General features: G+C 52.3%; 47 protein-coding genes (2 of these 47 cut by a window edge). 28 read left to right on the plus strand and 19 right to left on the minus strand.

The window, feature by feature from the left end; translation table 11 throughout:
• From MUG09_RS00250 to MUG09_RS00300, 11 genes are all read left to right on the plus strand, one after another.
• Nucleotides 1-1,771, plus strand: partial view of a DNA topoisomerase IV subunit A gene (locus tag MUG09_RS00250; protein ID WP_244772576.1) — the 3' portion only. Its footprint begins 209 nt before the window's first position; the window shows 1,771 of its 1,980 coding nt (coding positions 210-1,980); the start codon falls outside the window, past its left edge; its stop codon occupies nt 1,769-1,771.
• On the plus strand, nt 1,771-2,460 hold the full coding sequence (locus MUG09_RS00255; protein ID WP_244772577.1) for an RluA family pseudouridine synthase: 690 nt from the start codon (nt 1,771-1,773) through the stop codon (nt 2,458-2,460). Before MUG09_RS00250 ends, MUG09_RS00255 begins: the two co-directional genes overlap by 1 nt.
• Nucleotides 2,461-2,641: 181 nt before the next feature.
• Entirely contained in the window at nt 2,642-3,310 is a 669-nt protein-coding gene (locus tag MUG09_RS00260; RefSeq protein WP_244772578.1) for an aspartate/glutamate racemase family protein, read from the plus strand.
• On the plus strand, nt 3,310-4,128 hold the full coding sequence (locus tag MUG09_RS00265; RefSeq protein WP_244772579.1) for a transketolase: 819 nt from the start codon (nt 3,310-3,312) through the stop codon (nt 4,126-4,128). The genes MUG09_RS00260 and MUG09_RS00265 overlap by 1 nt, the downstream gene beginning before the upstream one ends.
• Nucleotides 4,125-5,075: a transketolase family protein gene (locus MUG09_RS00270; protein WP_244772580.1), complete on the plus strand. Its 951-nt coding sequence runs from the start codon at nt 4,125-4,127 to the stop codon at nt 5,073-5,075. The genes MUG09_RS00265 and MUG09_RS00270 overlap by 4 nt, the downstream gene beginning before the upstream one ends.
• A gap of 47 nt (nt 5,076-5,122) precedes the next feature.
• Nucleotides 5,123-6,145 (plus strand): TRAP transporter substrate-binding protein, encoded by a 1,023-nt coding sequence (locus tag MUG09_RS00275; protein WP_244772581.1) that lies wholly within the window; start codon nt 5,123-5,125, stop codon nt 6,143-6,145.
• Nucleotides 6,146-6,221: 76 nt separating this feature from the next.
• Nucleotides 6,222-6,698: a TRAP transporter small permease gene (locus MUG09_RS00280; RefSeq protein WP_244772582.1), complete on the plus strand. Its 477-nt coding sequence runs from the start codon at nt 6,222-6,224 to the stop codon at nt 6,696-6,698.
• Complete coding sequence (locus MUG09_RS00285; RefSeq protein ID WP_244772583.1) at nt 6,695-7,981, plus strand: TRAP transporter large permease; 1,287 nt, start codon at nt 6,695-6,697, stop codon at nt 7,979-7,981. Before MUG09_RS00280 ends, MUG09_RS00285 begins: the two co-directional genes overlap by 4 nt.
• Nucleotides 7,982-7,984: 3 nt before the next feature.
• Nucleotides 7,985-9,037: a transaldolase family protein gene (locus MUG09_RS00290; RefSeq protein ID WP_244772584.1), complete on the plus strand. Its 1,053-nt coding sequence runs from the start codon at nt 7,985-7,987 to the stop codon at nt 9,035-9,037.
• Nucleotides 9,037-9,375 carry a cupin domain-containing protein gene (locus MUG09_RS00295; protein WP_244772585.1) on the plus strand — a complete coding sequence of 113 codons (339 nt, stop codon included), beginning with the start codon at nt 9,037-9,039 and terminating at the stop codon, nt 9,373-9,375. Before MUG09_RS00290 ends, MUG09_RS00295 begins: the two co-directional genes overlap by 1 nt.
• Nucleotides 9,376-9,448: 73 nt before the next feature.
• A complete protein-coding gene (locus tag MUG09_RS00300) occupies nt 9,449-10,153 on the plus strand; it encodes a FadR/GntR family transcriptional regulator (protein ID WP_244772586.1) in 705 nt (234 codons plus the stop codon).
• Here the strand turns inward: MUG09_RS00300 and MUG09_RS00305 are convergent.
• On the minus strand, nt 10,150-13,089 hold the full coding sequence (locus MUG09_RS00305) for a PEP/pyruvate-binding domain-containing protein (protein WP_244772587.1): 2,940 nt from the start codon (nt 13,087-13,089) through the stop codon (nt 10,150-10,152). The genes MUG09_RS00300 and MUG09_RS00305 overlap by 4 nt on opposite strands.
• A 224-nt stretch (nt 13,090-13,313) precedes the next feature.
• Here MUG09_RS00305 and gdhA point away from each other — a divergent pair, with 224 nt between their 5' ends.
• The 4 genes from gdhA (at nt 13,314) to nifJ (ending at nt 22,596) form a co-directional block, all read left to right on the plus strand.
• Complete coding sequence (gene gdhA / locus MUG09_RS00310) at nt 13,314-14,651, plus strand: NADP-specific glutamate dehydrogenase (protein WP_244772588.1); 1,338 nt, start codon at nt 13,314-13,316, stop codon at nt 14,649-14,651.
• A gap of 476 nt (nt 14,652-15,127) precedes the next feature.
• Nucleotides 15,128-17,638 (plus strand): adenosylcobalamin-dependent ribonucleoside-diphosphate reductase, encoded by a 2,511-nt coding sequence (locus tag MUG09_RS00315; protein WP_244772589.1) that lies wholly within the window; start codon nt 15,128-15,130, stop codon nt 17,636-17,638.
• Between the two features lie 44 nt (nt 17,639-17,682).
• A complete protein-coding gene (locus MUG09_RS00320) occupies nt 17,683-18,894 on the plus strand; it encodes an MFS transporter (RefSeq protein ID WP_244772590.1) in 1,212 nt (403 codons plus the stop codon).
• Between the two features lie 168 nt (nt 18,895-19,062).
• The gene (gene nifJ, locus MUG09_RS00325; RefSeq protein WP_244772591.1) at nt 19,063-22,596 is read left to right on the plus strand and encodes a pyruvate:ferredoxin (flavodoxin) oxidoreductase; all 3,534 of its coding nucleotides are present in this window, start codon (nt 19,063-19,065) and stop codon (nt 22,594-22,596) included.
• Between the two features lie 146 nt (nt 22,597-22,742).
• Here the strand turns inward: nifJ and MUG09_RS00330 are convergent, their stop codons facing one another.
• From MUG09_RS00330 to MUG09_RS00365, 8 genes are read right to left on the minus strand one after another with little or no spacing between them, the layout of a single operon-like run.
• Entirely contained in the window at nt 22,743-24,656 is a 1,914-nt protein-coding gene (locus MUG09_RS00330; protein ID WP_244772592.1) for an alginate lyase family protein, read from the minus strand.
• 6 nt (nt 24,657-24,662) lie between these two features.
• The gene (locus MUG09_RS00335; protein WP_244772593.1) at nt 24,663-25,817 is read right to left on the minus strand and encodes a glycoside hydrolase family 88 protein; all 1,155 of its coding nucleotides are present in this window, start codon (nt 25,815-25,817) and stop codon (nt 24,663-24,665) included.
• Between the two features lie 8 nt (nt 25,818-25,825).
• Nucleotides 25,826-26,971, minus strand: coding sequence for an enolase-like domain-containing protein (locus tag MUG09_RS00340; protein ID WP_244772594.1), 1,146 nt, complete (start codon nt 26,969-26,971; stop codon nt 25,826-25,828).
• Nucleotides 26,968-28,368, minus strand: coding sequence for a sulfatase family protein (locus MUG09_RS00345; protein WP_244772595.1), 1,401 nt, complete (start codon nt 28,366-28,368; stop codon nt 26,968-26,970). Before MUG09_RS00345 ends, MUG09_RS00340 begins: the two co-directional genes overlap by 4 nt.
• Nucleotides 28,365-29,753: a sulfatase family protein gene (locus MUG09_RS00350; RefSeq protein WP_280529373.1), complete on the minus strand. Its 1,389-nt coding sequence runs from the start codon at nt 29,751-29,753 to the stop codon at nt 28,365-28,367. Before MUG09_RS00350 ends, MUG09_RS00345 begins: the two co-directional genes overlap by 4 nt.
• A 56-nt stretch (nt 29,754-29,809) precedes the next feature.
• On the minus strand, nt 29,810-31,399 hold the full coding sequence (locus MUG09_RS00355; RefSeq protein ID WP_244772597.1) for an extracellular solute-binding protein: 1,590 nt from the start codon (nt 31,397-31,399) through the stop codon (nt 29,810-29,812).
• A gap of 29 nt (nt 31,400-31,428) precedes the next feature.
• A complete protein-coding gene (locus MUG09_RS00360) occupies nt 31,429-32,319 on the minus strand; it encodes a carbohydrate ABC transporter permease (RefSeq protein WP_244772598.1) in 891 nt (296 codons plus the stop codon).
• Between the two features lie 13 nt (nt 32,320-32,332).
• Nucleotides 32,333-33,238 carry an ABC transporter permease gene (locus MUG09_RS00365; RefSeq protein WP_244772599.1) on the minus strand — a complete coding sequence of 302 codons (906 nt, stop codon included), beginning with the start codon at nt 33,236-33,238 and terminating at the stop codon, nt 32,333-32,335.
• Between the two features lie 148 nt (nt 33,239-33,386).
• On the opposite strand from MUG09_RS00365, the gene MUG09_RS00370 reads away from it, so the two are divergent.
• The 6 genes from MUG09_RS00370 to MUG09_RS00395 all read left to right on the plus strand — a co-directional run bounded on the left by MUG09_RS00370 (nt 33,387) and on the right by MUG09_RS00395 (nt 40,336).
• Nucleotides 33,387-33,548 (plus strand): hypothetical protein, encoded by a 162-nt coding sequence (locus tag MUG09_RS00370; protein ID WP_244772600.1) that lies wholly within the window; start codon nt 33,387-33,389, stop codon nt 33,546-33,548.
• Nucleotides 33,526-35,739 carry a helix-turn-helix domain-containing protein gene (locus tag MUG09_RS00375; RefSeq protein ID WP_244772601.1) on the plus strand — a complete coding sequence of 738 codons (2,214 nt, stop codon included), beginning with the start codon at nt 33,526-33,528 and terminating at the stop codon, nt 35,737-35,739. Before MUG09_RS00370 ends, MUG09_RS00375 begins: the two co-directional genes overlap by 23 nt.
• Before the next feature lie 113 nt (nt 35,740-35,852).
• Nucleotides 35,853-36,866, plus strand: coding sequence for a galactose ABC transporter substrate-binding protein (locus MUG09_RS00380; protein WP_244772602.1), 1,014 nt, complete (start codon nt 35,853-35,855; stop codon nt 36,864-36,866).
• A 99-nt stretch (nt 36,867-36,965) separates the two neighbouring features.
• Nucleotides 36,966-38,474: a sugar ABC transporter ATP-binding protein gene (locus tag MUG09_RS00385; RefSeq protein WP_244772603.1), complete on the plus strand. Its 1,509-nt coding sequence runs from the start codon at nt 36,966-36,968 to the stop codon at nt 38,472-38,474.
• Nucleotides 38,475-38,483: 9 nt separating this feature from the next.
• Entirely contained in the window at nt 38,484-39,503 is a 1,020-nt protein-coding gene (mglC, locus tag MUG09_RS00390; RefSeq protein WP_244772604.1) for a galactose/methyl galactoside ABC transporter permease MglC, read from the plus strand.
• A gap of 125 nt (nt 39,504-39,628) precedes the next feature.
• Nucleotides 39,629-40,336, plus strand: coding sequence for a ribulose-phosphate 3-epimerase (locus tag MUG09_RS00395; RefSeq protein WP_244772605.1), 708 nt, complete (start codon nt 39,629-39,631; stop codon nt 40,334-40,336).
• A 41-nt stretch (nt 40,337-40,377) separates the two neighbouring features.
• On the opposite strand, the gene MUG09_RS00400 is transcribed toward MUG09_RS00395, so the two are convergent.
• The 4 genes from MUG09_RS00400 to MUG09_RS00415 are packed head-to-tail and all read right to left on the minus strand — an operon-like array spanning nt 40,378 to nt 45,516.
• Nucleotides 40,378-41,325, minus strand: a complete 948-nt coding sequence (locus MUG09_RS00400) for a substrate-binding domain-containing protein (protein WP_244772606.1) — start codon at nt 41,323-41,325, stop codon at nt 40,378-40,380.
• The gene (locus MUG09_RS00405) at nt 41,322-43,085 is read right to left on the minus strand and encodes a cache domain-containing sensor histidine kinase (RefSeq protein ID WP_244772607.1); all 1,764 of its coding nucleotides are present in this window, start codon (nt 43,083-43,085) and stop codon (nt 41,322-41,324) included. Before MUG09_RS00405 ends, MUG09_RS00400 begins: the two co-directional genes overlap by 4 nt.
• Nucleotides 43,082-44,689 (minus strand): response regulator, encoded by a 1,608-nt coding sequence (locus MUG09_RS00410; protein ID WP_244772608.1) that lies wholly within the window; start codon nt 44,687-44,689, stop codon nt 43,082-43,084. The genes MUG09_RS00405 and MUG09_RS00410 overlap by 4 nt, the downstream gene beginning before the upstream one ends.
• 41 nt (nt 44,690-44,730) lie before the next feature.
• Complete coding sequence (locus tag MUG09_RS00415; protein ID WP_244772609.1) at nt 44,731-45,516, minus strand: nitroreductase family protein; 786 nt, start codon at nt 45,514-45,516, stop codon at nt 44,731-44,733.
• A 77-nt stretch (nt 45,517-45,593) separates the two neighbouring features.
• Between MUG09_RS00415 and MUG09_RS00420 the strand changes: the two genes are divergently transcribed.
• Nucleotides 45,594-46,907: an MFS transporter gene (locus MUG09_RS00420; RefSeq protein WP_244772610.1), complete on the plus strand. Its 1,314-nt coding sequence runs from the start codon at nt 45,594-45,596 to the stop codon at nt 46,905-46,907.
• 13 nt (nt 46,908-46,920) lie between these two features.
• Here the strand turns inward: MUG09_RS00420 and MUG09_RS00425 are convergent, their stop codons facing one another.
• From MUG09_RS00425 to MUG09_RS00440, 4 genes are all read right to left on the minus strand, one after another.
• The gene (locus tag MUG09_RS00425; protein ID WP_244772611.1) at nt 46,921-47,487 is read right to left on the minus strand and encodes a nitroreductase family protein; all 567 of its coding nucleotides are present in this window, start codon (nt 47,485-47,487) and stop codon (nt 46,921-46,923) included.
• Between the two features lie 111 nt (nt 47,488-47,598).
• The gene (locus tag MUG09_RS00430; RefSeq protein WP_244772612.1) at nt 47,599-48,105 is read right to left on the minus strand and encodes a pyridoxamine 5'-phosphate oxidase family protein; all 507 of its coding nucleotides are present in this window, start codon (nt 48,103-48,105) and stop codon (nt 47,599-47,601) included.
• Between the two features lie 66 nt (nt 48,106-48,171).
• The gene (gene rd, locus MUG09_RS00435; protein ID WP_013605781.1) at nt 48,172-48,333 is read right to left on the minus strand and encodes a rubredoxin; all 162 of its coding nucleotides are present in this window, start codon (nt 48,331-48,333) and stop codon (nt 48,172-48,174) included.
• A 59-nt stretch (nt 48,334-48,392) separates the two neighbouring features.
• Nucleotides 48,393-49,361: a helix-turn-helix transcriptional regulator gene (locus tag MUG09_RS00440; protein ID WP_244772613.1), complete on the minus strand. Its 969-nt coding sequence runs from the start codon at nt 49,359-49,361 to the stop codon at nt 48,393-48,395.
• A gap of 172 nt (nt 49,362-49,533) precedes the next feature.
• Between MUG09_RS00440 and MUG09_RS00445 the strand changes: the two genes are divergently transcribed.
• Complete coding sequence (locus tag MUG09_RS00445; RefSeq protein WP_244772614.1) at nt 49,534-49,737, plus strand: SlyX family protein; 204 nt, start codon at nt 49,534-49,536, stop codon at nt 49,735-49,737.
• Nucleotides 49,738-49,745: 8 nt separating this feature from the next.
• On the opposite strand, the gene MUG09_RS00450 is transcribed toward MUG09_RS00445, so the two are convergent.
• Both MUG09_RS00450 and MUG09_RS00455 read right to left on the minus strand, forming a co-directional pair.
• Nucleotides 49,746-52,250, minus strand: a complete 2,505-nt coding sequence (locus MUG09_RS00450) for an FAD-dependent oxidoreductase (protein WP_244772615.1) — start codon at nt 52,248-52,250, stop codon at nt 49,746-49,748.
• Between the two features lie 8 nt (nt 52,251-52,258).
• Nucleotides 52,259-52,612, minus strand: coding sequence for a MarR family winged helix-turn-helix transcriptional regulator (locus tag MUG09_RS00455; protein ID WP_244772616.1), 354 nt, complete (start codon nt 52,610-52,612; stop codon nt 52,259-52,261).
• Between the two features lie 753 nt (nt 52,613-53,365).
• On the opposite strand from MUG09_RS00455, the gene MUG09_RS00460 reads away from it, so the two are divergent.
• The 5 genes in view from MUG09_RS00460 to MUG09_RS00480 are tightly spaced (at most 53 nt apart) and all read left to right on the plus strand, a layout consistent with a single transcriptional unit that may run on beyond the window.
• Complete coding sequence (locus tag MUG09_RS00460) at nt 53,366-53,881, plus strand: TRAP transporter small permease (protein ID WP_244772617.1); 516 nt, start codon at nt 53,366-53,368, stop codon at nt 53,879-53,881.
• A gap of 1 nt (nt 53,882) precedes the next feature.
• A complete protein-coding gene (locus MUG09_RS00465; protein WP_244772618.1) occupies nt 53,883-55,163 on the plus strand; it encodes a TRAP transporter large permease in 1,281 nt (426 codons plus the stop codon).
• 13 nt (nt 55,164-55,176) lie between these two features.
• Nucleotides 55,177-56,262 carry a Gfo/Idh/MocA family protein gene (locus MUG09_RS00470; protein WP_244772619.1) on the plus strand — a complete coding sequence of 362 codons (1,086 nt, stop codon included), beginning with the start codon at nt 55,177-55,179 and terminating at the stop codon, nt 56,260-56,262.
• Nucleotides 56,259-57,413: a Gfo/Idh/MocA family protein gene (locus MUG09_RS00475; RefSeq protein WP_244772620.1), complete on the plus strand. Its 1,155-nt coding sequence runs from the start codon at nt 56,259-56,261 to the stop codon at nt 57,411-57,413. Before MUG09_RS00470 ends, MUG09_RS00475 begins: the two co-directional genes overlap by 4 nt.
• Before the next feature lie 53 nt (nt 57,414-57,466).
• A protein-coding gene (locus MUG09_RS00480; RefSeq protein ID WP_244772621.1) for a TRAP transporter substrate-binding protein crosses the window boundary here: on the plus strand, nt 57,467-57,671 show its beginning. The gene runs 791 nt beyond the window's last position; the window shows 205 of its 996 coding nt (coding positions 1-205); the start codon lies at nt 57,467-57,469; its stop codon lies beyond the right edge, outside the window.

The following is a 57,671-nucleotide window of genomic DNA, read 5'->3' on the forward strand; positions in this document are numbered from 1 at the left end:
TTCAATCTATGAGGCCTTGGTGAATCTGGCCAACTGCGACTTGTTCATCGAACGACAGGGTAACTTCGGCAACACCCTCACCGGTGACAGCGCCGCCGCGGCCCGGTACATCGAATGCCGACTGCTTCCTTTTGCCAAGAAGGTGTTGTACAACCCCGAGCTTACTGAATTTGTCGACTCGTACGATGGAAGAAACCAAGAACCGGTTGCCTTCCCCGCAAAGATTCCCGTCGTCCTGATCCAAGGTGTCAGCGGCATAGCAGTTGGTATGAGCACCTATATCCTTCCCCACAATCCGTTGGAAGTGCTCGATGCAATGGCTGCCTCCTTAAAGGGGGAGAGCTATCAATTGTACCCCGACTTCCTTGGCGGGGGTATCGTTGACGTTGAGGACTACCGCGATGGAAGGGGTTCTGTGTCTGTGCGGGCCAAGCTCAACACCTCCGATCCAAAACGCATCATCATTGAGGAACTTCCGTACGGGACCACCAGTGAAGCGATGATCCGGTCGGTTGAGGAAGCTGCCAAGAAGGGTAAGTTGAAGATCAGTTCAATCAACGACTATACCGCCGAGAAGGTGAACATCGAGATCAATCTGGCTCGCAACACCTATGCCCAGGAGATCGTCGACGCCCTCTATGCCTATACAGATTGCGAGACAAAGCTTTCCATCAACCCCCTGGTGATCAAGGACAATGTACCGACCATCATGGGTGTGCATGAAATCCTGGATTGGCATGCCCGGCATCTGGTGGTCGTCCTGAAAGCCGAGCTTGAGCTTGAGAAGGGTCATCTGCTGGACAAGCTGCACGCCCGGACCCTTGAACGTATTTTCATCGAGGAGCGCATCTACAAGCGAATCGAACAGAAGAAGAGTGCGGACGAGGTGAACAAGGCTGTCATCTCCGGCTTCAAGCCCTTCACGGAGCGGCTTCTCCGGCCGGTCGATTTGGATGACGTCGAGCGACTTTTGAAGATTCCCATCAGGCGCATCAGTCTGTTTGACATTGAGAAAAACCGAGAGGACATCGATCAGATCAATGCAAACCTCGCCGAGATCGAGCGCAAGCTTGCAGACTTGGTAGGCTATGCCCTCACCTATATTGCCGAGCTGAAAACAATGCTCGGCGTCAAGGAACATCAGCGCAAGACCACGATCAAGACCTTCGAGCTGATCGACGTCAAGGAGGTTGCCGAACGCAACCTGGCCGTCAAGTACGATCCCGCCAACGGCTATCTCGGTTACGCGGTCAAACAGGGAAACACCCTTTTGGAGGTGAGCACCTTCGACCGTGTTCTCGTCATACGCAAGGAAGGGACCTACCAGGTCATAGATGCTCCGGAGAAGGAGTTTGTGGGTAAGGGGCTGCTCTACTGCGGGTACGCGGACAAGAGCGAGCTTGCCAACCTTGTGTTCTCGGTCATCTATCAGGAGAAGACGTACAAGTACCTCTTCCTCAAGCGTTGCCAGATCGTCAGCTACCAGCTGAAGAAGGTCTACCCCTTGCTGCCTGAAGGAAACTTCAAGCTCGTCAAGCTCAGCACCTATGCCAATGCCGAGCTGGTTGTCACCTACAAACCCAAGCCGGGACTGAGGATACTGGAGGAGAAGTTCTACTTCTCCGATTACTTGGTGAAAAATGTGAAGGCGAACGGAGTGAGAATTGCAGTGAAGGAGGTGGCCTCCCTGAAACTGAGATCGGTCAAGGAAGTCGTGCATGCCAATACCGCAGAACCTACACTGTTCGATGATGAGAATCAGGAGGAATGATGGACATCAAGGATAGGATTCTTTATGAGGACAACCACCTGATCATCATCAATAAGCTGTGCGGTGAGTTGGTTCAGGGGGATGTGACCGGGGATGAGACGTTGGCTGATTTGGTGAAGGAGTACCTGAGGGTGACCTACGCCAAGCAAGGCAATGTGTATCTGGGCATCCCTCACCGTCTGGACCGCCCCACCAGCGGCATTGTCGTCTATGCAAAGACCGAGAAGGCTTTGATTCGCCTCAATGAACTGTTCAAGGGCAGTTCGGTCAAGAAGACCTACTGGGCGATCGTGGACCATATGCCCAACCAGAGTGAGGGAACCTTGGTCCACTACATCATCCGCGATACCAAGACAAACAAGAGTGTGGCTCTCTCGGTGGAGAAGAGAGGCGGCAAGCTTGCCAAGCTCGACTACAAGTTGATTGCTGCATCCAAGAATTACTTTTTGGTTGAGGTGAATCTGCATACCGGCCGTCATCACCAGATCAGGGCGCAGTTTGCGGCCATAGGCCTGCATATCAAGGGCGATCTCAAGTATGGTTCTGCACGATCGAATCCAGACGGCGGCATCTGCCTGCATGCCCGCTCCATTGATTTCATCCATCCGGTGAAGAAAGAGCAGATTTCCATTACAGCCGCACCCCCTGACGATACACTGTGGAATGCCTTTGTTTCAGAGAGGCACTGAAAATTTCTGCCGAAAGCGGCAATAGTTTTCAGTGAGGGATAATTGCCTCTCCTCGAAAATACCTTTTATTGAGTATCCACCCTACAGCAGGGGTGGATTGTTTTTCCTTGACAGATTGCAAAACGTGCCTCATTCTTCATATGTATGATGTATGATGATAAAGAGCATGGGGGTGCATAACATGGCTGAACATAAGATTGCCGCAATATATACTGGAGCTGCTTTAGTCAAACCGCTTTCGGATTTGTTGAAACAGACGCTGCCCGACTGCAAGGTAATGAATATCCTTGACGACAGCATGATCGCCGAAATCATCGAGACAGGATATCTGACGAAGGCTGTGAAGCGCAGGTTGTACGGCTATTATGAAATCGCCTGCGCCTCGGGCGTTGAATTGATTCTCAATACCTGCTCATCCATCGGGGATGCCGTCTATGGTGCACGGGAGTTCTTCCCCATCCCCATCGTACGCATCGATGAGCCGATGGCGAGGCGGGCGATTGAACTCACCGACTCCATTGCCGTCCTGGCAACCCTTCCCACCACGCTCGATCCGACCATCCGCCTGCTTCAGCGTTGTGCTTCTGAGATGGGCAAGTCCATCCGCACGATCAGCGCCCTGGCCGATGGGGCGTTCAGCGCCATCACAGCTGGCGACGCAGAGGCCCACGATCGTCTCATCGCCGAGACCGCCAAGCAGGTCGGTGACCGTGCCGAGGTCATCCTGCTCGCCCAGGGCTCGATGGCCAGAATGGAAGAACCACTTGCCAAGCTTACCGGCAAGACGGTGCTCTCAAGCCCCCGTCTTGGCGCCTTGATGGTCAAGGATCTGCTGAGGGAGGCCCGCTGATGGATATCCAGGCATTACAGGATATATCGCTGTCCCTTCGACGTGATGTGGTTGAAATGGTCTATCGCACCAAGGACGGGCATCCCAGCCCAAGCTTCTCGGTCGCCGACATCATCACCGCCCTCTACTTTGAAATCATGCGCTTGGACCCTTCCAATCCTGACTGGGAGGACCGCGACCGCTTTGTCCTCTCCAAAGGCCACAGCTGCCCAGTTCTCTATGCCGCTCTCGCCAAGAAAGGGTACTTCCCCCGCGAGGAGTTGTTTACGCTGCGCTACCTCAACAGTCATCTGCAGGGACATCCCTATGCCCCCAAGACCAAAGGCTTGGATGCCACAACCGGTTCACTGGGAAACGGGGTATCGATCGGTCTGGGTATGGCCTTGGCTGCCAGGATTCGCAGGAAGGACTACCAAGTCTATGCCATCACCGGAGACGGTGAGCTCGGCGAAGGCATGATTTGGGAGGCTGCGATGGCTGCCAGCCATCATAAGGCTTCAAATTTGACCGTTTTCATCGATAACAACAACTATCAGAGCGGTGGAACCGTAGGTGAAGTCTCAGGACCCTATCCGATCGAGGACAAGTGGCAGGCTTTCGGTTGGCATGTCCAGACGATCGACGGACACGACATCGCACAGATTCTGAAAGCTGTAGAGAACGCCCGTCTGGTCAACGACAAGCCCTCGGCCATCGTCTGCAAGACGGTGAAAGGCAACGGCGTCTCCTTCATGGTGGGGGAAAATTCGTGGCATAAGCGTGTTTATACTGATGAAGAGTACAAGCAGGCCATCAAAGAGTTGGGAGGAGCAGTATGAGCACCGTTGACAGCACAAGAATTGGATTTCGTGACGCTCTGCTGAAATTGGCCACCGAGCGCGAGGATGTGGTCTTTGTCTCCACCGACTCCCTCAAGGTAGTGAAAGGCGAACCCTTCTTGGAACAGTTTCCCGACCGGGTTGTGGAGCTGGGAATCTCGGAACAGAACGGAGTGGGTGTTTGCAGCGGTCTCGCCGCCAGCGGCCTCCTTCCTTATATATGTACCTATGCTGGGTTTCTGACGATGAGAGCCTGCGAGCAGATGCGCACCTTCGTCTCTTATCCGAACCTCAAGGTTCGGTTTGTCGGAGCCAACGGAGGTCTGCACGGGGGCAACCGTGAAGGGGTTTCCCATCAGTTCATCGAGGATGTAGGCATTCTCAGGGGTATGCCGAACTTCACCATCCTCTGTCCGGCCGACGGAGGACAGGTGTATGAGGCGATGCTGGCAAGTGCCGATATCGACGGGCCTGTCTACATTCGCATCGGCAGCGGCCGTGAGGACAAGGTGTTCCCCGACGGAACCCCGTTCCCTATGGGAAAAATCCGCACCCTCGTAGATGAAGGAAACGATGTAGCCCTGCTTGCCCATGGGTTTGTGCTGGGTCGCGTCCTTGAGGCCGCCAAGAAGCTCAAGGAGGAAGGCATCAAGGCCAAGGTGGTTGAGGTGGCTACGATCAAGCCGTTGGACAAGGAAGGACTTGCAGAAGTCCTGAACGCCACCGGTTGTGCGGTGACTGTGGAGGACCATACGATCATCAACGGTCTCGGTAGTGCCGTCGCCGAGGTGATCGCAGAGGGAGCCCCGGCACACCTGATCCGTCTTGGACTGCAGGATGTCTACGGGGAGTCCGGGTTCCCCGAGGAGCTGCTTGATGCCTATGGCATGCGCGTTGAAGATATTGTCAGCGCAGCCAAAAAGGCCATGTCACGGAAAAAACTGTAACGGTTTCCGGGTATACCGGAGTTCGTATAAAAAAGGAGAACATTGTTATGAAGAAAAGGATTATCGCATTACTGCTCGTTGTTTCCTTGGTTGGTGTGCTGTTTGCCGCAGGGCAGGCTGAAGCTAGCGGACCTACCGCCGCCAAACCCTTGGTGCTCCGGTATGCGCACATGAACCCCGCTTCCAGCCCGAATGGACTGCAGGCAACCTACTTTGCCGACAAGATCGCCGAGAAGACCGGCGGCGCCATCAAGATCGAGGTGTATCCTGCAAGCCAGCTTGGTTCCATTTCTGAAATGGCCGAGGCTGTATCCATGGGCTCGATCGCCATGCACCACAACACCTACGGAGGTCTTCAGCCCCTGCTCAACGACCTGGGCCTGTTTGACACCCCGTATCTGTATCGTGACGTCGACCACCTCTTGAAGGCCACCGATCCCGAGACCTCTCCGGCCTTGAAGGAACTGAACCAGAAGCTCATCGACACCAGAGGAGTGAGAATCCTTTACTCCTTCTATTTCGGTACCCGTGAGCTTACTGCAAACCACGCTGTCTACTCCCCCAAGGATTTGGCAGGCAAGAAAATCCGTGCCATTCCCTCTCCCATTTATCTGGCAGCGGTCGAAGGCATGGGTGCAGTAGCAGTGCCCATCGACTGGGCTGAAGTCCCCGTGGCTCTTTCCACCGGCGTAGCCGACGGACAGGAGAACCCGGTAAGCACCTTGGTCACCAGCAATATCTACGAAGTGCAGAAGTTTGCCATGATGACCGACCATATCATGGGTTCCGAACCTGTGGTTATCAACGAGAAGGTCTGGCAGGGCTTGAGTGCCGAGCATAAGAAGATTTTTACCGAAGTGGCACGCGAGACCCGCGATTGGGCTTCCAACTATGTGCTGCAGAATGAGGCCAAGGATGTGCAGACCCTCAAGGACAAGGGCATGAAGATCATCACCAAGGCAGACGGGCTGAAGGTTGATGAGTTCCGCGCCTCTGTTTCAAAAGTGGTGAATGATCGCTTCGGCGCTGCCTGGGGCAAGTACTATGAGATGATTGCCGCTGTTAAGTAAGTATAAGTAACTGGTGGTGGATGGAAAGAAATCTTTCCATCCACGCTCGCCCCTTCTATGAGCAAGGAACAATCCTATGAACAACCTCGCAAAAAAGGTGACCAAGGGATATCAGGCGGTGGCAGTGGTTTTCCTGCTGGTACTGTTTCTTTCGGTCTTCATCCAGATTATCATGCGCAACGTATTCCATGCAGGCTCTATTCAGCTGGAGGAACTTGCCCGGGTTTCTTTGGTCTCCTTGGTATTTCTCATGATTCCTGTTCTCACCTTTGAAAAGAAGCACATCATCGTCGATATCGTGCTCCTCTATCTACCCAAGCAGGCAAAGAAGTGGGTTGGTGTGGTCACCCAACTTCTGGTCATGTGCTTCGGCATCTACGTACTGTGGGCGATTGCAACCATCATGGAGCGCAACTGGAGTGTCAGGACTCCTGCGCTGAATATGCCCAACGTTGTATTCTACATTCCCATCACCTTGGGGATTTTCGCAATGACAGTCCTCTCCCTTCTGGGAGTCTGGATGTCTATCAGTGGAAAGGAGGAAGAGGTATGAGCGGTTCCTTGGTGATTATTCTTTTTCTCTTTCTGCTTGCCACCGGACTTCCCATCGCCGTAAGCATGGGCATTCCCTCGGCTCTCTATCTGATGATGGCAAACATCCCTCCAAGCCAGCTGATCCAGCGCATGGTTACCAGTCTCAACTCCTTTCCAATGCTTGCCGTTCCCTTGTTCATCCTTGCCGCCGGCATGATGAACAGCTCGGGGATCACCGAGCGTCTGTTTGAATTTGCCAAGCTGTTGGTCGGTAGGATGAAGGGAGGCTTGGCCCAGGTCAACATTGTCGCCTCCTTGATCTTCAGCGGCATCAGCGGTGCGGCCCTGGCCGACGTAGGCGGGCTTGGAAACATCGAGATCGAGGCGATGGACAAGCAGAACTATCCCCGCACCCACTCAGCGGCCATTACGGCAGCCTCTGCAGTAATCGGTCCGATCTTCCCTCCTTCCATCCCTCTTATCATCTATGGAGCAGCCGCCGAAACCTCCTCGATGCGCCTGCTGATCGCCGGGGTTCTTCCCGCCCTGGTCATTGCCATGGCATTGATGATACAGGTAGCTTTCTTCGCCCGCAAATTCAATTACCCCCGTGGTGTGGACCGTAAATTTTCTTTCTCTGAGATCAAAGCAATCACCAAGCGCGGCCTTCCCTCCATGTTGATGCCTGTCATCATGATGGGCGGCATGCTTTCAGGCTGGTTCAGTCCGACCGAGGTTGCTGCCATTGCAGTGGCTTACGCCATCGTGCTGAGCCTGGCTTACAAAGAGCTGACGTTTGCTTCGTTTATCAATAACTGTATTGAAACACTGCGATCGACGGCGAGCGTCTTGTTCATCGTCGCCTCGGCAGCCATATTCGCCTGGGTTCTCACCGTAGAGCAGATGCCTCAGCAGGTTTCGGCGCTCATGCTCAGCATCTCTGACAATCCGATCATCCTGCTCATGCTCGCCAATGTGATTCTCCTGATCGCCGGCATGTTCCTTGAGTCCACCGCCGCCATCATGATCCTGACCCCGATCCTGCTGCCTCCTTTGGTGGCTGCAGGGGTGGATCCGGTTCACTTCGGCCTGGTGATGGTGTTCAACCTGATGATCGGCATGATCACCCCGCCGGTGGGTATGAGCGTATACATGCTCAGTCCCATCGTGGACCTGCCTGTAGGGAAGGTGTTCAAGGCGGTTCTTCCGTACTTGGCTTCATTGCTGGCCGCCTTGGTTATCCTGACGTATGTTCCGCAGATTTCCCTGTGGCTCCCCAATCTTGTTTTCGCTTCGAGGTAATCTATGAGCAAATCTTATTTTCACCGTGTACATGAACAGACTCGCACCCGGTTTTGGATCAATAATCCAACCCTTGAGCAGGCAAGGCTTGCCATCGAGGCCGGAGCGATTGGGTGTACCACCAATCCAAGCTATGTCTCCAAGCTCTTCAGTAGTGAAGAGGATTTGAGAGTGGTGAACAGGGCGATCGACTTGCTGCTCCCCTATGAGAAGAACGACTCGATTGTAGCGTCGAAGGTGCAGCAGATGATGGTAGCCCGGCTTGCGGATGTGTTTCTTCCGCTCTATACAAGAAGCGGGGGCAAGGAAGGGTTGGTAACCATCCAAGGCGATCCGTTTGCCGAGACCGATACCTCCCTCATCATTGAGGAAGGTCTTGAGAATCGAAAAATCGGAGAGAATGTCTGCATCAAGATTCCGGTGACCACCTGGGGCATCGAGGCCATCAGTGCAATGGTTGAGCGCGATATTCCCACCATGGCCACCGAGGTGATGGGGCTCTCCCAGGCTGTCTCGATTTGCGAGGAGTACCAAAGGGTGAGCAGAAAGAGCGGTAAAACGCCTCCGTTCTTTGTTACGCATATCACCGGCATCCTGGATGACCACTTCAAGCGGGTCATCAAGGCGAACAATCTGAAACTCGATGAAAAGCTGGTAAAATATGCAGGGCTCTCCATTGCCAAGAAAGAGTATGAGCTGCTCAAGAGCCGTAACTACCCCGGCATCATGATTGGAGGCGGGGCACGCAAGCTGGAGGACTTCACCGAACTGGTCGGCGGGGACCTGCACATCACCATCAACTGGACGGGAACCGCCGAGACGCTCATTGAAGCGGATATGCAGGCTGTCAGTCGTATCGAGGAGAATTTGAGCGATGATGAGATGCAGCTTCTCAAGGATCAACTTCCCGACTATGGGCGGGCCTTGGACGTCGATGGGATGCAGGTGGATGAGTACTACGACTACGGCGGTGTCGAGCTGTTCAGGACTTCCTTCCAGAAGGGATGGAATGAGTTGCTTGCCTTGATCGCTCAACGCAGGAGAAATGCAGAATAATGGATGCAAAACATCGGGGAAGCCTCACTACGGATAAACGGGTCAGCAGGGCGAAGGGGATCGATCGAGTAACCCTTACCTACGACAAGGACAATATGATGTGTTACTTCTACCTTGAGAAGGGTTCGAAGCTTGAGATGCATACTCATGTACAGAGCCAAAGCGGTATTGTCATCAAGGGACATATTCACTTCATCAAAGGGGATGGACAGATCCTTGACCTGCATGCCGGTGATGCCTACTACTTTGCCTCCAACGACCCCCACGGTTCGAACATCCTCGAGGATACCGAGCTGATCGAGTGTTTTGCTCCCTCACGGGACGATTACAAGGACTGAGTACAACCTTTCTTGCTTTCGGAACAAGGTGTTGGTATGATAGGTGTGCTAATCTTTAGGGGGGTGCTTTCTCATGGAAGACATATTCGCAGTCCGCGAGGCTCGGCCTTCAGCGGTTGAAGGGGTGATTGAGAAGATCAAGGCCCTGTTGATCGAACAAAAACTCTCCCCCGGGGATATGATTCCCAATGAGATCTCCCTTGCAGAAAGCCTGAAGGTTGGAAGGGGTACGGTGCGTGAGGCACTGAAGATTCTTTCCGCCTACGGGGTGGTGGAAATCAAGCAGGGGTATGGTACCTACGTCTCCAGTGCCTCGAACAAGCGGCTCTTCGACCCCCAGCTCTTTCAGATTCTGGTCCAGGACAGGGACTACAAGTCCCTCACCCAGGTCAGGCAGCTGCTTGAGGAAGGCATTGTGAAGCTTGTCATTGAGAGCGCAAGCGATGAGGAGCTTGTCCTGCTCGATCAGACGATGCAGAAGTTCCAGACCGAGCTGGCAAAACCCGATGCCTCGGCCCAGCATGCGGGCTCGCTGGATTTACGCTATCACCGCCTGCTTGCACGCTTTTCGCACAACAGCATTGTGGAGAACATCTATAACTTCGTCATCGAGCTCTTCACCAAGACAATCAATCCGATTCATATCGGTGTCGATGAGGTTCACCAGCGCCTGCATCAAGCAATCATAGACCGAAATACGGACAAGGCGGTAGAGGCTGTCAGGGAGCACACCGCCATCTGGATTTCCGGCTACGAGGCGGCGCATAAAGTCGTCTAAGGCAACAGTACCACCCCTTCTCCCTTGAAACCGTTCACCTTGATGGTGAGGTTCTCACTGCTTCGGGCATGGATGAAGTGCTCGGTCTCGTCATATATGTCCAATTGCTTCAACTTCTCAAGCTCAAGTCTACCCGAGCGGTGGTCAGGATTGATGGTCAGGTACATACAGCCCAGGCTGGTCATGTTCTGGAAGAAGTGCGTTCCCTGGCTGGGTTCGACTTGAAAGCCTCTGAGTCCGGTTTCGATGATTACCTTGGACCTTGAGATCTGCGACCAGGTTACCGGGATTCCCAGCCACGGGTCGCAGCTGCCCAGCCTGCCTGCCACCAAGAGCGCATAATCTTTTTCAGCAAGCACCATCTGGGCGTTGAGCTTGTCCAACTCCTTTGCCATATCCTTCATGTGCGAGGCATCGAAGCGGTCGACCTTAAGATAGATCAAATCCTGGATGTCCTCGATTTTCCCGTTTCCCATCACGACCGTCGAGTAGATGGCTGCCGCTTCCTTTTCCTGATCGGTAATGGAGACGTCGCTCTCTTCGTTTCCTGCTGCGATGGGTCTGATTTGCAGCAGGCTGAACTCCTGTTTCTTGGGAGCCTTTCGGTTGAGGTTGACGGCGAACTCGATTTCAACAGGCTTGCCCATCGCCTGTGTCCCCAGGGTCAGTACATCCTTGACGATGCTTGCCAGGGGGAAAGCGTCATACTTGAGCACCCCGTTGAAGGTGATGACCTTCTGGCCTTCGGCCCGGACCGACTCGCTGAGCGTTCCGTTTTGCATATCGAAGGTGCTTGCGATGTATTTCAGTGCCTCAGGATGCTTTTGCGCCTCTTCGAGTTCGAGAAGTTCCAGATTCTCCAGCCCTCCCACGTCCAAGGGATGGTAACCGTGTTCCAGGTTCAGTGCATAGAACGTATGCTGGCTGCTTGTCTGGTCTCCGCCCAGAAATTGTGCGGGCCGCTTCGGATGGGTGGGAGAGAAACGCAAGGACGAGCCGTTGTCCACCACCGACTTGCCGAAGCCGAAGCTCAGCATTGCCACCCCGTCCTCGGGCTTTTCCCCGCCAAGTGGATAGTAGTTCAAGGACCGGGCGACTCCGCTGATGTTTGGATACCAGTATGAGCCGTGCTCGCTGCCGATGACCTGCTGGATGATGACTGCCATTTTCTCATCCTCCAACATATGTTCGGTGGCTTTCAGGTACTCTTTTGCACTTCTGAAATAGGTGGAAGCCCATACAGCACGGACTGCGTCACACAACTCCTCGAGCCTCTTTTGGTCATCACCCACATTGGGAAGCATGCAGGTCTCATAGACTCCGGCAAAGGGTTGGTAGTGGGAGTCCTCCAAAAGACTGGATGAACGTACGCAAATCGGTTGGTGGATGACCTGGATGATCTCTGCAAAATTGAGCACCAGATCTGGCTGCAGGGGCTTGGAGAGGAATACTTTCAAAAGCGTTTCATCCGGCAAATCCGCTGTGGTGATGTCCTTGAGGTTGTTTTCCTCGATGAACTGGGTGAATTGGTCGGTGGTGACCACGACGGTGCGGGGGATGGAAAGGTAGACTTCAGGGTATTTGGCTTGGAGCTTCGCCGCTCTGAGGACCATGTCTATGAAGGCAAGACCTCGGCCTTTACCTCCAAGAGAACCTCCTCCGATCCGGCTGAAAAAGAGGGTCTCGTCGTAGTTGTTCCTGCTGAACTGGGCGATGACGCCTTTGGTTCTCTCGCTCCGATAGGTCCTGATGATTTCGATGAGTTCCTGCTGCACCTTCTTTGCACTTCCGTGCCGGGGTATCTGTAAATCCTTGATTCTTGCCGCCAGGGTATAGAGGCTCTGGGCCCTGAGCCAGCGGGAGAACTCATTGCGGCGACAGTGGTAGTCGAAACTCTCCTCGGGAATGGAGGGAAGGAGCCGCTGCAGGTCCCGCATGGTTTCGGCTCGGGCGATCTCCTCCATGGTCTTTGGGTCGCGGAAGATGAAAGGCCCGAAGCCATAGTGACTGGTCATGAATCTGTTTAATTCAAACAACAGGGAGGAGCTGTTCTTCCAGATGAAGTTGGCGCCGCTGTCCTCGGCCATATCGCGGGAGTTTGCATCGCTGCTTTGTATCAGGATTGGGATTTCAGGATCCTGCTTGAGGACCAGCTGCGTCAGCTCAAGACCGGCATACTTGTCCTGTTCCCCGCTTTTAAGGTAGGACATGTCGGTGATGACTCCCAAAATGTTGTGCCGATAGGTGGTGTACAGCCCGATCGCCTCTTCAAAGGTCCTTGCAAGCACGATTTTGGGTCGACCGCGCATTCGCAGCGTCTTGCCCCAGTTATTCAGCGCTTCCAAAATGGCTGAACGGTTCTGCTGGATGAGGCAGGTGTACATCATGGGCAGGTAGGAGGAGTAGAAGCGGATCGAATCCTCGACAAGAATGATGACTTGGACATCGGCTTCCTTGGTGTCGTGGTCGAGGTTCATCCGGTCCTCCACCAACTTGATCATGGCCAGGAATATGGTGGGATCGCCCTGCCAATAGAAGAAATAGTCGATGTCCTTGCAGTCCGAACCCTTGATGAGCTTGTTGCGCCGGTGGCTTGATGAGGGGGAGAGGGCGATGACCGGCATGTCTTTATCCAACGCCTTGATGGAGGAGGCCAGCTGTTCCACCGACTCCGGACCGAGGTCGAGCATGGTGATGACAAGCTCGAACTTGCGCTCGGCGATGAGCTTGAGTGCCTCTTCCCCGGTGCTTGTGTGGGTGATTTTCGGAGGGTTGTTCAAGCCGAGCTGGGTGTACTCCAGATACAGCTCCTCTTCCACCCGTCCGTCCTCCTCAAGCAGGAAGCGGTCGTAGTCATTGCAGATGAGCAATACGTTGTAGATATGTTTCAGCATCAGGTTGCTGAAGGGCAGCCAGGTTGGGTCGAGGGTATACATAGCAAGTAGTGTAGCATGAGCGCCTGGTTTTGGATAGAATTTCAAAGTCTGCTGAAAGTTGATTAAAAATTCAAAATATATACATTAATTTGAACAATCAAGTAATATAAAATTAAATACTAACGTTTAACTCAATTTAAAGATTGACAGATTGAAATGGCGGGTTTAGTCTTTTTAGACAAGCTACGTGTGTTGTAGCTGAGTTGAAGGAGATAAACCCAAGTATGTATAGCCTTGATGCATTGATGGAAGAACTGGAGCGGAGGAATCCCGCCCAACCTGAGTTTATTCAGGCGGTGAGAGAGGTCCTGGAGAGCGTCATCGACGTGGTCAATGACAATCCAGTCTATGAGAAACATCGGATTCTGGAACGTATGACCGAACCTGACCGTATCTACTCGTTTCGCGTTGAGTGGGAGGATGATGAGGGTAATCTGCAGGTCAACCGAGGCTATCGGGTACAGTTCAACAATGCAATCGGACCGTATAAAGGCGGGCTTAGATTCCATTCCAGCGTAACGCTTGGCTCGCTTAAGTTCCTTGGGTTTGAGCAGACATTGAAGAACAGTCTTACAACGCTGCCGATGGGCGGTGGCAAGGGTGGAAGCGATTTCAACCCACGCGGCAAGAGTGATGCAGAGATTCTGCGCTTCTGCCGTTCGTTCATGACCGAACTGCAGAAGTATATCGGTCCTGATACCGACGTTCCCGCCGGTGACATCGGCGTTGGGGCGAGGGAGATCGGCTTCCTGTATGGACAGTACAAACGCATCAGAGGCGAGAATACCGGCGTGTTGACCGGCAAGGGTCTGGGCTACGGAGGCTCGTTGGTTCGTCCCGAGGCCACCGGATACGGGACGATGTACTTTGCAAAGGCAATGCTTGAGGCGAAGGGCGAGAGCATGAAGGGAAAGACAGTCTCCCTCAGCGGCTTCGGCAACGTGGCCTGGGGGGCTGCGGTGAAGGCGACCCAGCTGGGTGCGAAAGTGGTGACCATCAGCGGTCCCGATGGCTACATCTACGACAAGGATGGAGTGGGAACCCCCGAGAAGTGGGCGTATATGAACAACCTGCGCACTTCAAACAACGATGTGGTTGCTCCCTATGCAAAGAAATTCGGTGCTCAGTTCGTTGCAGGCAAGAAGCCTTGGGAGGTGCCTGTGGATCTTGCTTTCCCCTGCGCCATCCAAAATGAGCTGAATCTTGAGGATGCCAAGACACTCGTTACCAACGGCGTCAAATATGTGATTGAGACTTCCAACATGGGTTGTACAGCCGATGCTGTGACCTACTTCATCCACAGCCGCATCCCCTTTGCCCCGGGCAAGGCCGCCAATGCCGGCGGAGTCGCCGTTTCGGGTCTTGAAATGAGCCAGAATGCCATGCACCTCAGCTGGAGTGCCGAGGAGGTGGATGAGAAACTGTACTCGATCATGGTAAAAATCCATCAAGCGTGTATTGCCGAGGGTAAACAAGCCGATGGGTATGTGAACTACGTGAAGGGTGCAAACATTGCAGGTTTCAAGAAGGTAGCCGATACCATGGTGCAACTGGGCTATTAGGAGAAAATATTCCTTCGGGATTGTGTATCAAGAGAGTCTTCCAGTTTGGAAGGCTCTCTTTTTAACCACTAGAGACGCGACAGATTTCGACGGTTGTAGGTCTCCTGTCCCTGGGATTTTCTGACGAGCAAGCTTCTGCTAGCAAGGGGAAAACGTACCGCAATACCAAAGAGTCTTGGGTATAGCCAGCAAGGAATTGAAGTAAGTTTTCTTGTTCTGGTTTGACCCTTTCCGACCTTTTCGATACACTTTTTTCAAGAGACGATAGCTAAGTGCTATGAAACCTATATAACACTATATATAGCGTTATTCAACTTTATATAGCACCATAAATGCTGTAATCCTGTCTTGCCAACTTTGCTTCTCCATGCTATGGTGAATGGGGGTCGACGCTGGTCGACCCTTTAGCTTGACCTCTGAAAAGAGGTTGTGGAGAAAGAAATTTTTCTTATAAGTTTAATATATAGAGGGATTACATGAGCTCTGCAAAGAATGAATTGAGTGCATTGGGTCGCAAGATTTTTCTTGACCGGTATGCGTTGAAAGATGTTAGGAAAGAGACGCTGAAAGTTGGGGACGTCGTGGTTGCCGTAAGCAATCCCAAGACCGGACAGCGTGAGATCGGTGTGGTCACCGAGCTGAAAGCCGCCGATGGGATTACCGTCAAGCTCGACGATGGTATTGTCCTGCACGTAAAGCGCGAGGATGTCGACAAGCCGCTTGAGATCGAACCTGCACAGATGCTGGCCCGTGTAGCAAAGGGGATTGCTTCCATCGAGAAGCAGGAGGTTCGAACGCAATGGGAAACAGAATTCAATTGGCTTCTGGAGGACTGGAAGTTCGTCCCTGGAGGCAGGATTCTTACCGGAGCCGGAACGGATCAGAATCTGACCTATTTCAACTGTTACGTGATCCCTTCCCCGAAGGACAGTCGTGGTGGCATCATTGCCTCATTGGGACAGATGACCGAGATCATGAGCCGCGGCGGCGGTGTTGGAATGAACATCTCCTCTCTCAGACCCCGGCACAGCTACGTCAAAGGCGTCAACGGCCGTTCCAGTGGATCGGTAAGTTGGGGCGGGCTCTTCAGCTTTGTAACCGGTCTGATTGAGCAAGGCGGTTCACGCCGTGGTGCTTTGATGCTGATTCTCAATGTCTGGCATCCGGATATTCTTGATTTCATCAACTCCAAGCGCGAGATGGGCAAGATCACCAATGCCAACATCAGTGTCGGCATCACCGACGACTTCATGGAAGCAGTGCGCAAGGATGGTGACTGGGAGACCTACTTCCCCGATACCACCGACCCGGCCTACAACACCGATTGGGACGGGGATATCAACAAGTGGAAGTCGAACGGTCACAAGGTCGTGGTGTACCAGAAACAGAAAGCCAAGAAGATCTGGGATGCGATTGTCGAAAGTGCATGGGCGAGTGCCGAGCCTGGTGTTTTCTTCATCGACCGCTACAACAAGATGTCAAACTCCTGGTACTACTCCACCATCCAGAGCACCAACCCCTGTGGAGAACAGGGACTTCCTCCCTGGGGTGTCTGCAACCTTGGCTCGATCAACCTCAGCCGATTCGTTGAAAACAAGAAGGTGTTGTACAAGGATCTGGGGCGCACCGTGCGCGCCGCCGTTCGCTTCTTGGACAATGTCATCGACGACACTCCCTACTTCTTCGAAGAGAACAAGAAGCAGCAGCTCTCCGAGCGGAGAATCGGATTGGGGACGATGGGCCTTGCAGACATGCTGATCAAAATGGAGCTTGCCTACGGCAGCGACGAGTCCCTTCTCTTCATCGAGGAGCTGTACAAGTTCATCTGCATCGAGGCTTACGATGAAAGCAGCGATCTTGCAAAGGAGAAGGGCAGTTTCCCCTATTTTGATGCTGATAAGCTGCTTCAGAGCGGCTTCATGAAGCAGATGCCTCAAGATCTCAGGGAGAAAGTGCGCAAGCAGGGCCTGAGGAACGTCACCCTCTTGACGCAGGCTCCCACCGGGACGACCGGTACCATGGTCAATACTTCCACCGGCATCGAGCCCTATTACTTCTGGGAATGGGAGAGAACCGGTCGCATGGGAACGAACATCGAACGGGTGAAGGTCTACGAGGATTGGGTGAAGGCTCATCCGGGTCAGAAGAAGCCCTCCTACTTTGTGTCGGCCATGGATCTTCCTCCGGAAGGGCATGTGAAGGTGCAGGCCGCCATCCAGAAGTGGGTCGACTCCTCCATCTCCAAGACGGGCAATACTCCCAAGGAGTATACGGTCGAACAGACCGGCAAGTTGTACGAGCTGCTGTATGATTTGGGATGCAAGGGCGGTACCACCTACCGCGATGGATCGCGCGATACGCAGGTATTGACGGCCAAGAAGGAAGAAAAGGAGGAGCCGAAGGTTGAGAAGCCGGTGGTTTCCCGTTCCACCGAGCCCAAGCCGCGGGTGCGCTCTACGGTTTTGCAGGGCACAACCTATCGCAAGGCCACCCCGATCGGGACCGCGTACATCACCGTCAACTGCGATGGCCCGAATCCCAGCGACATCTTCGAGGTGTTCATCAATGTGGCCAAGGTGGGTTCCGATGTGGCCGCCGATGCAGAAGGTCTGGGCAGATTGATCAGCTTGATGCTGCGCATGCCCTCTCCCCTGACTCCTGACCAGCGCGCCCAGGCGATCATAGGCCAGCTTTCGGGAATCGGCAGCGGCCGGTCGATGGGATTCGGCAAGAACCGCGTCATGAGTCTGCCCGATGCTGTAGCGCAGGTGCTGCAGCAGCATATCGGCTCCTCCGACAGCGAACGCGAAGCTTCCCGCCTTCCCGATGAGGATGATGAGGATGAGGATGCCGGTCAGCTCGATCTGGGGCTTCCTTCCTCCTCGGCCAGCGTAAAGCCGGATATCTGCCCGATTTGTGGAAATGTCACCTTTGTCAACATCGAAGGTTGCAAGAAATGTTTCTCTTGCGGGCATAGCGAGTGTTGACCAAAATCTACCCAATCCGTACGCTCTGATTCGGGTAGGGTAGTATGAACAATGTAAGACAACCCCGTCCTTTGTTGGCGGGGTTTTCTGTTTACAAGGGCTTGGGTTCCAGTATGTATGCGCTGTTTACCATCCGGGTCATCAATCGGTTCGGTGATTTTGTGCAGCTGCTCTTGGTCCTTATCCTGACAATCAGGCTCGGACTTTCTCCCAAGGAAGCAGGGATTTTTGTCTCAGCCAGCATCATAGCCACCATGGTCGGGCAGATGTTCATCGGTATGGCGGCCGACCGTTGGGGCAAGAAGCCGCTGTTGGTGCTCTGTCAGGTGATGGTGAGCCTCTCGTATCTCGCCTGCGCTCTTTCGGTTGTGCTTCGTCCAACCATCATCCCGTACCTGATTCTTGTCGCCAGCCCGTTTCGCGGCGGCACCGCACCCCTAACCAACACCCTGGTTGCCGACTTCAGTCCCCAAGGAAGGCTCTCCCACTCCTTCAGTCTGCTGTACCTGGGGACGAATATCGGGGTGGCGCTCGGTCCCATGGTTGCATCGATGCTGTTTGCCCGCTCTCTGTTGCTGCTCTTTGCACTCTCTGCGGTCCTGCTTTCCTTGTCCACCCTGTTGTTGCTTGCAAAGGTTCCGGACAAGCGTATGCAGGAACAACAAAGCAAGGATGAGCGGAAGACGAATGTGCGTATTCCCCCGATTCTCTGGTTGTTTTTTGTCTTCGGAGCCCTATATACCCTGACGTATGGACAAAACTCCTTCACGCTCCCGTTGCAGTTCAATTCGTTGTATGGGGAGGTTGCGGGTGCGAGCCGCTATGCAACGTTGATGATGGTCAATGCCGTGGTGGTGTTGGTGTGCACCACGCTGCTCACCGCCTGGACACATCGCCTGGGACAATTGGTCTCGATGGCCTTGGCTCTGTTCTTATATGTCACAGGGTATTTGGGTTACGCTTTCTGCTCTCATTTCAGCATATTCCTGGTGGCCACCTGCATCTGGACGCTTGGCGAGATTCTGATGGCGACCAATTCCAATGTGTTTCTCAACGCCTATGCGGATGAGCGCATCCGCTCCCAGTGCAATGCCTACATGCACGTATTTTCAAGCCTGGGTCACTCGATATCTCCGACCTTGGGAGGCTTGGTGCTGCTGGCCACCGGCTATCGGGAGCTGTGGTTGCTTGCCAGTGCGCTCTGTTTTCTGCTTGGGTGCGGTTATATTGCACTAAATAAATACTTGAAGAGTTGATATACTGCTAAAGGACTACTAATTAAGGAATTCAATCTGGACAAGGTTGCAATCGAATCCTTATTGGTTTATTATGATTGTTGGGAAAATCTGTAAGGATTTTTTTTTGTGTGTGCAAAGGGTGACCCCTTCAGGGTCGCATCAAATACTGTTTTATGGAGTGTCAAAATGGGTAACAAAAAAAGGGTTACTATTGACGGAAACACCGCTGCCGCGCATATTGCATATGCCTTCAGTGAAGTAGCCGCAATCTATCCGATCACCCCCTCCTCTCCGATGGGAGAGTTTGCTGATTCTTGGGCCAGCACCGGCCGTAAGAACCTCTGGGGTAAGAAGGTGGAGATCATGGAAATGCAGTCCGAGGCTGGTGCGGCTGGTGCCGTTCATGGTGCCCTCTCTGCTGGTGCTTTGACCACCACATTCACTGCTAGTCAGGGATTGCTCTTGATGATCCCCAACATGCATAAGATTGCTGGCGAAATGATTCCTACCGTTTTCCACGTGTCTGCAAGATCCCTTGCTGCACAGTCTCTCTCGATTTTCGGTGATCATTCGGACGTCATGTCCTGCCGCAATACCGGCTTTGCCATGACCTGTGCAAACAACGTACAGGAGACCATGGACATGTCCTTGGTTGCTCATCTGGCAACCCTCGAGGCACAGGTTCCGTTCCTCAGCTTCTTCGACGGCTTCAGGACATCCCATGAGCTGCAGAAGGTCGAGGAGATCACCTACGAAGACCTCAAGCCGTTGGTAAACGAAGAGTATGTCCGCCGCTTCCGCGAGCGCGCCATGCGCCCCGAGCACCCGAAGCTGAAGGTAGCCGCCCAGAACGAGGACGTCTATTTCCAGGGTCGTGAGACCGTCAATCCGTATTATGAAGCTCTTCCTGAGATGGTACAGAAGTATATGGACCAGGTTGCCGCCCTTACCGGCCGCGCCTACCACCTCTTCGACTATGTCGGTGATCCCAATGCAACCGATATCGTCATCGTCATGGGTAGCGGTGCCGATACCTTTGAATGGGCAAGCGATTACCTGAACGAGAAGGGTGGAAAGACCGGTGTGCTGAAGGTACGCCTCTATCGCCCGTTCAGTGCAAAGCACTTTGTACAGGCAATTCCTGCATCGGTTAAGAGAATCGCAGTACTCGACCGCACCAAGGAACCCGGCTCCCTCGGCGAGCCCCTCTACCAGGATGTCATCACCGCCCTCAGCCAGATGGGCAGAACCGACATGAAGGTGATCGGCGGCCGCTTTGGTCTGTCCAGCAAGGACTTCACCCCCAGCCACGCAAAGGCTGTGTATGAGCACCTCGCAGGCAAGGCCTTCAACAACTTCACCGTTGGCATCAACGATGACGTAACCAACCGCTCGATTCCCGTCAACGAGACCATCAACGTGTCTCCGAAGGGTGTTGTGTCCTGCATGTTCTGGGGTCTTGGCTCCGACGGTACCGTTGGTGCGAACAAGAACTCCATCAAGATCATCGGTGACAATACCGATCTCAACGCACAGGCTTACTTCTCCTACGACTCCAAGAAGAGTGGTGGTATTACCGTAAGTCACCTGCGCTTCGGCAAGAGCTCGCTGGATATGCCGTGGTTGATCGACCATGCCGACTTTGTCGCCTGTCACAACCCCGCATACATCGGTCGCTATGACATGCTCGGCCCGCTTAAGAAGGGTGGAGTATTCCTGCTTAACAGTCAGATTCCCTCCGAAGAAGTCTTCGAGCACCTGACACGTGAGATGCAGGAGCAGATCATCGAGAAGAAGATCCGCTTCTACAACATCAACGCGCTTGAGATTTCCGAGAAGGCCGGACTTGGAAGCCGCATCAACACCGTTATGCAGGCTGCTTTCTTCAAGATCAGCGAGGTTCTTCCTGAGGCTGAAGCCATCGACTTGGTCAAGCAGTATGTCAAGAAGACCTTCATCAAGAAGGGCGAAGACATCGTCAAGCAGAACTGGGCGGCCATCGACGGCGCCAGCGATGCCCTGCACCAGGTTGTCATTCCTGCAAAGATCACCAAGAGCTACGAGCCTGCCCGCCTGATTCCTGCCGATGCCGATGACTTTGCAAAAAATATCATGGAACCCATCATGCACCTGAAGGGCAATGATATTCCCGTTTCCCAGATGTCGTTCGACGGAAGCCTGCCGACCGCTACTGCAAAATTCGAGAAGCGCGGCGTTGCTCCTTTCGTACCTCATTGGATCGCCGAGAACTGCATTCAGTGCAACCAGTGCGTACAGTCCTGCCCGCACGCTGCCATTCGTGCAAAGCAGATCGACCCGAAGGATCTCGAAGGCGCTCCAGAGACTTTCAAGACCTTGAAGTCCAACACCAAGAACACCCGTGACCTCCAGTTCAAGATTCAGGTCTACACCGAAGATTGCCAGGGTTGTGGTGTGTGTATCGAAACTTGTCCTTCCAAGGTCAAGTCCCTCGAGTTCAGCCCGATTGCCACCGAGCGTGAAGCCGGCGAGATCGTAAATGCCGAGTTCTTCGAAGCTCTGCCCTACGATGTGCTCGACGGTGCTCCCGAGACCTCGATCAAGGGCCTGCAGTTCAAGCAGCCGCTCTTTGAGTTCTCCGGTGCTTGTGCAGGCTGTGGTGAGACCCCGTATGTGAAGATGGTAAGCCAGATTTGCGGCGACCGCATGATCGTTGCCAACGCAACCGGTTGTTCCTCCATCTACAGCGGCACCTTCCCGACCACTCCCTACACTGTCAGACAGAGTGACGGACAGGGTCCGGCTTGGGGCAACAGCCTCTTCGAGGACAACGCTGAGTATGGTTTGGGTATGCGCCTTGCCGTAGATTCCAACCGCGAGCAGCTTCGCATCTACATCGACCAGCTTTTCGCCCTTGGTACCACCGAGGCCCTGAAGAGTGCAATCGAGAAGTCGCTTGAGTTGTGGGATGAGTCTTCCGATGCCGCCAACGCAGCCCAGAAGGCTGTCCAGGCAGCCCTGGGCGAAGCAATGGCTGTTGCCAACGCCGAGCAGAAGGCGGTGCTTGTCAAGATTGACGAGCTGAAGGACTACTTTGCAGACAAGGTTGTCTTCATCATCGGTGGTGACGGATGGGCCTATGATATCGGTTACGGTGGTGTCGACCACGTGATTGCCTCCGGCAGGAACGTCAACATCCTGGTGCTCGATACCGAGGTGTACTCCAATACCGGTGGACAGGCTTCCAAGGCCACTCCGATCGCAGCCGTTGCAAAGTTTGCAAACGCTGGCAAGGAACTCGGCAAGAAGAACATGGGCTTCATGTGCATGACTTACGGACATGCCTATGTTGCATCCATCGCCCTCGGTTCCAACCGCCTGCATGCCCAGAAGGCTCTGCAGGAAGCTGTAGCTTGGAAGGGTCCCTCGATCATCTTCTGTTATTCCCCGTGTATCAACCACGGCATGAACATGCGTTTCAGCCAGGTTGAGGAGAAGAAGGCAGTGGAAGCCGGTTACTGGCCGCTCTACCGTTTCAATCCTTCACTCGAGGAAGGCAAGAAATTCAGCTGGGATGCCAAGCCGATTTCCGGCTCTTTCCAGGACTTCATCAAGGGCGAGGTCCGCTATACCTCCCTGTACAAGACCAACCCGGAGAATGCCGAGGACTTGTTCGCAAAGGCTGAGGCCGATGCCCACAAGCGCTGGAGTTTCTTCGAGAAGCTTGGTCCTTTGATGTAAGCTTCATCACTAAATGTTCGTTACGGGGGCTGTCGAAAGACAGCCCTCTTTTACATTTATATAGAATGCAAGATGAATCCTTCACGGAAAAACCTTGGCTGCGGATAACCAAGGTATCGTTGTGAGGACTTCAGGTATGCTGTTTGTTAGAAACGAAACACCTCAGTACGACTTCCCTGGTGTACACATGCCCGTCCATAGGTTTTCAAGGAACCGGCACACAGCAGCTCCATGGTTTCCTGATAGCGCAATAGTACCTCGATAGGTTCATCTGATCCTTTCTGAATGCGCCATGCACGTGCTTCCTGCTTGGAATACAACCGATTGCTTCTAGCTCCATGGACAGGCAGCTCCACAATCGTGCAGGATTTCGGCTGATCCATGGGTTCGGAATGCAGGACGAACAAGGCGCTGTTGGAGCCTTCTGCGTGTCTTTGCAACTGCACCGATGGTTTTGTCGTAAGGTCGTTGTAATGGGGTGCATAGAGCGTTCTGTTGGATACTGCCTCCATGCCTGGTTCAAAATACAGCGTGCTGGCAATCCCGGGAGATGAAACATGGATGGCGTTCGTCTCTGTGGTGATGTCCCCTTGATCGGAGAAATGAAAATGCCATGTAAAACTGTGATGTGAAGAGGTGATCAGGGTATCGTGTATGAGTACTAATGAAGCATCTATCTGCAGGATTTCCCGCTCGATCAGGACAGGGTGTTGCGCACCCATCAGATACCCGAGATTGTTTGCCTGGGCATAGTTCCAATTGCCTTTGCTGCTGAACATGCGATTGGCGCACAGGGCACGTTTTGCATATGTCCAGGTACTCTCATAGACGGTTGCATCCTTGCCGTCGACGACAATGGTGTTGTGGCTTGCCTGTTGTTTCAGGATTTTTCGTTCTTCTTTTTCACAGTAGGTGTAACGGCCGCTGTCAACCAATACATCATGACCATGGGCAACGATATCCACATGCAGAAGGTCGGCATGTCCGTGTCCTCCTCCGATTTGCCCGCAGCGGAAGTGACAGCAACTGTCCTGCTCGGTCCAGCCGGTACGAAGATAGATATTTCCACTTGCCATTGCTGCGAACGAACAAAAACCAGGTTCTTGGGTGGTTCTCCTGGCAAAGGATTCAATCGCTTCCTTGCCTGCAAAGAAGCTGGAATAGGGTTCCAGCTCAGCAAAGCAGCCGACAGCCAAGCTCAGATCCTCCAGTAAGAATGATGCACGGGTCAGAACATCACGGATATCCGTATCATCACTGTCGCTTTGCAGGAAGTGGTGTCGATTGGGTTTCATGCTGCCGAGCATGAAGGCAGCCATATCCTTGGCTTTATCGGTAATATATGAGTCGAAGGGCCAACCGTACCGTTTTGCAGTTTGAATCATTGAGAGCAGGGCGGAAAGAACCTCTGCATGGTACAGCGGCGATTGTTCCCATTGCATGCCATCGCTGAGAATCTGGTAGGAAAGTGACTGCGCAACTCTCTGTTGAGCCAGCAAAGCCCGCTTTGTGTCATGCAGAAAAAGACTGCCCTTGAACAAGCCTGCATTGCCGATGATCCCCCAGTTGGAAAAAAGAAGAAACTCAGAATCCTGGGTTGCAAGATAGTCGGTATGCATTCGCACCCCGGCAAGAAACTGCTCCGAGTCCTCTTGCTTGAGCAGGAGCATGGCATCTATCCAGTGCATCAGACGCATGGAAGCATCGAGGCTTCGCCAGGTGATTTTTTCTCGTTCGACGGAATATGGGGCCTGTTTAAGGAAGTCATGGATGTACCAAACGGCTTTCTCTGCATAGCGGGAATCCTGTGTGATGACCCACGCTTGGGCCAGGTGGAGTACAAAGCCCGATCGGCTGAGCATGAACGTCCACTCGGGATCATCAGCCATCTGGTAATCCCAATCGATGGCCTGTTCGAAGGTATGGCTTACCCACGTGGACTCCATGTCCCACGGCATGGAGAATTGGAAACACTGACCAAGGGCTCGATCGGCATGCTCGACCAGTAACTTCAGATAGTTTGGAAAATGGGTTTCAAGATGGGTTTTCAGATAGTTCATTTTCACTTACCAATAGGGATTCCAGCTTGTGTGGCAGCGCAGCAATGCTTCCATATAGAAATAGTCACCCCACAGCGAACACTCATCCACACCCCTGTCCTTGCAGGTATTGTACGGAGAACTTTTTGCATAGGTTCCGTGCAACAGCTGGCCGTTGGAACGGGACGGGTCCTTTACGGCACACGTTCGATACAGAACTCCCAGAAGCCGTTTTGCGGCTTGTCGATAGTACGCGGCCTCTGCTGGTTCCAAATGATCGGCCATCTCCAGCATGCCGCAGACTGCTATCGCCGAAGCCGAGGAATCCCTGCTTTCGGTACTCCCGGTGGAGAAATCGAAATCCCAGTAAGGCAGCCAATCATCAGGGAGGTGGGCGAGGAAGAATTCGGTGACCCGAACAAAGAGTTCCTTGTATTGAGGGTCTTTGGTATATCGGTAGACCAATGCAGTTCCATAGATTCCCCAAGCTTGCCCTCGTGCCCAGGCAGACCCATCCCGATACCCCTGTGCCGTGACCCCTCGCAGGGGTTCGCCCGTCTTCGGGTCGAAATAGTAGGTATGGTAGGTCGAATTGTCGTCGCGCAGTACACAGGACATGGCCGTCCTGCTGTGCTCGACGGCTTTTCTTGCATACTTGCTCTCTCCCGTTTCCCGGGAAGCCCAAAACAGAAGGGGAAGATTCAACAGGCAATCGATGATCAGTCGATAGTTGTTCGGTGCCCCCAAGGGTCCCCATGCCTGGAAGAACTGTCCTTTTTCCTGGAACCTTGCGAGCAGGTTGTCGGCTGCCAGCAGTGCGGCTTCTTTTCCCGCTTGGCTGCCGACCAGTTTGTATGCCGCCACACACGACAACGAATAGAGAAAACCCATATCGTGATGTTCTACATCAATTTTCTCCTTGATTCGATAGAGGAAGCTCTGAACCTGCAGCAAGGCGGCCTCCTTGATACGTTCATCCTTGGTGTACTCCCAGGCCAACCAGAGTTCTCCAGTCCAAAAACCGGTGGTCCACTCCACGTTCTCACTTGGTGCATACCAGTTGTTCTCACTGTGTGAGTATTTGAATGCATGGGTGAAATCAGGCAGGCAGGCGGCAGTATTGGTGACTGCTGTTTGCAGTGCTTGGGTGAGTTCTTGATGTGTGAGCGGTGAAGTATCCATAATGGCTCCTATAGGATCAGTGTTTTGGATGCAATTGATGCAAGACGATCGAAATCGAGCTCGATCCCAAAGCCTGATAGCGGTTTCTTTGTTGAAATCAAGCTACCTGATCGGTTGGTGGATATTGATCGGATGGACGTTTCAAATCCATCGCTGTCCCCATCCTTCTCTATCGCTTCAACCCAGGCTGCCTGCAAGCCGATGGCCACCTGCTGCCAAATGGTGCATCCCGGACCTATGAGGCTGTCGTCACCGATCATCAAGCCTGCATTGAAGGTCCCCTGTATGGTTCGGGCAAGCTCTATCGCATCAATCAGTGAAGCGGCGGAACCGGGATGAATATTGTAGAATTTCCCCATTCCTGCAAGCAGGGTCTTTCTTGCCTGTCTTGCGGGGCGAAGCGGATAATCGGGAATGAGGGCAAGATTTGGACAGCTTTGTTGCAAGGCAGCCCAACCTTCCATCGTCAGGGCGGCAGGATCTTCGCATGCATCAAGGCCTGCTTGTTCGAGGTGATGCATCGCAATCTCAATCTCCTGAAGAGGGACATCGAATTCATGCCTGCAGTATCCGCAATTTACATCTCCCAATAGGAACGTCGACTCTCGGGGCGCATACGTTCTGATAAGGTCGATGATCGAGGTATCCAGGTCGAGGTCCCCGAACAACTTCACCTTCACCACTTGCGCCCGATTGCTTGCGATAGCGGTTTTAATACTTGCTTCAACCACTTCCAGCTTGTCTGAAAGGATTACATACGCACCGTGAACAGGTTTCTCACCTTCCAGTCCCAACAGGGAGAGGGCAGGAACTCCCGCACACTTTCCGGCTAGGTCGAAGAGAGCCATTTCCAACACCTCGGTAAGCCGATCTCTCCAGATTCCCATATGGGAACGTACCTGCAGAAGAGCTTCTTCCAAGGTAAGGCCCTTGAGTTGCTTGAGTACGGAAATCCAGGAATCGAGGCTCACCTGGGGATTGTTCACTGAGATGATGTTCTCCCCCCAGCCCTGATGATCCTTGCTTTGCAGGCAGACAAAGACGTGCTGTCTGCTTGTCCAGGTTCCGAAACTGAAGTTTCGAACTGCATGTACCTGCATCAGGTATACATGGATATTCTCGATTCTGGATGTGTGTCCTTGAAGCTGTATCATTTGGTTCCCTCCACATGGGTGATGAACGGGTCGTTTGCATCCCTAAGCCACTTTATTAATGCGCCCTCCAGCGGATGTGGCTCTGAAAGAAGGAGGGGATTAATTTGCTCTGGATCGGCCTGCAAGTCGTAGAAATACCGACGCAGGCAGGGGGTGGTTGTATACCCGACTTCCACGACATAGCAGGACTCCTTGGTACGGACAGAGCGCCAGCCAAAGGCTTTCGGGTCGAGGGAGGCGGCTTCGAACTGCCTGAGAAACACCTCTCTTCCCGGGCAGGCTGCCAGAAAGCATGCTTTCGTCTCATCGGTCATGCCTTTTTCGATCGAGGATGCACAACTGATGCCTTCCATGGAGGGAGGAATCGGAAGATTCAGCAAATCAAGAATTGTGGGGGCGATGTCGGGACTTCCAATGACTGTTTCCGTTTTCCCTGACGGCAGGCCCATTCCACCAAACAGCAAGGGGACCCCGATGGATTCCTCGTACCACACATGCTTGCCTATAAGTTGATGGCTGCCAAGCATGTCCCCATGGTCCGCAGTCAAGACGACAAGCGTGTCGGAGAGGATGTTGTTTTGTTTCAGATACTCGATCAATCTGCCAAACTGCTCATCAAGACCCGTAATCGCTGCATAATAATCCTTTTGCAATGCAATGAAAGCCTCTTCATCGAGATCAAACGATTCAAATGTGTGATGATGGACCGCTCCCAGCTGCACATTCTTCTTTCTGGGCAACTGAAGGTTCTCGTACAGCTTTTTATACTGCTCGGGGGCGGTATCATACGGACTGTGGGGAGGATTCCATGAAAGAAAGAGTGCGAAAGGAGCATCCTGCTTTCGTGTTTTCAGAAACTGCAGGGCCACATCGGTCTCATGGATGGGAGACCAGACATCCTGCTTGATCATCCGGTCGTCGTCCTTCCAATAGTGGGGTGTCGTATGCTCATCACTGGCGTTGTAGGCGTACCAAAAGTCAAAACCGTGTCGTCTTGGTCCCACAGGGGTATAGGCATCCCAGTTGCGTGCTCCTGAAGGTGGGTTATTCACATGGTTCACCTCAGGTTCATCCAGATGCCATTTCCCTATGTACCCTGTCTGATACCCTTCTTTTTGCAGCACATCACTGATGCAGATTTCCTCATCCTTCAAACGGATGGAAGCACCTGTCTTGCAGTTGGTGAAAACACCGGTTGCAAGCGGGTGTTTTCCGGTCAAAAGACTGGCACGGGCAGGTGAGCAGAGCGGACAGGTGCTCACGCCGTTGGTACACACGATTGAATCGGCGGCAAATGCATCCATATTGGGTGTTATGACCGGCTCTTGTCCTTCATAACCGACAGCACTTCTTCTCCACTGGTCTGCAAACACGAATAGTACGTTCTTCTTCTTCATGCCCAGGTCCTTGTATAGTCGATCCAATCATTGGATTGCCGTGCCCATGTACTGAGCATGCGATGCAACTGTTGTTCCCGCTGGCGATACTGATCCAGACCACTGAGGTTGATGCTCTCACCAGGATCCTTTTCCAGATGAAACAATTCCGCCTCCATTCCATCCCATACGTATTTCCATCCTTCATGGACGATCATCCTGCGGATGTCCCCGATGGCATGATTGCCGTTGTAGACGGAAAATACTGGCTTTATGGGCGGTGGTGTCCCTTCCAGGATGGTGTGTGCCAAAGAACTTCCTTCAAAGGACTGTCCGCACGCAACATCCAGCAGATCGAGGATGGTGGGTACAAAATCAAGATGAGAGATGGGAGTATTCTGCACCGAAGACGTTGCATCGGTGAGATGGATGACAGCAGGCACTCGTACAGCACTCTCGTACATCTCCATTTTTTGGTACATTGCATGCTCCCCCAGCTGTTCCCCATGATCTGCGGTGCAGACAAGCAGGGTATCGTCAAACAAATCCTGTTGCTTGAGTTCCTGCACCAAGCGGTTCAGTTGGTCGTCGCATAGGCGTGTCAAGGCATAGTGGGCTGCCCAGGCTTTCTTCCACATTGATGGCTCAGTGTTTGCCCCCAGTTGCCTCGCCGCCCCGTTTCTACGGTTCTGCGGTTCCCTGATGGCCGGGCAGGAGATGGTATCCCCTAAATGAATGTCATCGGGGTTGAACAAGGCCTGATATGCAGGAGGGACCACCAAAGGAGGATGGGGTGCCCAAAGACAGACAAACAAGGCAAAGGGTTTTGCATGGTCCTTTCTGATGAAAGCAAGCGCCTTGTCGGTGAACCAGACATCCTTGAAACGGGAAAGGTCGTCGTCAAACGGCCTGACACGAGTATTGGAATACATTCGATTCTCATAGGTTCCATCGCACAACTCACTGACTTGTGAGCGTTGAGAGGGATGTGCCTTGCAAGAAAAACCTTCTGCTGCGGCGTAGGCCTCATAGCTATGGTCATCCTCCCACGCTGAGAAGGGCAATGATAGTTCAAGCTTCGGATCCAGACTGATGTGATTCACTCCGATATGGGCGACATCGTAGCCTGCCTCATACAACATCCTGTGCAGGCTTGTATGAGCTTTTGCAAGCTTACCGGGCAAATCATTGAGCACCATACCCGTTCTCAATGGATTCATACCAGTGGCCAGTGATGTCCTGGCTGGAACACAGAGCGGGCAGGATGTATAGGTGTTTGAGAAATAGACTCCATCATTGGCCAACGTATTCCAGGTCGGGGTGACTTCTTGATTACCCACTTTGGCAAACAAGGTGTCGAAGCGTTGCTGGTCGGTCATGAAGAAAAGCAAGTTTTTTGATGGCATTGGTATGATGGGCGGCCTGCCTGATCGGCAAGCCGCCGCTCCTTTCTTGTATGTGCTTAGAGTGACAGGTAGCGCTGATAGGCATCAGCATAGATCTTGAGGTAGCGATCGAGGCCCATCTGCTGCAGGCGCTTGAGATAGCCGTCCCAATCCCGTTCAATTCCACCGTTGACGATCCAGTTTGCATAGTTCTGGGCGACATAGGCGGTAATGTCGGTTTCCAGGACCGCAATTTGCTCAACTTCATCCACCGTAAAATATACTTCAGGATAGACTTGGTCGGCAGGTACGTTGTAGGGAGCGAAGAATGCATCAAGTTCGACGCGTTCCTGCAGATTGGCATTCAAGTTGAGCTTTGAGGCGATTTCCATCGTTACTGCACCAAGACTGTTGACTCCCGGTGAGTAGTCATGAATCATCTCGGTGAAGCTCTTGCCTGCAGGAATCGGTAGATAGTCATACCGACCCTCTGCATTGATGGTCAGGGTTCTGCCCAGCAATCCCTGATCGATCTGCAGTGCTGTTTCAGGAACAAAATGCAGGTCGACCCAGCGCATCAAAGCCTCGGGATTCTTGCAGTCGTTGGTGATGGCAAACGATCCTTTGGCATTGATGTAGGATGTATACGTGTTCCAGATCTGTTTGCCGTCAGCACCCTTGAGCGGGGCAAGAGCCACATAATCGGGCTTGTTGGCACCCGCTGCAGAGGAGAGACTCCAGCCGACGAACGATCCGACGATTTTCTCGGGAGACTTTACCTTGGCAATGTAGACGTTGAAGTCGTGGGTGAAGCCTTCCTTGTCGATCAAGCCCTTCTTGTACAGCTCATTGAAGTACTGGATGGCTTGTTTGTATGGTTCTGTGACTGCGGTATAGATGACTTTATTTTCCTTGACAATCAAGTGGTTGAGTCTATCAAGCTGTCCAAAGCTCCCAAACAAGGAGAACAGTCCATTTTCCTTTCGATTGTAGAGGAACGAGAAGGGAATCTCATCATCCGTTCTTCCATTTCCATTCATGTCGTTGTTCTTGAATGCAGTCAGCACTGCTTCAAACTCTGCAAGGGTGGTGGGAATGCCCAGGCCCAGTTTGTCCAGCCAAGTCTTGTTGATGAACAGCTTGTCATGGGTGACCGGTGAGAGTTCGGTAAGCGAAGGAAGTGCATAGATATGGCCGTCGGGTGCGGTAAGCAGCTTGCGATACGACTCATTTTCCAACAGCTTCTTCACGTTCGGTGCATACTCATCGATGAGATCCTCCAGAGGAATAAGCAATCCCTGGGATGCATACTTGATGACATCGATGTCGGTCAGGATTCCTTGTCCGTAGAAGGCATCTGGAAGATCGCCGGCAAAAATAAGTCCCTTTTTCTCACGCCAGCCATCCTCACTGCTCATATTCCATTCGATATGGATATTGGTTTCCTTCTCGAGGTTCTGGAAAAATTCTAGGTTGGCGAAATTCTTGTTGTGCCTTGATTTTGCAGCCAGTTCAAAGGTGGTCACCTCGTTGGTGATCGGCATTCCTGTACGATTCACTGCGATTGCAGCTGCGGTTGTCTGTCCTGCGCTCTCCTTGCTTCCTTGAGCAAAGACACCTGTTGCGATGCATAGCAAACACATGCATACGATTCCTACTCTTCTCATTGCAAACCTCCATGTTGTATATGTGTAGATCAGCCCTTCACCGAGCCCATCATGACACCTTTGGCAAAATATTTCTGTAAGAACGGATACACCACCAACACCGGCAGCGTGGAAACGATGATCAGGCCGTATTTAATAAGTTCAGCTGCCCTCTGTTGCTCCAACAGGCTCTCCACATCGCCCATCATGTCAGCCGATGCCTGATTTTGGATGAGGATGCCCCTGAGTACGAGCTGCAAGGGGTACAGTGACTCATCCTTGAGGTAGATCAAACCATTCATGAACTCATTCCAGTGTGCAACTCCATAATAGAGAATCAGGACGGCGATGATGGTCTGCGAGAGCGGGAAGACCACCTTGAAAAAGAACGTGAAGTGAGAACAACCGTCGATGGATGCCGCCTCATACAGCTCTTCGGGGATGGAATTCTTGATGTTGGTCTTTGCGATGATGACATTGAACACATTCAGTGCCGGCAGGAGCACCATGACAAACGGGGTGTTGTACAATCCGAGAGTTCTCATCAGCAGGTAGGTTGGGATCAAACCGCCTGAAAAGTACATGGTGAACATCATGAAAAACGTAAGGAACTTGCGGGCGAAGAACTCTTTTCTGGAAAGCGGGTAAGCAAAGAACATGGTCAGCATGATGTTGATGAACGTCCCGAATGCCGTATAGAGAATGGTGTTCCTGTAAGCGGTCCAGATTGATTGCTCGCTGAAGATGCGCTCGTATCCTGTGGTGTTGAACCCAACAGGGAAAAGCAGGACTTTACCAGTATTGATGGCGTCGGGTTCGGAAAATGAGGCGATGATGATGAAATACAAGGGATAGAGAACCAAGAGGGCCACCAGTGCGAGAAGTATGGTGTTTGCTGTATCAAAAATCGTGTCTGCGTGTCTGCTCAATGGATTGTGCATTCGTTCTCTCTCCTTACCACAGACTGTGTTCGCTGGTTTTCTGTGCCAGTCTGTTTACACTGACGAGCAGGATGATATTGATGATGTTGTTGAAGAGCCCGATGGCTGCAGAGTAGCTGAACTGGGCGTCGATCAAGCCGACTTTATAGATGTAGGTCGGTATTATCTCACTGGCGCTGATGTTCAGTCCGTTTTGCATGAGATAAGCCTTTTGGAATCCAATGTTCATGATTTTCCCGATTTCCAGGATGAACATCATGATTGCTGTAGGCAGAATGCCGGGAATGTCGATGTGCCGGATTATTTGAAACTTGTTTGCTCCATCTATTTGGGCGGCTTCATATAAATCAGGGCTGATCGCAGCAAGGGCCGCGATGTAGATGATTGCATTCCAGCCGGCATTCTGCCAAATGCCTGACAACACAAAAATCGGACGGAACCAAGCCGGGTCACCTAAAAAGAAGATTGTCTCATTTCCAAGGGCTTTCATCAGAAGGTTGACCAGGCCGTTGCGCGGTGAGAGGAATATATACAGCATGCCGGTCATGACGATGATGGAGATGAAATGAGGACAGTATGTAACGGTCTGGATGAATTTCTTGAATTTGTAATGTTTCAATTGATTCAGCATGATGGCCAGGAAAATCGGCACCGGAAAACCGAAGATAAGCTGAGAGAGGCTCAAGGAGAGCGTGTTCTTGATCAGGGGCCAGAATTGATAGGAGTTGAAGAAGCGCTCAAACTGCTTGAATCCCACCCAGGGACTGCCGGTAATGCCGCGTGCTGCGATGTAATTCTTGAAGGCGATCTGCACGCCATACATGGGCAGATAGTGAAATATGAGGTAATAGGTGATGGGCAACAGGCACAATACCAAGAGCTGCCAGTCGCGGATCCACATCCTCTTAAGCGGTTTCATACGTTGATTCTTTACTGTCATTCCTAACTTCCCCTCATCGATTGGATGGCAGGTTCAGTATAGGGATGTACTTTTTTATCACGCAATGTCCGGTTTTTTTTCGAATGTGCAGTTCTTATACCAGGCACTATGCAATTTTTTTTGGAGTATGCAATATTTTGGAGAAGCAGATGAAAAAGATGATAAGTATATGCAAATAAGAGAAATGATGCTTGATAACCCGGCAATGCATCACTTCGTTGTAGTTTCAGTGAGTGATGCTATACTGGTACGAAAGAGGTACATCAGTGAAGCTCCAGTTCAGGCATAAACGTTGGTTTTATAAACACCTGTTCTCCTACATCCTCCTGCTTGTGGTTCCCTTGGTCATCATCAATGGATGTTTTGGGAAACAAATCAACGAAACGTACCAGCAGGAGGTGGTCTCCCGACTCAGGTCGGACATCCATGCGCTCAGGGATACGGTAGACGACGAACTCGAGCTCCTGCTCAGTACCGTACACCAATTTCAATTGTTGCAGACAGTAAATCGTTATCGGTTTGAAGATGATCCCCTGCAGGCCAACTCCATCAAATCCATGCTGGCCACCTTTACCATAACCAATCGCTTGCTTGGCGACATAGTCTATCTGCCTTACGGCCAGAACTTTCTTTTTACCAGCTCAACCACCAGCAGGATTGACTTTTTCGCCCGGGAGATGTACGTGACCGAGGGCCTCGAACCTGAGGAATTTTTATCAGAGCTTTACTCCTTGAAGCACTTGAAAGCGTATTCAGTGGAGCGCTACAAGAATGAGAAGGGGCTGGTGATTGCCATTCCCCTGGTTTCCGACTACGCAACAGTAAGCGGGGTCTGCCTGTTCTTCATCGCCGATTCCACCCTGGAAGCGATGATACACAGCAAGCTTTCCCAATACAGAGCCCGTCTGCAGTTGCATGCCGATGATGATTCCCTCTTATTCCAATCCTCCGCTTCTGATGAGCCAATGCCTGATCAAGCGATTACCTTCTCTGTGTCATCGAACGTGGCTCCTTGGGCCTATACGGTCCACATTCCCCAAGAACAAGCACTCTTGGATGATTTGAATCGACTCTCCGGCTTGCAGCAGACCAGCACCTTGATCGTGGTGCTTGCTGTTTCAGTTCTCATATTCTTTCTCATGTTCATCAACTATACGCCGATCAAGCGACTGCAGAAACTTGCGGGAAATCTTGCCGATGCCAACCCTGCCGCCCGAAAGCTTGGTGAGCTGGAGGAGATTGCAAGCACCTTGGATTATCTGAAGAACCAGAATACCTCGCTTGTGATGAAACTGGAAAAAAGCCGGGAATCAGAACACAACATCGTGTTGCAAAGGTTGTTGAGCGGCAGGTACAAGACCATTAAGGCCTTTAATGTGGATGCATCCGAGCTGAGTATTGAGTTTCAGTACCCGCAGTTCCTGGTTGCTTGCATCCAACTGCAGGAAACCAACCGGGATAGTGATGAATTGGCCCAATTGATGCGTGATGAGCTGCCCGAGGAATTAAACTGCTACTATGTGTTCACCCCGATTCCAGACCGGATCTATTTCATCAATAGTGTAAGGACCGAGGATTTCGTATGCATACCCGCCTTCTATGAGGGCATGCGAAAGACCATAGAGGCACAAACCGGATTGAGTCTGACCGTCGGCCTTGGTTCTCTGGTCGAAGGAGCGATCGATATTCCCCGTTCCTTCCTGGAAGCACGTACGGCATTGGATTATCGGTTTGTCAAAGGGAAGAATACAACCATAATTTTTGACGAGGTGTGCAAGTCTGTAAGCTATTCGGTATCCTATCCCCACACCCTGTTGGACCAATTGCATGTTTCGCTGAAAGCGCGTAATGAAGAAGCAATTGAGAGCAGGACGGCTGAACTCATTGCGTTTCTCGTGCAGGATACGATTCCTCTCTTTTTAGCGAAGAGCATCTCCTTTGATATGATCACCCTTTTCTTCGATCATCTGCCGGCTTCCGTACAATCGGCTGAGGATTCTCAGCGGGAATTCTTCCTGCTCAGCGATATTGACACCATCGATGAAGTGGTGCAAATCGTAGAGTCGGTGAAGGATAAGCTTTTACATATGGAAAAGCTTGAACATACCGAGGATTCCCAGGCGTTGCTCAAGGATATCACCGAGTACATCAAGGTGCATTGCTTTGAATGCAACTTCACCATGCTGCAGGTATCGGATGCTTTTTCCATGCAATTGCCCAACCTGAGCCTGTTTTTCAAGGAACATACCCAGCTCAATCTGCTGGATTACGTAACCGCACTCCGCATGCATGCAGCCAAGCAGTTGTTGTCGGAAACAGACCTTCCGCTCAAGGATGTCAGTTTGCAAATCGGATACTATAATATCTCAAGCTTTATTCGTAGATTCAAGCAGCTGAATGGGATAACCCCCGGGGACTATCGCAAGATACATAAGGGGATGCAAAGAAAACCAAAGAGTCCGGATGAGAATCTTGTATAGAAGTTTTTTCGTGTGAATCGAAAAAAAACCAAGATTGTCAGCAAAAATTTGCATGTACGGCCTCCTATGACCATGCAAAACTGGATACAGAGAAAATCCATTAGGAGGGATCTATGAAAAAGTTAATGGTCGTAATGTGCTTGGCACTCGTCCTCGTTGCTCCTGTCTTCGCCCAAGGGCAAGGTGAGAGTAAAGGTGTTGAAATCGGATGCGCAATCTACAAGTTCGATGACACCTTCATGACCGGTGTCCGCAATGCCATCACCGCCGCTGCCGCCGAGACTGATGCAAAGGTTGAGGTCGTCGATTCCATGAACATCCAGGCCACTCAGAATGAGAAGGTCGACCTGTTCATCACCAAGGGAATGAAAGCCATGCAGATCAACCCTGTCGACCGCACCGCCGCCGGTGTCATCATCGACAAGGCTAAGAAAGCCAACATTCCCGTAGTATTCTTCAACCGTGAACCGCTGGCTGAGGATATGGCAAAGTGGGACAAGATCTACTACGTTGGGGCTCGTGCTGAAGAGTCCGGTACCATGAGTGGTCAGATCATCGCCGACTATTGGAAGGCCAACAAGTCCATGGACAAGAATGGCGACGGCGTTCTGCAGTATGTCATGCTCAAGGGCGAACCCGGCCACCAGGACGCAGAGCTGCGCACTGAATACTCCATCAAGAATCTGCAGGACAACGGAATCAAGGTGCAGAAGCTTGCTGAAGACACCGGCATGTGGGATCGTGTAAAGGGCCAGGAAAAGATGGCCGCTTTCATCGCCAGCCAGGGCGACAAGATTGAAGCAGTCTTTGCAAACAATGATGACATGGCTCTTGGTGCAATCGAAGCCCTTAAGGCTGCCGGTTACTTCAAGGACGGAAAGTTCATGCCTGTCGTTGGTGTTGACGCCACCGCTCCTGCTCTCCAGGCTCTCGAAGAAGGCACTCTGCTGGGCACCGTCCTCAACGACGCTGTCAACCAGGGCCGTGCAACCTTCATGCTCTCGTATGATTTGGCAAGGGGAATCACCCCCACCGATGCTTCCATCGGCTACAAGATTACTGATGGAAAGTACGTATGGGTTCCCTACCAGAAGGTCACCAAGGAGAACTACAAGCAGTTCAAATAACGTTTGAAATGCAGGAATTCCCCCTCCGGGTTGCTCGATGATCCGGAGGGTTTTTTAAAGGGACTACACCCCGGGAAAGCCGGGGAGGCGAGGGAAGTCATGTATGTATTAGAAATGAACCATGTTTCCAAGGCGTTCCCCGGCGTAAAGGCTTTGGACGACGTGAGCTTGAAAGTAAGGCCGGGAACAGTGCATGCCTTGATGGGAGAGAATGGAGCAGGCAAGTCCACCTTGATGAAGTGCCTGTTCGGCTTGTACTCCATGGATGAGGGTGATATAGCCTTCAATGGGCAGCCCGTCAACATTGCCAGTGTCAAAGAGGCACTGAACCTGGGAATCTCCATGATTCACCAGGAACTCCATCTCATACCCTACCGGTCGGTGATGGAAAATATTTGGCTCGGCCGGTACCCACGTATCGGGGGATCGAAGAGCCCCGTTGTGGATCACAAGAAAATGTACGAGATGACCGCTTCCTTGTTGAAGGAGCTCAATCTCACCACCATACAGCCGACCGATTTGCTGCGTACGCTCTCCGTCTCCAAGGCCCAGAGTGTCGAGATTGCAAAGGCGGTCTCCTATGAATCAAAAATCATCATCATGGATGAACCGAGCTCCTCCCTGACGGAGAATGAGGTTGAACATCTGTTCACCATCATCCGCTCTCTAAGGGATCGCGGGGTTGCGATCATCTACATTTCCCATAAAATGGAAGAAATCTTGAAGATTTCCGACGAAGTGACCATCATGCGTGACGGCAAATATGTCGGTACCTGGCCCTCCAGCGAACTGACCACCGCCACCATCATCAAGAGAATGGTAGGTCGTGACCTGACTCATCGGTTCCCGTCGGCTGAGAGCAACATCGGCTCTGAATTACTCAGGGTTGAAAATTACACCTCGCCGAACCCCAGAAGCTTCAAGGATGTTTCCTTCACCCTGCATAAAGGCGAGATTTTGGGAATCGGCGGTTTGGTCGGAGCCCAACGCACCGAAGTCATGGAGGCCGTTTTCGGTTTGAGGCTCCACAGTGAAGGAACGTTGTACCTGAAGGGCAAGCCGGTGCACTGCAACAATGCCTATGATGCCAAGAGACTGGGGATGGCCCTGCTCACCGAGGAGCGTAGAGCGACGGGAATTTTCCCTGTTCTGTCTGTGCAGGAGAACTTGGTAATTGCCAACATTGCCTCATATGTGAACAAGAGCGGGCTTCTCAATGCCGCAAAGATGGCTGAGGACACCAAGAAGAGCATCAAGGATTTGGATATCAAGACGCCGTCGGCGAGAACCTTGATCAAGAGCCTGAGCGGCGGAAACCAGCAGAAAGTGCTTTTTGCCCGTTGGTTGCTCACCACCCCTGAGATTCTCATTCTTGACGAACCGACGCGTGGTATCGACGTCGGGGCCAAGTATGAGATTTATGTCATCATGCGAGAGCTTGCAGCACAAGGCAAGGGCGTGATTATGATCAGCAGTGAGATGCCGGAACTCTTGGGTATGACCGATCGAATCGTAGTCATGAGTGAAGGTCGTGTGGCGGGTGTCGTGGACAGCAAGAAAACAAGCCAGGAAGAGATTATGGAACTGGCGACAAAGTACGTCGGGTAGGGGGAAAGCATGCAAGGCATTGGTAAATCGATATTGAATAAAAAAAGTCTGAAGCAGTTCGTCATGGACAAGGCAATTTTTCTTGTACTGCTGATGCTGGTCATCGTGATCGCCATCATCAATCCGCGCATCCTGCGCCTTCAGGTGCTTCGGGATATCCTGATGATGAGCTCGACGAAAATCATCATGGCCTTGGGCATGATGTTTGTCATCCTTACCGGTGGTGTCGACCTCGGCGGTGGACGTTTGGTCGGTATGGCTGCAGTTGTGTCCGCCTCCATGCTGCAGACTGCAGATTACGTCAGGCGTTTTTACCCTGACCTGGGCCAGATTCCCATCATCCTCCCGATTCTGCTTGCAGTATTTGTTGGAACACTCTTTGGAATGATGAACGGTCTGATTGTTGCAAAATTCAAGGTTCCGGCCTTCATTGCAACCCTCTCCTCGATGTTGATCATCTACGGCATCAACTCCATCTACTTCAACATGCCTCCAAACAACAGCCAGCCCATCGGAGGACTGAGGGCCGACTTCACCTACCTTGGCTCAGGTTCCATCGGATTTGTTCCTGTCATCGTCATCTTCGCCGCCCTTGTTTCAATCATCGTCTGGTTCGTGTTGAACAAGACTGTTTTCGGCAAGAACGTGTATGCTGTGGGCGGCAATCCCGAGGCGGCGGCGGTCTCCGGCATCAATATCACCAAGACGCTGGTGGGCCTCTTCGGTGTCTGTGGATTCCTCATCTCCCTCTCCGGCGTTCTGGAAGCCGCCCGTACGGGAGGAGCGACCAACAACTATGGAAACGGCTATGAGCTCGATGCCATTGCATCCTGCGTCGTGGGTGGTGTTTCCACCACCGGTGGCGTGGGGACGGTGAGCGGAGTCATCGCCGGCGTAATCATCTTCAGCTTCATCAACTATGGTCTGACCTTCATCGGGGTGAACCCATACTGGCAGAACATCATCAAGGGCGTCATCATTGTATCGGCGGTTTCTTTCGATATAAGGAAATACGTCCAGAAGAAGTAGTCATGCATCCCTTCCACGTATTGAGGCAGGAGTAATCCTGCCTCTTTTCATGCATCAAGCACACTGGCAAAAATCAATTGGATTGGGTACCATGGAAGCACTATTGAGCACCGAAAGGAGTACCCATGAAACCCATAGTAATAAACTCGCCTTCTTTGGCAAACTGCAATCTGTTGGAGTTGAAGGACAACGTCCAGGAACTGGTCGATGCCGGCGTCACCTGGATGCATATTGATTTGATGGATGGCCATTATGTGCCGAACCTCTATTTTCCCATCCGTATAGTCTCTGATTTGAAGGCTGCATACCCTCAGCTGACCCTCGATGTGCATATGATGGTAACCAATCCGATGGATTACATCCAAAGGCTTGCCGATGCAGGGGCCGACTACCTCAGCTTCCACTCGGACAGCACAAACTTTGTCATCAGGACCTTGGAGACGATCCGAAAGAGCGGTATAAAAAGCGGCATCCTGGTAAATCCATCCCAAAGTGTCAGAAGCATCGAGCCGTATGTGGACTTGCTGGACATGGTCACCCTGATGGCTGTTGAACCCGGTTTTGCAGGACAGCAGTTCATGAGTCGTACACTCAAACGGGTCGAAGGGCTGGCAACGGTGCGTAAAGAGAGCGGACAGGACTTCTTGATCAACGTGGACGGGGCGATCAACTACCCCAATCTCACTCCCTGCATCGTTCGGGGGGCGAATGTCATCGTCACCGGGATTTTCACCATCTTCAAACAGCCTGATGGCATTACTGCAGCATGCAAGCGCTTTGATGCTGAAGTGGCGAACGCCCTGAAGGCCGGTTGGATAGGGGATGCATATTAAGAAGAGATGGGTGAGGCAGGCTTGATCCTGCCTCGATATACTCATTGGAATGTCTGGAACAACAACCTCTGATGCTCCTCGCTGAACATCGACTCCTTGGTCACCAGGTCGAAGTCGACCAGCTTTCGGGCAGGCTTGTTGCCATTTAGCAAGTCGATGGCTGCCATCACCGAGCGATAGCCGAGGTTGAAGGAGTTCACCACCACCAAGGCATCGATTACACCCTTCTCCAGAAGCTGGATTTCAAACTGCGTTGTTCCAAATGCAATGAAATGAATATTCGATGAGTCACCCAGTGCATTGGCCACCCCATGGGCGGTGTACTCCTCCAAGGCAAAGACAAGATTGATTGAAGGATCGCTTAGTAAAGCATTGCGCGTAATGTCACGAGCGATTGCTTCATCGGTAAAGCTGTACGTTGCACTGATGATTCTTGCGTTTGCCCGTTCGGAGAATGCTTGCACCAAGGACTCCACCAGATTTGTCATGCTGGTGGTATTCGGCATGGACCCGATGACCAGGGCATTGATCGGCTCACCCTCGGGAAAATGGGTGAATGCATGTTCGGCCATCGCCTTGCCGATCTGTCGGTAATCGGCGGTGATCAGGAAATCCCCGCTCTGGTTGCGCAGCGCGGTATCGGCGAGTACCACCTTGATGCCCGAGCTCCGTGCCTTTGCAACCACATCCTCAAGCCGGGTATAATGGCTTGGCGAGAGCACTATCGCATCGAATTGTTGGTCTATAGCCCTCTGAACGGCACTGATTTGTCCCTCGTAGTCGGATTCATTTACCGGTGCAAGGAACTCAAGGACCGCTCCGGTGGAGCTGCGGGCGCTACGGGCACCGTTCTTCAGGGCCCCCCAGAATTCGCCTCCCTGCATCATGGTAATGACGGCAATGCGATAGGAGGTATTGGCTTCACTCTTCTTATTCGAGCAGCCAACCAGAAGAGAAAGGATGATAAGCATCAGGATGCATCGTCTCATGATTGCACCACCTTGATCGGTTGGATCGGACTCTGTTCGGGAATGACCAGTCTGACCAGCGTCCCCACATCCAGCTCACTGGAAAGCTCCAGGCCGTAATCCGAACCATAGTAGAGTTGGATTCGCTGATGGACATTCCTTACCCCGATGCCGACTCCCTTGGGGTGATATCCGTCGAAACTGAGGATGGTGGCCAGCTTCTGTTCATCCATCCCCACCCCGTTGTCACGCACCTCGATGACCACGGCCCCGGGTTTTCTCTTGAACACCTTGATATCGATATGGCCCATCTCCTGCAGGTACTTGATCCCATGGTAGATGGCGTTCTCTACGATCGGCTGAATGATGAGCTTGATGGTCGGTAGGTTCTCCATCCCCTCTTCCATGGTGATGGAGAACTCAAACTTGTCCTGATAGCGGATCTGCTGGATGATCAAGTAGTTGCGGACATGCTCAAGCTCCTCGGCAAGGGTGATGATGTCCCGTCCCTTGCTGATGGAAATGCGGAAGAGCTTTGCCAGAGCGGTGATCATGGTGATCACCCCTTCGGTATCGTTCTGTTCGGCCATCCAGACCACCGAATCGAGGGTGTTGTAGAGGAAGTGGGGATTGATCTTCGCCTGCAGTGCATCCAGCTCGAACTTTCGCTTCATCTCCTGGCTTGTCACAATGTCGTCCATCAGCTCTCGGATGCGTTTGACCATCACCGCAAAGGTCTGCGACAGGGCCGCAACCTCCTGGTTTCCTCCCACCGTCGGCGGAGCGGAGAAGTCCCCGCGTTCCACACTGTTCATCAACCTGTCGAGTTCCCTGATGGGCCGGCTGATATAGGCCGACACCGTACGTGCCAGAATAATGGTGATGACAATGCAGAAACCCAGGACGATGAGCATGACGGTAGTATACTGGTCCAAGCCCGCCATCAGCTCGTCCATGAATGCCACCCCGACAATTCGCCAACGGGCATTGTTCACCGTATCGATGATGACCAGGCGCTGCCTTCCCTCGAAAGTGTTCGTAAAGGTGCCGAAAATATACTCTTGGGCGGAATCGAGGTCTTCGTTGAATAAGTTGGAGTTGATCAGTTGCTGGTACGGGTGGTACACGATTTTGCCGTTGTTGTCGATGAAATACACGTATCCTGTTGCTCCAAGCTTGGCGCTCTGGCTCAGTTCACTGACCGTCCTGAAGTTCATGTCGATCAACAGAAGACCTTGGCTGAGCTCTCCTTCCTCATTGGTGTAGCTGATCTGCTGGCTGTAGGTGATGACCCAAGGATAGCTGGAGGTAAAGAGTTGCTGGACATGAGGACCGGTGAAATAAAAGTTGCCCTCTCCACCCAAAGCCCTGGTGAACCACGTCTGTTTGGCAATCTCAGTCGCATCTCTTCGGGGGGCATCGGTGGTGGAAAGCAGTACATTGCCCTCCAAGTCGAACAGCAGCAGGCAGACGATGTCCTGGCGGCTGTCGACGATTGAGGAGAGCCTCCTCTCGATCTCGGTCCGGGAGAGCTCATTGGTCTGCTTGGAAAGATCTCGGGCGTAGCCGGCGATGGTCAGTATATCGTTTGTGTAATAGTTGAGGTTGGCATTTACCTGTCTGACGATTTCCCTGGTGGAGACGGTGGCATTCTCGCGGATGGTTGAGGAGAACTGGCTGTACAGGATGGCGGAGATGAGCAGCGTGAAGGAGATGGAAACAAAGGCGATGGCGAAGGTGAGTATGGTTTTAATGGAGTGAGGATGATTGGGCTTGCTCATCGGTTTCCCTGCCGAAATTGGGAGGGAGAGAGACCTACATGCCGTTTGAAGCAGAAGCTGAAGTAGTTGGGCTCGGCAAAGCCTACCGCTTGTGCTATCTCATAGGTCTTTCCCTCGGTCTTGACGAGCAGCTCTTTCGCCCTGTCCATTCTCAAGCCAGTCAAATACTGTACAAAGCTGATGCCGACCTCCTTCTTGAAGGTGGAGCTGAAATAGGAAGTGCTCACCCCGATCATTTCACAAATCTCTTCCAGCCCGAATCCGGGTTCTGTGAAGTGCTTTGCGATCAAGGCCTTGGCCTGGCCGATGAACTGGATATGAGACTGAGCCCTTTGTCCGGCGATCAATTGCCGTACCAAATGGCAAAGGCGGATGAAGTAGCGCCTGGCTTTTCCCAGTGTTGAGAGGGTTGCAAGCTCGGAGAAGAGGTTTCTGCCTTCACCCTCAACCACTGAAAAGAGGGTATGCCCGTATGAGTGTGTGAGGTCTTGAAGCAGGAAGGCAAGTTCCAACAGCAGTGCCTGCATCTGTTCCAGGCTCAGGGAGGCAAGCTGCTCTCCGAGCAGTTGGTTCACCGCTTCGGTCACCTGTTCCTCGCTGCCCAATTTAACAGCAACCAGTACGTTGGCCTTCAGCTCTTCCAGTTGCTGTTGATGCTCCTCGACCGGCAGCTTCTCCAAGTCACTGATGAACAACAGCGATTGCTCGGGGTAACAGGAGCTGTAGTTGAGGGCTGTCAGCGCCTGATGATACGACTGCTTGATAGCCGAAGGGGAGTGTACGAGGTTTCCCACTCCAAGGACAGCCTGGAAGGAGTACTTCTGCAGGTATGCCTGCAACTGCTCGGCTTTACGGTAGGTTTGTTTACGGAACACTGAATCGTAATGGTCCTGGCCGTGGCTTTGGGAGCTGAAAATAATGACAATCTGGTTCTCGAATTGGAAGAGCAATACTCCATCGTCCTTTTTCACTACTTGTTCAACAATCTCAAACATGGCCATCGACTGCAACGGGTCGTCCATCACATGGTCGGTTTCGATGACGGCTACCATGAATTCATCCTTGCTCAGATTGAATCCATACTCGGCTGCCTTGGACAACAAGGCGGCATCGGAGGATGGGTGTACTGTAGTCAACAATGAAACCAGAAACTTCTCCCTGATAAGCGGGAGGGCCTGTTGATACGCCTGATTGAGTCTGTCCTGGTCCTGGATGCGCTTGATCTCCTCATCCAAATGTTTGCCAAGACGCTTGAGCAGATTGCACAAGTCCTCGACCGAAACAGGTTTGAGTACATATTCACTGACATCGTAACGCATCGCCTGTTGTGCATAGGTGAATTCGTCATACCCACTGAGGATGACCAATGTCGTCGTCGGATGGGAGATGCGGATCTTCTGGATGAGTTCGATTCCATCGAGGTAGGGCATCCTGATATCGGTGATTACGACATCGGGATGCAGCTCCTCGATCAACTCCAAAGCCTCGATGCCGTTTCCGGCCTCGCCCACCACACAGAAATTGTAGCGTTCCCATGGGGTGCGGCTGCGAATCCCCTCTCGTACTGCTGTCTCATCGTCAACCAAAAGAATCGTATACGCCATAGGATATATGGTAGTGGCAAAGGCCCGGCGACGCAAGAAAATTACCCGTTGCACCACCAATCGAACATCACAGAGGTGGAACGGTTCATCTCTTCCATGAAGGCCGAGGTATGTTTTCTGAGGTAGTAGTAATCGGCAAGGGTTCCCGTGTTTTCGTAGGGAAGCGACCGGCTCCTGCGTCGGTCTTCTTCATGGAGTTCGTACGCTCTTTCCAGCTGCTCGATATGAGGTTCCTCATAACGGTCCGTCATGAAGACGGCATCCTGGGGACATCGAGGAGTCAGCTTGACCGGACCTTTGCCCTTGGGATAGCCGAAGATGAGCATGCAGGCTGGAATTGTGTACTGCCTGAGGTCGAGAAGACTCCTGAGTTGTTCAAAATTCTCGATGACATCGCCGATGTAACACGATCCGATACCCAGGGCTTCTGCACCAACCACGGCATTCTGCGCAGCAATGATGGCATCCTGCATGCAAAGATGCAGATCTCCCAGACCCGGTTTTCTATAGGCGGCAAGGCCCGCCTCATCGGCACGCTCTACTGCACCGCTCTCATGAAAGTAGTTGACCCACTTCTGCATATCGGCGAGGAACACCCACACCAAAGGAGCTTTCTCGATCATGCTCTGTTCGTCGCAGATACGGGCGAGCTGCTCTTTCTTAGAGGGATCCTGGACCTCGACGATGGAATAGAGGGCCATATTGCCTGCTGTAGGAGCACGCAGGGTGGTTTCTTTGAGAAGGGTGAGCACTTCCGGTTCAATTGCACGGTCTTCAAAGGCGCGTACCGATCGACGGTTGTTCAATAGCTGTAAAGTTTCTTGCATGCGTTGAGTATAGGACAAAGTATGCCCTTCTTCCAGAGAAGATATACAAATTGCAGAGTATCGGATATCCTAATCCTATGAAGAGCGTGAAAGCCTACCGATATCGATACTTGATTCTCCTGTGTCTCGTGCTGCTGATTTTCTCAGTGGAGATACAGTGGTTGAACCTTGCCCCCGTCGGCAGGGTGGCCAATAGTTATTATCAAGGTCAGTTGTCGTTGCGTTATGCATCTCCGGTGGATTTGCTCTCCTTGACCTTTCTCCTGGTGTTTGTGGTTGCAAGTATCCCATCTTCCTATCTCTTGCACCGCTTGGGGCTGCGTTGGGCTGTCTGGATTGCGAGCGGGCTTATTGTCTTCGGCTCGCTCACCAAATGGCTCTACATCGCCAGCCTCCCCGCCGTCCTGTTCGGCCAGTTCATACTGGCTCTTGGCCAGGCTTTGGTGCTGACAAGCATCACTGAAATCGTATCGAGATGGTTTCCCATCCGAGAACGCGGGATGGCAGTCGGCATCACCTCGGCAAGCCAATATCTTTCGCTGGCCGCTGTCATGATTCTCTCTCCTTTGTTGGTGGTAACTCGTGCCAATGCTCCTGCCTGGGGGCAGGGGTTCGAGCGGATGATGGGCGTGTATGCCCTTGCAAGCTCCATCCTGGCCCTTATCCCGGCATTTCTGATGCGTGAGAATCCACCCACGCCTTCCTCCACGCTGCAGGTGCCCAGAAACCAGAGCTTCAGGACTTCATTCAGGATTATGCATCAGAATCCGTCGCTTCAGGGCCTGATGATCATCTTCTCCATTGGTTGGGGGGTCTTGATGACACTCTTCATTAAGATCGATGAAATAAGCGAATTGTTGGGCTTCAACGATTCCACCGGTTTCCTTGGCATCGCAATGTTTGCCGGTGGCATGGTGGGAGCCATTGTGCTGCCAGCCCTCTCCGACCGCTATCGCAGGCGAAAGCTTTTTTTTGTATTCTGCAACGTCTGCTCGATTCCCGGCATCCTCTTATTGGTTTTCTGCCAGCAAGTCGGTGCAGTCCTGCTCGGCAGTGAAGCCATCGCCATGATCGGAGCCTCGATCGTAGGTCTGTCCCTGCTCGCCTCCATACCCATCGGCAGTCAGTATGCTGCTGAACTTGGCATCGGCATCAGTGAGGAGGTCATCCAAGGCTTTCTTCTGCTCTTCAGTCAGGCCTCATGTGCCGTAATCATGCTGATCAGTCTGGTCTCTACGGACGAGTACTCGCCCATGCTTCTCTCATCCCTTGCCGCCTTATTGGCTGCTTCCATGATAGGAAGCAGCTTTCTCAAGGAGAGTGAGATGATTGTCACAGAGGAGGAGCGGCTGAAAGATGCGATAGAGCAGGAGATCGTCCATCTGCAGTAACAGCCTTTGATACCTACTTTGCCTGTGGTCTCAGGCTCTCGTCCCATGCGTTGAATGCATGCACTTTCTCCAGCTCCATGCGGATTCGGGTTCCTCTCTCACTCTGTTTGTGCTTCTCGTTCAGCTCGGAGTCGGAACCAGGATAGCCGAGTACCAGCATGATCATCAGCGTATCGTCTTTGCTGATTCCCAGCACCTTTTTCGCATCGTCGGCATTGAAGCCTGCGATGGGGTGTACATGCAATCCTTCTGAAACAGCCTGGATTTGATAAGCCATGGTTGCCATTCCCAGTTCAAACGGGGCGAAGTGACGGTCCCCAAGGGTCATTCCCCAGGCGTTGTTGGTCACCACCGCCACAATCGCGGGGGCCTTCTTCGCCCAGTAATTTCCGGGAGACAGGGTCTCCTTGACGTTGGAAAGCATCGTTTCGTCGGTTACGGTGATATACCGCCAAGGTTGGTTGTTCATGGCCGAAGGTGCGGTGTGGGCGGCTTGGGCGAGACGCACCAATACCTCTTGAGCGATGGGTTTGGTATCGAGGGCGCGATAGGCTCTTCTTTCTTCAATTGCTTGCAACATAGCTGGGTAATTCCTCCGTTATGAGGTCAATGTACTATAAAGTTTTGCAATCGTGTGGAAAAGCATCAATCACTTGGACGCTTTTTATTCTTTGTATGAGAAGATTCTCCATTAGCAGGACAAAGCAGTGTCCGTTTTTGCCCGCACATACTCGACGGCCTCTTTTCCTGTACAATGCTCGATTTCAATGACAATGATCAGAGCTTGGCTGCAGGTTTCCACCTTTTCGATGCGCTCTGCAATCGGCTGGGAGGCACAGTATTTGTCTGCCATGGCAAGGAAGGCATCCTTCCAAGCCCGGCCTTCTGCATGGGAGGCTTTTCCAAAGACAATCACACTTCGGAAGTAAGAGGTATACTCTTTTCCAATGATGGTATCCTCATCCACAACGGTGAAGCTTACTTTGGGGTGATGGAGAATTGCATCCACCTTATGGCCTTCCTTGGCTGAGTGGAGAAAAATTTTTCCATCGTAGTATACATAGTTCAGCGGGACTGCATAGGGATAGTCCCCGTCGCCGAGGCAGGCTAGAATCCCGTGGCTTCCTCGTTTCAGAACCGCTTCACTCTCCTCATGGGAAAGCAGCTGCCTGCTTCTTCTCATTGTCCTGAATTGCATGGGTGCTCCTTGGGCCTAAAAAACGGGGAGGCCGTGCCATCCCCGTCTTGTGAACCGCGACCTTTGTCAGTCGCGCGGTGAGAAGTCAGACTTAGGAGCTCCGCAGAGAGGGCATACCCAATCTTCTGGAAGGTCTTCAAAGGCTGTTCCGGGTTTGATTCCGTTGTCGGGATCACCTACTGTCGGGTCATATACATACCCGCAAAGATCGCATTCATACTCTTTCATTGTCGTTTCCTCCTACATCTGAAGCATAGCGATATTCATGCCGAGCGGCAAGAAAAATATTATTGGTACAAAGCCAGGATCTTGTTCAGCATTCTGCAAAACTTCTTTCTGAAGCTCTCAGGACCCAGAATTTCAACTGAATCACCGCATTGGATGATGCGCAGGTACAACTCGATGGAGTTCTCGACATCCATGTTGCAGATGAGTGTTCCATCACTCTGTTTCTCAAAGACCGGGGTTCCATGCACTACCGACCGAAAGACATTCATCGCCGATCGTTCCTTGAGCCGCAGACTCAAGGGAATCATGTCGATGCTCTCATAGCGCTCCTCACTCTCGGGGAACTTGAAGGGTTTGAGGTTGTCGGGAATCGTATAGGTCTCGTTGAGAATGGTGGCACTGGTGATGGTGCTGATGTCGATGGTGACAATTTCGGTGGTGTGCCGCAGGCGACCGGTAACACTGATAGGGTGTCTGCCGCCGGTGTCTTCCTCCCGAAATCCGATGAAGTAGGGGGCCAGTTCGGTCTCGATCGGGTCGAACCCTTTAAGGCTCTGTACGATGCGTACGATGCGTCCTGACACCCAGCTGTCGATGAGCACTTCCAGGATTGCATTGAACTTGCTGCTCTCCTTCTTCTCCTGCAGCTGCTTGTCGATCTGCTCGGCAAGGCCGATGACATTCTCGCTGATCTTCGGTGCATAGGAGCGCATGTTCATGGCGATTTTTCTCAAGCCTGAAGCGAGGTGGGGGTTCTGAAACTCGGTGCTGTTTGCAAGCATTTCGGCAGAGAGGTTGAAGGCCAGGCTCTCATAGACGCTGAGGGCGATGCTTTCATCCTCATCGCGGTTCTTGATCTTGATGAGGCTGTTTTCCTCGTAGATGTCAATGTATTGTTTCAGTTCATCCACATATCTGCTGATGGTAGAGCGATGGACTCCCAATCGACGTGCTATTTCCGCCCTCCTGAGTCCTTCCGGATGGGAGTGCAGCAACAGTTCCAGTTGCGCAACGCGTTCACCTTTCATACAATTCCTCTTATCTGCACCATTCTGCAACAAAATACATGTCAGTATACCACGCAAAGGCCATCTGGCAAGTAGAAAATGCACAAATCGGGAAAGCATCCGCAACAATCGGGCGAGTTGTCGAGCGTGCTCACCCGTGCTAGGATACAGGTACAGACAAGGAGCGACTACAATGGATGAACGGCTTACGAAACTTGAGATGAAACTAGCTTATGCAGAAGAGACGATAGTGACTCTCGACCAAATCGTAACTGACCAGGCCAAGGAGATCGCACTCTTGACAGCCCGTCTGGAAAAGTTGGAGAAACGGGTGACCGACTTGGCCGAGGAAGATCGGGATGGCATGGTTGAAAACCAGAGGCCACCCCACTATTAGAACCGGACCTAGATGAACAGATTGATCTTGCTCTCGCTGGCGGCTCCCATATAGGTTGCAACGCCTCCGATCTCAACGCCGTCAAGCAGCTCTTCGGCCTTGATGCCCATGATGTCCATGGACATCTGGCAGGCCACCATGCGAACTCCGCTCCTGCGTGCTTCCTCATACATCTGCTGTACTTGGTCGACATGCTTCTTCTTCATGCGGCCCTTCATCATCGCCGCCCCCATCCCTCCCATGTTCATGGACGAGAGGGCGAGCTTGTCCATACCCTTGGGCAGCATGGCTCCAAACATTGTTCCCATGAAGTCCTTCTTCACTTTGGGTGCATCCTTTTTGCGAAGCACCGACAATCCCCAGAAAGTGAAGAACATCGTCACCGGTTTTCCGGATGCAGCGGCTCCGTTGGCCAGGACGAATGAAGCAAGTGCCTTGTCCAGGTCGTTGGAGAAGACGATCATGGTAGCACCGTTGTCGGAGTCGCAGATCGCAGGCTTCTCTCCCACTGAGTCGGGCATGCTGCAGACACTGGCGTTTCCCTTGCCAACCACTGCCTCGATGATGCCGTCGGTGGTCTTGACGGTTATCAGCTCGTTGCCGGTGAGTTTGCACCACGCCTGGACATCGACGCCGAAGCCGGGGTCGGAGGCCTTGATGACAATCCTGTCCCCTTCCTCAAGGTTGTCAATCTCCCGCTTGAGACGGATGATCGGACCCGGGCATTGCAGTCCGCAGGCATCGACGGTGAAAATCTTGTTCTCGGTTCTCTTGCGGAACGACCCGTCCTCATGCAGGTGGTTGATGGTTCCACCCTCTCTCTTGACTGAAATCTTATCCTTGTTTTCCAACAGGTACCGTTCACGAACAGCGCTCTCATAGGTCTTGTAGCCGCCGGTGAGGTTGCGTACGTTTGTATAACCGTTCTGCTTGAGCACCCTTTCGGCGAGGTAGCCCCTGAGGCCGATGGCGCAATAGACGATCACCAACCGGTCGGTGGGAACCATGAGAAGCTTCTGTCTCAAAACCGTATTCGGAATGTTGACAGATCCTTCAATTGCACCCAGTTCATACTCCTCCTCCGAACGGACATCGAGCATGAAGGCCCCATTCTTGCGTTGCTGTTCAGCCTCCTCCCAGCTGATTGTATCGCTGAAGCCTTCCAGGGTGTTGGCGGCAATGAAACCGACCATGTTCACCGGGTCCTTGGCACTGGAGAAGGGTGGAGCGTAGGCCTGCTCGAACTCGGCCAGGTCGTACACGGTGCCTTCCTTTCCGATGAAGGCGCTGATGACGTCGATCCGCTTGTCCACGCCGTCGTAGCCGACAGCTTGGCCGCCCCAAAGCCTGCCGCTTTCCGGATGATAGAGAATCTTGAGGGTGAGTTGGCGGCTGTTGGGGTAGTATCCGGCATGGTTGCCTGCATGGGTGACCGCCATCCGATAGGGAAGGCCGGCTGCCTTGAGGCCCTTTTCGGTAAGGCCGGTGGAGGCTACCGTCATGTCGAAGATTTTGGCGATGCTTGTGGCGATCGTGCCCTCATACGGGCGCTTGTTGCCGTCGATGATGGCATCGGCGCACAGCCGTGCCTGCTTGTTCGCAGGACCCGCCAAGGGCACGGTGCAAGCAAGCTTGGTCAAAGGGCTGGCGAACTCAATGGCATCACCTACCGCCTTGATGTCCTTGTCGTTGGTGGTGAAATACGCATCCACCTTGATCGCGCCATTCTTGGCCAACTCGATGCCCGAATCTTTCAGAAAAGCTGTGTCGGGACGAACGCCGATGGAGAGGATGACAATGTCTGCATCGATGAGAGTACCCGAGGAGAGACGGACGCTGACGATGCTGTCATGGTCCTCGAAGGCTGAAACCCCATCCTTGAGATAGAGATTCACTCCCTTCGCCCTCAGGTGTTGCTGCACTTCGGCCGCCAGGTCGTAGTCGATGATGTTCATCACCTGCTCGAGGGCCTCCACTACGCTCACCTCGAGTCCTCGTTCCTTCAGGTTCTCGGCCATCTCCAGTCCGATGAAGCCGCCGCCTACCACTACTGCACGCTTTGTTGCAGGGCTGTCGATTTTCTCCTTGATGCTGTCGATGTCGGAGACGGAGCGCAGCGAATAGATGGCCTTGTGCTCGATTCCGGGGATTGGGGGACGTACCGGACTGGCTCCCGGGGAGAGGATGAGGGTGTCATACCGTTCGTCATATTCGCTGTTGTTCCTCAGGTCCCTGACGCGGATGGTCTTTGCCTCTCGGTTGATCGAGATCACTTCACTTTGCACCCTCGCCTCAACATTCAAGGACTCCATGAAGCGTTCGGGCGTCATGACAAACAGACGTGAACGCTCGGTGATGACATTGCCTGCATAGTAGGGGAGTCCGCAGTTTGCGTAGCTGATGTACCGTCCGCGTTCAAACATGATGATTTGGGCGTTTTCGTCCCTTCTTCTGAGTCTGGCGGCAGTACCTGCTCCTCCTGCGACTCCTCCAACAATGAGATATTTTGCCATAAGTCCTCCTAGGTGGTGGCTTGTGTGAATAAAAGTTCTTCGGGTATATGAAGTTCGGAACAGCTGTAGGTTTTGACCATCTCCCTTCCCGTTTCAGTCAGCGAAACGGTAAGGCTCCTTCGGTCCATGCTGCTCAGCGTCCGTTTGATGAGATTCCTGGTTTCCAGGCTGTCCAGAATACGGGTGAGGCGGGATGGGGAGAGTTCCAGTTCCTTGGCCAGGGCGCTGGGTTCGAAGATTCCTTTGTTTACTGCACACAAGAGCAGTGCATCATTGAATGAAAGTCCGGTCTGCTCTTTAAGTTGGTCTTCAAAGTTGCGCAGGGAAGTCTGTAACTTTCGGATGGCGCATAGGTCGATCATACAAATCTCCAAATGTTTAATTGTGGCAATAATTGCCAAACACAACTATAATGCCGGACATCTGTTTCGTCAATATGTAGATAAAAAAAGAGTGAATGAACGGATGTGACATAGCTGATAGCTTATATTTATTAGGTTTGTAAAAACCTGTAAAATTTCCAAAATTTTCATAAATTGTTCTGACAGAGGTAATTCTTTCTTAAAGAAAAGTAATAATATCGTGCTATGTGAAATCGATAAATTTATATAAGATAATGGTATAAAAGTAGTTCTATTGACAATATCGGATATTACAGCGTATGCTGTAGCCAGGAAGGGATATGATGAAGAGGAAGACAGAAGTACCACGATTGGGAAGTCTTCACTTCAAACCCACCAGAGTTTCTGCTAGCTATTCTACATCGATGTTGGGTGTTCTCCTCTGAATTGTTGCAATCAATATTGCACCCGGTGTTTCTACGATGTCTGCAACACATCTCCCTTGGGCCAGTGATAGTTCCCGATCACTGGCCTTCTTGCTATTCAAGGACTATCCAATTACTAGTCACTGCAGGTCTTACCTTCTCAGTGGAGATTTTATGAAACTTTGATTGTTCCAATTGTATTTTGTAAAACAATATATGTTAAACACTTACCAAAAATGAATAAAAAAATACTTATTTGACATACTAGAATACAAGTGATACTATATCAGTGTACTATGTATTTATTTTCATAAGATTCAGAGAACGTAACAGGCAAGTGAGGAACAACATGGCGAGTCTTATCTATACATGGGTGAACAAAATCCGGGCTACACTCATGATCTCGATCACAGCGTTTACGGTAGTTTTATGTCTATTGCAGGTGGCTTTGCGATACTTCACCTTCATCTCGTTCAGGCCTTTTGCCTGGGGTGATGAAATTGTCCGCCTCTGCTCCATCTGGGTGATTTTCCTGGGAGTGTCCCTTGGAATCAGGGAGAACAGCCATTTTGCCGTGGATCTCTTTCTGAACAAGATTCGCTCGACCAGGATCCGCAGTCTTGTCGAACGGGCTCTGGATGTATCGGCGATAGGGGTCTTCATCATCATCGCTTATCAGGGCGTTCGCTACACCAGCACCAACGTAACAAGTTTGCTTCAGAACATCCATATCTCCATGGCCTGGTTCTATGCGGCGATTCCCGTCGGCTCACTGTTGTGCCTCTTCGAGTATGGATATCGCATGGTCTGGGGCAAATCGTATAAACAGCGTGTTTTGATCACCAAGAAAGGGGAGCAGAAGTAGTATGTGGCAAGTATTTTGGGTTTTCGCAGTATTGCTCGTTTTAATTTTCACCGGTCTTCCCGTCTACCTGGCATTGCTTCTCACCTCTGTCGTATTCATGGTAGGAATGGACCTTCCGCTTAATCTGTTGGTTATTAAAATGTTTGGCGGGGTGAATTCGTTCTCCCTGATGGCCATTCCCTTCTTCATTATCGCAGGAAACATCATGGCCAAGGCCGATATCACCGACAAGATCATCGACCTTTCCGACTCCTTGGTCGGTCAGTTCAAGGGAGGACTGGGCCATGTGAACATTCTTGCTTCCATGTTCTTCGGCGGCATTCAGGGCTCGGGCATCGCCGATGCCTCGGCCATCGGCGGGATGCTGATTCCTGCGATGGAGAAACAGGGCTATGACAAGGACTATGCGGTGGCTGTTACCGCAGGATCGTCCATGCTCAGTCCCATTATTCCCCCCAGCATCGCCATGATCCTCTACTCCTACTATACTGAGATTCCGGTAAGCCGCCTCTTTTTGGGTGGCATCGTCCCGGGTGTCTTGATCGCCTTGCTGCAGATGGGTGTGAATCGCTATGTCTACGCAAAGCGCAAGTATAATATTCCCACCCGACCATTCTCTCTAAAAAAATTGATTCATTCGCTCTATGGCTCCATCGGTGCCTTGCTGATGCCCATCATCATCATTGTGGGTATTGTAACCGGTATCGTGACGGCAACAGAGGCGGGCGTCATCGCCATCGGCTACGGCTTGATCTACGGATTCTGGATTTCGAAGAAACTGAAAATCAAGGATATGCCCGAGATTCTCATTTCCAGCGGCCACACCACCGCCATTGTTATGATTACCATTGCCGCGGCTGCAGCTCTTTCCAACGTGTTGGTGCGCATGCGCTTCCAGAACGAGGTCATGAGTTTTGTGGTGAATACCATCGGTAGTCCTGTAGCTGGAACCTTGTTCCTCATGGTGGTCATCTTCATTCTCGGCATGTTCCTCGATCCCACCGTCCTGATCGCCATGCTTGCCCCTACCGTGCTTGCAATCGGCAACTCGTTCGGCTTTGATGCCATCCACTACGGGGTGGTCATGGTCATCCTGATGCAGGTCGGGGCGATCACCCCGCCGGTCGGGTCGTTCCTCTTTGTCTCCTGCGGTGTGGCGAACCTACCCATCGATAAAGCGGTCAAACCCCTGATTCCCTTTATTGGAACCGTGTTGGTAGTGATACTTCTGAGTTTCTTCATTCCCCCTATCGTTACTGTGCTTCCGAAAATGATTATCTAGGATGGAGGGTGCAATGCAACGAAAAGATGGGCAGATGTATGCTCCAGTAGGAAAATCCCGCCTGGTTTGCAATCCCGGAGAGTTCACCATCGGGGTGATCGGGCTCGACCATGGTCACATTTATGGCATGTGCAACGGTCTGGTGGAAGCAGGTGCGATGGTCACTCATGTATGGGATCCTGACCAGAATCGGCTTGCAGCCTTTATCAAGGCCTTCCCTACGGCGAAGGTGGTAAGCAGCGACGCAGCAATCTATGAAAATCCCGCTGTCGATTTGGTGGCGACAGCCGCCATCCCGTCCGATCGGAGCGGCATCATCACCAAGGCCTTGATGGCGGGCAAGCATGCCTTCTCGGACAAGCCGGCGATGACCGACCTCAGTCAATTGGAAGCAGTCCGTTCGGCTGTAGAGCTCAGTGGCAAGCGCTTTGGCATCTATTTCAGCGAGCGGTTGCATGTTGAGGCTGCAAGCTATGCCGACAACCTCATTGCAGAAGGATCCATCGGAAAGGTGGTGCAAACCATCGTTTTGGGCCCTCATAGGTTGAGTAAGAACAGCCGGCCTGCATGGTTTTTTGATAAGCAGCGCTTCGGTGGCATCCTCACTGATATCGGAAGTCATCAGATCGACCAGATTCTCCACTACGGTAATGCAAAGCATGCCCGGGTTCTGGCAAGCAAGGTTGCAAACTACAACAATGCCGACTATCCCGGGTTCGAGGACTTTGGTGATGCATCCCTGCTTTGCGATAATGGAAGCACCGGCTACTTCCGTGTTGATTGGTTCACCCCCGACGGGCTGCGCGCCTGGGGCGATGGAAGAACCATCATATTGGGTACCGAAGGACATATCGAGCTGAGAAAGTATGTGGACCTGGCTCGGGCGGATATACCCAACACCGTGTACATGGCCAATGGGAAGGGTGAGTTCAGCTTCGATGCGAACAATACGGTAGGCTTCCCGTTCTTCGGTCGCTTCATTCGTGACTGCCTTGATGGTACCGAGTTTGCGATTTCCCAAGAGTACACACTGCATGTCATGGAGCTGGCCATCACCGCCCAGAACATGGCGACCAGGATTTCCCAGGAGGTTGTATGATTCGTATTGGAATAGTAGGAGCGGGAGCAATCGCCGCAGTTCATATCGATGGTTTTCTTCAGTTCGGGTCTATGTGCGAGGTCGCGGCTGTCTGCGATACCTATGTCGAGAAGGCCCAGTCCTTGATTACCGAAAAGAATCTCAACGCCAAGGCCTATGCCGATATCCAGACCATGCTCACCGAAGGAGCTTTGGATGCGATCAGCATCTGCCTGCCGCCTAATCTGCACGCATCGGTGGCGATCCAGGCTCTTGCGGGTAAAAAGCATGTCATTGTGGAGAAGCCGATGGCAGGCAGCTTGGAAGAGTGCGACCATATGATTGCAGCAGCCAAAGAAAACAACAGGCTCTTATGTGTGGTCAGCCAGAACCGTTGGAAGACCCAGCTCGCCAACGTCAAGCGTATTATGGATGAAGGGCTTCTGGGCAAGGTGGTCCATGCCTCCTTTGATTCGCTGTGGTGGCGCGGCGGCGTGTATTACGACCTATGGTGGCGTGGAACGTGGGAACAGGAAGCAGGTGGTGTGTTCACCAGCCATTCGGTCCACTATTTGGACCTGATGCAGATGCTTTTCGGCATGCCAAAGCGGGTGCAGGCGTTCATCGGTAATGTAAACCATACAAACAGCGAGTGCGAGGATATTGGTTTCGCCGTCTTCACCTATGAGGACAAGGTAATCAACTTCACCTCCTCGCTGGTTTCACACGGGGAGAAGCAGGCCATTGTCATAAACGGAGAGAAGGCAAGCGTAACCATTCCGTTCAGCGTTTCCGCCTACAACAGCCTGCCCAACGGCTTTCCCGAGCCGAACAAGGAGCTCGAGCAGCAGATCCACAGGCGGTATGAGGAGCTGGGAAATCTTGCATTGGAAGGCCATCCGGCACAGCTGTTGAACTTCCTTCTCGCCATCGAGGGCAAGGAAGCACTGGCCCTCGATGGAAATACCGGAAGGCAGACCATAGAGTTGATTCATGCAGTCTACAAGTCTGCAGTACAACAGCGGCCGGTCGACCTTCCCCTTGAACCTTCAGATCCCTTCTATACCAAGGAAGGGTTGGTCCAGAGCATGCCCCGGTTCCATACCAAGGGCAGGAGCGTTGAGAATTTTTCGACTTCCAAGATTAGCTTGGGTCGCGATTTCAACGCATGAACGAGTCACGTGACCCGAAGTTTTCGGGTAGAGAATACGTAGGAGGATTCGATATGAAGAAAAGCATGATTTTGGTGCTCGCACTGGTGCTCCTAGTCGGCACGACGTTGGTCGCACAAGGTACGAAGGAGGGGGCTGCACAGACGTACAAGCTCAGAGCTTCCACCAACCTCGCAGGTACCGGTACGATCGGTCGTGGATTGACGAAGTTTGTTGAATTGATCAACGAAAAGAGTGGTGGACGCATCGTCGCTACCG

Source organism: Sphaerochaeta associata (assembly GCF_022869165.1).
Classification (GTDB): domain Bacteria; phylum Spirochaetota; class Spirochaetia; order Sphaerochaetales; family Sphaerochaetaceae; genus Sphaerochaeta; species Sphaerochaeta associata.

Bases quoted from the DNA above. Each gene is read 5' to 3' on its own strand.
- MUG09_RS00255 (WP_244772577.1), top strand. From the start codon at position 1,771: ATGGACATCAAGGATAGGATTCTTTATGAGGACAACCACCTGATCATC.
- MUG09_RS00260 (WP_244772578.1), top strand. From the start codon at position 2,642: ATGGCTGAACATAAGATTGCCGCAATATATACTGGAGCTGCTTTAGTC.
- MUG09_RS00265 (WP_244772579.1), top strand. From the start codon at position 3,310: ATGGATATCCAGGCATTACAGGATATATCGCTGTCCCTTCGACGTGAT.
- MUG09_RS00270 (WP_244772580.1), top strand. From the start codon at position 4,125: ATGAGCACCGTTGACAGCACAAGAATTGGATTTCGTGACGCTCTGCTG.
- MUG09_RS00275 (WP_244772581.1), top strand. From the start codon at position 5,123: ATGAAGAAAAGGATTATCGCATTACTGCTCGTTGTTTCCTTGGTTGGT.
- MUG09_RS00280 (WP_244772582.1), top strand. From the start codon at position 6,222: ATGAACAACCTCGCAAAAAAGGTGACCAAGGGATATCAGGCGGTGGCA.
- MUG09_RS00285 (WP_244772583.1), top strand. From the start codon at position 6,695: ATGAGCGGTTCCTTGGTGATTATTCTTTTTCTCTTTCTGCTTGCCACC.
- MUG09_RS00290 (WP_244772584.1), top strand. From the start codon at position 7,985: ATGAGCAAATCTTATTTTCACCGTGTACATGAACAGACTCGCACCCGG.
- MUG09_RS00295 (WP_244772585.1), top strand. From the start codon at position 9,037: ATGGATGCAAAACATCGGGGAAGCCTCACTACGGATAAACGGGTCAGC.
- MUG09_RS00300 (WP_244772586.1), top strand. From the start codon at position 9,449: ATGGAAGACATATTCGCAGTCCGCGAGGCTCGGCCTTCAGCGGTTGAA.
- MUG09_RS00305 (WP_244772587.1), bottom strand. From the start codon at position 13,089: ATGTATACCCTCGACCCAACCTGGCTGCCCTTCAGCAACCTGATGCTG.
- gdhA (WP_244772588.1), top strand. From the start codon at position 13,314: ATGTATAGCCTTGATGCATTGATGGAAGAACTGGAGCGGAGGAATCCC.
- MUG09_RS00315 (WP_244772589.1), top strand. From the start codon at position 15,128: ATGAGCTCTGCAAAGAATGAATTGAGTGCATTGGGTCGCAAGATTTTT.
- MUG09_RS00320 (WP_244772590.1), top strand. From the start codon at position 17,683: ATGAACAATGTAAGACAACCCCGTCCTTTGTTGGCGGGGTTTTCTGTT.
- nifJ (WP_244772591.1), top strand. From the start codon at position 19,063: ATGGGTAACAAAAAAAGGGTTACTATTGACGGAAACACCGCTGCCGCG.
- MUG09_RS00330 (WP_244772592.1), bottom strand. From the start codon at position 24,656: ATGAACTATCTGAAAACCCATCTTGAAACCCATTTTCCAAACTATCTG.
- MUG09_RS00335 (WP_244772593.1), bottom strand. From the start codon at position 25,817: ATGGATACTTCACCGCTCACACATCAAGAACTCACCCAAGCACTGCAA.
- MUG09_RS00340 (WP_244772594.1), bottom strand. From the start codon at position 26,971: ATGATACAGCTTCAAGGACACACATCCAGAATCGAGAATATCCATGTA.
- MUG09_RS00345 (WP_244772595.1), bottom strand. From the start codon at position 28,368: ATGAAGAAGAAGAACGTACTATTCGTGTTTGCAGACCAGTGGAGAAGA.
- MUG09_RS00350 (WP_280529373.1), bottom strand. From the start codon at position 29,753: ATGCCATCAAAAAACTTGCTTTTCTTCATGACCGACCAGCAACGCTTC.
- MUG09_RS00355 (WP_244772597.1), bottom strand. From the start codon at position 31,399: ATGAGAAGAGTAGGAATCGTATGCATGTGTTTGCTATGCATCGCAACA.
- MUG09_RS00360 (WP_244772598.1), bottom strand. From the start codon at position 32,319: ATGCACAATCCATTGAGCAGACACGCAGACACGATTTTTGATACAGCA.
- MUG09_RS00365 (WP_244772599.1), bottom strand. From the start codon at position 33,238: ATGAAACCGCTTAAGAGGATGTGGATCCGCGACTGGCAGCTCTTGGTA.
- MUG09_RS00370 (WP_244772600.1), top strand. From the start codon at position 33,387: ATGCAATATTTTGGAGAAGCAGATGAAAAAGATGATAAGTATATGCAA.
- MUG09_RS00380 (WP_244772602.1), top strand. From the start codon at position 35,853: ATGAAAAAGTTAATGGTCGTAATGTGCTTGGCACTCGTCCTCGTTGCT.
- MUG09_RS00385 (WP_244772603.1), top strand. From the start codon at position 36,966: ATGTATGTATTAGAAATGAACCATGTTTCCAAGGCGTTCCCCGGCGTA.
- mglC (WP_244772604.1), top strand. From the start codon at position 38,484: ATGCAAGGCATTGGTAAATCGATATTGAATAAAAAAAGTCTGAAGCAG.
- MUG09_RS00395 (WP_244772605.1), top strand. From the start codon at position 39,629: ATGAAACCCATAGTAATAAACTCGCCTTCTTTGGCAAACTGCAATCTG.
- MUG09_RS00400 (WP_244772606.1), bottom strand. From the start codon at position 41,325: ATGAGACGATGCATCCTGATGCTTATCATCCTTTCTCTTCTGGTTGGC.
- MUG09_RS00405 (WP_244772607.1), bottom strand. From the start codon at position 43,085: ATGAGCAAGCCCAATCATCCTCACTCCATTAAAACCATACTCACCTTC.
- MUG09_RS00410 (WP_244772608.1), bottom strand. From the start codon at position 44,689: ATGGCGTATACGATTCTTTTGGTTGACGATGAGACAGCAGTACGAGAG.
- MUG09_RS00415 (WP_244772609.1), bottom strand. From the start codon at position 45,516: ATGCAAGAAACTTTACAGCTATTGAACAACCGTCGATCGGTACGCGCC.
- MUG09_RS00420 (WP_244772610.1), top strand. From the start codon at position 45,594: ATGAAGAGCGTGAAAGCCTACCGATATCGATACTTGATTCTCCTGTGT.
- MUG09_RS00425 (WP_244772611.1), bottom strand. From the start codon at position 47,487: ATGTTGCAAGCAATTGAAGAAAGAAGAGCCTATCGCGCCCTCGATACC.
- MUG09_RS00430 (WP_244772612.1), bottom strand. From the start codon at position 48,105: ATGCAATTCAGGACAATGAGAAGAAGCAGGCAGCTGCTTTCCCATGAG.
- rd (WP_013605781.1), bottom strand. From the start codon at position 48,333: ATGAAAGAGTATGAATGCGATCTTTGCGGGTATGTATATGACCCGACA.
- MUG09_RS00440 (WP_244772613.1), bottom strand. From the start codon at position 49,361: ATGAAAGGTGAACGCGTTGCGCAACTGGAACTGTTGCTGCACTCCCAT.
- MUG09_RS00445 (WP_244772614.1), top strand. From the start codon at position 49,534: ATGGATGAACGGCTTACGAAACTTGAGATGAAACTAGCTTATGCAGAA.
- MUG09_RS00450 (WP_244772615.1), bottom strand. From the start codon at position 52,250: ATGGCAAAATATCTCATTGTTGGAGGAGTCGCAGGAGGAGCAGGTACT.
- MUG09_RS00455 (WP_244772616.1), bottom strand. From the start codon at position 52,612: ATGATCGACCTATGCGCCATCCGAAAGTTACAGACTTCCCTGCGCAAC.
- MUG09_RS00460 (WP_244772617.1), top strand. From the start codon at position 53,366: ATGGCGAGTCTTATCTATACATGGGTGAACAAAATCCGGGCTACACTC.
- MUG09_RS00465 (WP_244772618.1), top strand. From the start codon at position 53,883: ATGTGGCAAGTATTTTGGGTTTTCGCAGTATTGCTCGTTTTAATTTTC.
- MUG09_RS00470 (WP_244772619.1), top strand. From the start codon at position 55,177: ATGCAACGAAAAGATGGGCAGATGTATGCTCCAGTAGGAAAATCCCGC.
- MUG09_RS00475 (WP_244772620.1), top strand. From the start codon at position 56,259: ATGATTCGTATTGGAATAGTAGGAGCGGGAGCAATCGCCGCAGTTCAT.